Source organism: Streptomyces sp. NPDC046716 (assembly GCF_040645755.1).
GTDB lineage: Bacteria > Actinomycetota > Actinomycetes > Streptomycetales > Streptomycetaceae > Streptomyces.
The window spans coordinates 1-56,001 of sequence record NZ_JBEYYU010000035.1; the positions used below are offsets into that span (position 1 = coordinate 1).

At 72.7% G+C, this 56,001-nt stretch carries 55 protein-coding genes (1 of these 55 only partly in view); 32 read left to right on the top strand and 23 right to left on the bottom strand.

The features are described from left to right. The first annotated feature begins 265 nt into the window (after positions 1–265). Complete coding sequence (locus tag ABZ930_RS24780) at positions 266–1,258, top strand: serine hydrolase (RefSeq protein ID WP_361551564.1); 993 nt, start codon at positions 266–268, stop codon at positions 1,256–1,258. Here ABZ930_RS24780 and ABZ930_RS24785 read toward each other — a convergent pair. Further along, the gene (locus tag ABZ930_RS24785; RefSeq protein WP_361551567.1) at positions 1,143–1,997 is read right to left on the bottom strand and encodes a DUF4184 family protein; all 855 of its coding nucleotides are present in this window, start codon (positions 1,995–1,997) and stop codon (positions 1,143–1,145) included. The two genes, ABZ930_RS24780 and ABZ930_RS24785, sit on opposite strands and share 116 nt — an antisense overlap. A gap of 287 nt (positions 1,998–2,284) precedes the next feature. Between ABZ930_RS24785 and ABZ930_RS24790 the strand changes: the two genes are divergently transcribed. The 3 genes from ABZ930_RS24790 (at position 2,285) to ABZ930_RS24800 (ending at position 5,405) form a co-directional block, all read left to right on the top strand. Next, a complete protein-coding gene (locus tag ABZ930_RS24790) occupies positions 2,285–4,057 on the top strand; it encodes a lytic transglycosylase domain-containing protein (protein WP_361551570.1) in 1,773 nt (590 codons plus the stop codon). 169 nt (positions 4,058–4,226) lie between these two features. Further along, positions 4,227–4,361 carry an SPW_0924 family protein gene (locus tag ABZ930_RS24795; protein WP_361551573.1) on the top strand — a complete coding sequence of 45 codons (135 nt, stop codon included), beginning with the start codon at positions 4,227–4,229 and terminating at the stop codon, positions 4,359–4,361. 48 nt (positions 4,362–4,409) lie between these two features. Further along, entirely contained in the window at positions 4,410–5,405 is a 996-nt protein-coding gene (locus tag ABZ930_RS24800; RefSeq protein ID WP_361551576.1) for a DUF3068 domain-containing protein, read from the top strand. On the opposite strand, the gene hrpB is transcribed toward ABZ930_RS24800, so the two are convergent. Together hrpB and ABZ930_RS24810 are read right to left on the bottom strand one after the other, a co-directional pair. Further along, a complete protein-coding gene (gene hrpB, locus ABZ930_RS24805) occupies positions 5,395–7,917 on the bottom strand; it encodes an ATP-dependent helicase HrpB (RefSeq protein WP_361551579.1) in 2,523 nt (840 codons plus the stop codon). The genes ABZ930_RS24800 and hrpB overlap by 11 nt on opposite strands. A 34-nt stretch (positions 7,918–7,951) precedes the next feature. Next, the gene (locus tag ABZ930_RS24810; protein WP_361551811.1) at positions 7,952–8,824 is read right to left on the bottom strand and encodes a class I SAM-dependent methyltransferase; all 873 of its coding nucleotides are present in this window, start codon (positions 8,822–8,824) and stop codon (positions 7,952–7,954) included. Positions 8,825–9,160: 336 nt separating this feature from the next. Here ABZ930_RS24810 and rpsA point away from each other — a divergent pair, with 336 nt between their 5' ends. The 5 genes from rpsA (at position 9,161) to ABZ930_RS24835 (ending at position 13,266) form a co-directional block, all read left to right on the top strand. Continuing rightward, positions 9,161–10,669: a 30S ribosomal protein S1 gene (rpsA, locus tag ABZ930_RS24815; protein WP_361551582.1), complete on the top strand. Its 1,509-nt coding sequence runs from the start codon at positions 9,161–9,163 to the stop codon at positions 10,667–10,669. Positions 10,670–10,837: 168 nt separating this feature from the next. Then, positions 10,838–11,773 (top strand): PAC2 family protein, encoded by a 936-nt coding sequence (locus ABZ930_RS24820; RefSeq protein ID WP_361551585.1) that lies wholly within the window; start codon positions 10,838–10,840, stop codon positions 11,771–11,773. A gap of 59 nt (positions 11,774–11,832) precedes the next feature. Then, on the top strand, positions 11,833–12,441 hold the full coding sequence (coaE, locus tag ABZ930_RS24825; protein ID WP_361551588.1) for a dephospho-CoA kinase: 609 nt from the start codon (positions 11,833–11,835) through the stop codon (positions 12,439–12,441). Beyond that, complete coding sequence (locus ABZ930_RS24830) at positions 12,438–12,821, top strand: DUF3592 domain-containing protein (protein WP_361551591.1); 384 nt, start codon at positions 12,438–12,440, stop codon at positions 12,819–12,821. Before coaE ends, ABZ930_RS24830 begins: the two co-directional genes overlap by 4 nt. A gap of 37 nt (positions 12,822–12,858) precedes the next feature. After that, complete coding sequence (locus tag ABZ930_RS24835; protein ID WP_361551594.1) at positions 12,859–13,266, top strand: tetratricopeptide repeat protein; 408 nt, start codon at positions 12,859–12,861, stop codon at positions 13,264–13,266. A gap of 78 nt (positions 13,267–13,344) precedes the next feature. On the opposite strand, the gene ABZ930_RS24840 is transcribed toward ABZ930_RS24835, so the two are convergent. The 3 genes from ABZ930_RS24840 to ABZ930_RS24850 all read right to left on the bottom strand — a co-directional run bounded on the left by ABZ930_RS24840 (position 13,345) and on the right by ABZ930_RS24850 (position 16,586). After that, positions 13,345–13,611, bottom strand: coding sequence for a DUF6343 family protein (locus tag ABZ930_RS24840; protein WP_361551814.1), 267 nt, complete (start codon positions 13,609–13,611; stop codon positions 13,345–13,347). Between the two features lie 61 nt (positions 13,612–13,672). Continuing rightward, a complete protein-coding gene (locus ABZ930_RS24845) occupies positions 13,673–15,667 on the bottom strand; it encodes a hypothetical protein (protein WP_361551597.1) in 1,995 nt (664 codons plus the stop codon). A 7-nt stretch (positions 15,668–15,674) separates the two neighbouring features. Beyond that, a complete protein-coding gene (locus ABZ930_RS24850; protein WP_361551600.1) occupies positions 15,675–16,586 on the bottom strand; it encodes an SGNH/GDSL hydrolase family protein in 912 nt (303 codons plus the stop codon). Between the two features lie 112 nt (positions 16,587–16,698). Between ABZ930_RS24850 and ABZ930_RS24855 the strand changes: the two genes are divergently transcribed. The 4 genes from ABZ930_RS24855 (at position 16,699) to ABZ930_RS24870 (ending at position 20,250) form a co-directional block, all read left to right on the top strand. Beyond that, entirely contained in the window at positions 16,699–17,946 is a 1,248-nt protein-coding gene (locus ABZ930_RS24855; protein WP_361551603.1) for a helix-turn-helix domain-containing protein, read from the top strand. Positions 17,947–17,991: 45 nt separating this feature from the next. Beyond that, positions 17,992–18,996 carry an acyltransferase domain-containing protein gene (locus ABZ930_RS24860; protein WP_361551605.1) on the top strand — a complete coding sequence of 335 codons (1,005 nt, stop codon included), beginning with the start codon at positions 17,992–17,994 and terminating at the stop codon, positions 18,994–18,996. Between the two features lie 46 nt (positions 18,997–19,042). Then, on the top strand, positions 19,043–19,726 hold the full coding sequence (locus ABZ930_RS24865; protein WP_361551608.1) for a class I SAM-dependent methyltransferase: 684 nt from the start codon (positions 19,043–19,045) through the stop codon (positions 19,724–19,726). Between the two features lie 95 nt (positions 19,727–19,821). Continuing rightward, positions 19,822–20,250, top strand: a complete 429-nt coding sequence (locus tag ABZ930_RS24870; protein WP_361551611.1) for a DoxX family protein — start codon at positions 19,822–19,824, stop codon at positions 20,248–20,250. 113 nt (positions 20,251–20,363) lie between these two features. Here the strand turns inward: ABZ930_RS24870 and ABZ930_RS24875 are convergent, their stop codons facing one another. Beyond that, a complete protein-coding gene (locus ABZ930_RS24875) occupies positions 20,364–20,846 on the bottom strand; it encodes a S4 domain-containing protein (protein WP_361551614.1) in 483 nt (160 codons plus the stop codon). A gap of 116 nt (positions 20,847–20,962) precedes the next feature. Between ABZ930_RS24875 and ABZ930_RS24880 the strand changes: the two genes are divergently transcribed. Genes ABZ930_RS24880 through pip form a run of 5 tightly spaced genes read left to right on the top strand, consistent with a single transcriptional unit; the run spans position 20,963 to position 26,816 of the window. Continuing rightward, positions 20,963–22,342 carry a M20/M25/M40 family metallo-hydrolase gene (locus ABZ930_RS24880; RefSeq protein WP_361551617.1) on the top strand — a complete coding sequence of 460 codons (1,380 nt, stop codon included), beginning with the start codon at positions 20,963–20,965 and terminating at the stop codon, positions 22,340–22,342. Next, a complete protein-coding gene (locus ABZ930_RS24885; RefSeq protein ID WP_361551620.1) occupies positions 22,339–23,853 on the top strand; it encodes a YfcC family protein in 1,515 nt (504 codons plus the stop codon). Before ABZ930_RS24880 ends, ABZ930_RS24885 begins: the two co-directional genes overlap by 4 nt. 16 nt (positions 23,854–23,869) lie before the next feature. After that, a complete protein-coding gene (locus ABZ930_RS24890; protein ID WP_361551623.1) occupies positions 23,870–24,610 on the top strand; it encodes a uracil-DNA glycosylase in 741 nt (246 codons plus the stop codon). 15 nt (positions 24,611–24,625) lie between these two features. Then, positions 24,626–25,828 carry an MFS transporter gene (locus ABZ930_RS24895; RefSeq protein ID WP_361551626.1) on the top strand — a complete coding sequence of 401 codons (1,203 nt, stop codon included), beginning with the start codon at positions 24,626–24,628 and terminating at the stop codon, positions 25,826–25,828. A 25-nt stretch (positions 25,829–25,853) separates the two neighbouring features. Next, the gene (pip, locus tag ABZ930_RS24900) at positions 25,854–26,816 is read left to right on the top strand and encodes a prolyl aminopeptidase (RefSeq protein ID WP_361551629.1); all 963 of its coding nucleotides are present in this window, start codon (positions 25,854–25,856) and stop codon (positions 26,814–26,816) included. On the opposite strand, the gene ABZ930_RS24905 is transcribed toward pip, so the two are convergent. Next, positions 26,813–27,481 (bottom strand): GntR family transcriptional regulator, encoded by a 669-nt coding sequence (locus tag ABZ930_RS24905; RefSeq protein ID WP_361551632.1) that lies wholly within the window; start codon positions 27,479–27,481, stop codon positions 26,813–26,815. The genes pip and ABZ930_RS24905 overlap by 4 nt on opposite strands. A gap of 137 nt (positions 27,482–27,618) precedes the next feature. Here ABZ930_RS24905 and ABZ930_RS24910 point away from each other — a divergent pair, with 137 nt between their 5' ends. The 4 genes from ABZ930_RS24910 (at position 27,619) to ABZ930_RS24925 (ending at position 32,094) form a co-directional block, all read left to right on the top strand. Next, positions 27,619–29,076: an NCS1 family nucleobase:cation symporter-1 gene (locus ABZ930_RS24910; protein WP_361551635.1), complete on the top strand. Its 1,458-nt coding sequence runs from the start codon at positions 27,619–27,621 to the stop codon at positions 29,074–29,076. Between the two features lie 93 nt (positions 29,077–29,169). Further along, on the top strand, positions 29,170–30,135 hold the full coding sequence (locus tag ABZ930_RS24915; protein ID WP_361551638.1) for a glycoside hydrolase family 6 protein: 966 nt from the start codon (positions 29,170–29,172) through the stop codon (positions 30,133–30,135). Between the two features lie 138 nt (positions 30,136–30,273). Then, positions 30,274–31,005: a hypothetical protein gene (locus tag ABZ930_RS24920; protein WP_361551641.1), complete on the top strand. Its 732-nt coding sequence runs from the start codon at positions 30,274–30,276 to the stop codon at positions 31,003–31,005. Positions 31,006–31,116: 111 nt separating this feature from the next. Continuing rightward, on the top strand, positions 31,117–32,094 hold the full coding sequence (locus ABZ930_RS24925; protein WP_361551644.1) for a cation diffusion facilitator family transporter: 978 nt from the start codon (positions 31,117–31,119) through the stop codon (positions 32,092–32,094). 76 nt (positions 32,095–32,170) lie between these two features. Here the strand turns inward: ABZ930_RS24925 and ABZ930_RS24930 are convergent, their stop codons facing one another. Next, entirely contained in the window at positions 32,171–33,040 is an 870-nt protein-coding gene (locus ABZ930_RS24930; RefSeq protein WP_361551647.1) for a SigB/SigF/SigG family RNA polymerase sigma factor, read from the bottom strand. Positions 33,041–33,327: 287 nt separating this feature from the next. Between ABZ930_RS24930 and ABZ930_RS24935 the strand changes: the two genes are divergently transcribed. Continuing rightward, positions 33,328–34,137, top strand: coding sequence for a nucleotidyltransferase domain-containing protein (locus ABZ930_RS24935; protein ID WP_361551650.1), 810 nt, complete (start codon positions 33,328–33,330; stop codon positions 34,135–34,137). Here ABZ930_RS24935 and ABZ930_RS24940 read toward each other — a convergent pair. Then, positions 34,116–34,649, bottom strand: a complete 534-nt coding sequence (locus tag ABZ930_RS24940) for a 2'-5' RNA ligase family protein (protein ID WP_361551653.1) — start codon at positions 34,647–34,649, stop codon at positions 34,116–34,118. The genes ABZ930_RS24935 and ABZ930_RS24940 overlap by 22 nt on opposite strands. 125 nt (positions 34,650–34,774) lie before the next feature. Between ABZ930_RS24940 and ABZ930_RS24945 the strand changes: the two genes are divergently transcribed. Continuing rightward, positions 34,775–36,583 carry an FUSC family protein gene (locus ABZ930_RS24945; RefSeq protein ID WP_361551656.1) on the top strand — a complete coding sequence of 603 codons (1,809 nt, stop codon included), beginning with the start codon at positions 34,775–34,777 and terminating at the stop codon, positions 36,581–36,583. Positions 36,584–36,631: 48 nt separating this feature from the next. Here the strand turns inward: ABZ930_RS24945 and ABZ930_RS24950 are convergent, their stop codons facing one another. Further along, positions 36,632–37,471, bottom strand: coding sequence for a serine protease (locus ABZ930_RS24950; protein WP_361551659.1), 840 nt, complete (start codon positions 37,469–37,471; stop codon positions 36,632–36,634). 133 nt (positions 37,472–37,604) lie between these two features. Here ABZ930_RS24950 and ABZ930_RS24955 point away from each other — a divergent pair, with 133 nt between their 5' ends. The 3 genes from ABZ930_RS24955 (at position 37,605) to ABZ930_RS24965 (ending at position 40,126) form a co-directional block, all read left to right on the top strand. After that, entirely contained in the window at positions 37,605–38,990 is a 1,386-nt protein-coding gene (locus tag ABZ930_RS24955; protein ID WP_361551662.1) for an amidohydrolase, read from the top strand. An 89-nt stretch (positions 38,991–39,079) separates the two neighbouring features. Continuing rightward, positions 39,080–39,787, top strand: a complete 708-nt coding sequence (locus ABZ930_RS24960; protein ID WP_361551665.1) for a DUF899 domain-containing protein — start codon at positions 39,080–39,082, stop codon at positions 39,785–39,787. Positions 39,788–39,943: 156 nt separating this feature from the next. Further along, entirely contained in the window at positions 39,944–40,126 is a 183-nt protein-coding gene (locus ABZ930_RS24965; protein ID WP_361551668.1) for a hypothetical protein, read from the top strand. 256 nt (positions 40,127–40,382) lie between these two features. On the opposite strand, the gene ABZ930_RS24970 is transcribed toward ABZ930_RS24965, so the two are convergent. Together ABZ930_RS24970 and ABZ930_RS24975 are read right to left on the bottom strand one after the other, a co-directional pair. Beyond that, a complete protein-coding gene (locus ABZ930_RS24970) occupies positions 40,383–40,838 on the bottom strand; it encodes a hypothetical protein (protein ID WP_361551671.1) in 456 nt (151 codons plus the stop codon). A 103-nt stretch (positions 40,839–40,941) separates the two neighbouring features. Then, a complete protein-coding gene (locus ABZ930_RS24975) occupies positions 40,942–41,442 on the bottom strand; it encodes an ATP-binding protein (RefSeq protein ID WP_361551674.1) in 501 nt (166 codons plus the stop codon). A 333-nt stretch (positions 41,443–41,775) separates the two neighbouring features. Between ABZ930_RS24975 and ABZ930_RS24980 the strand changes: the two genes are divergently transcribed. Next, positions 41,776–42,645, top strand: a complete 870-nt coding sequence (locus ABZ930_RS24980; RefSeq protein WP_361551677.1) for a helix-turn-helix transcriptional regulator — start codon at positions 41,776–41,778, stop codon at positions 42,643–42,645. Continuing rightward, on the top strand, positions 42,646–42,918 hold the full coding sequence (locus ABZ930_RS24985; protein ID WP_361551680.1) for a DUF397 domain-containing protein: 273 nt from the start codon (positions 42,646–42,648) through the stop codon (positions 42,916–42,918). A 240-nt stretch (positions 42,919–43,158) separates the two neighbouring features. On the opposite strand, the gene ABZ930_RS24990 is transcribed toward ABZ930_RS24985, so the two are convergent. From ABZ930_RS24990 to ABZ930_RS25005, 4 genes are all read right to left on the bottom strand, one after another. Beyond that, a complete protein-coding gene (locus ABZ930_RS24990; protein ID WP_361551683.1) occupies positions 43,159–44,634 on the bottom strand; it encodes a PLP-dependent aminotransferase family protein in 1,476 nt (491 codons plus the stop codon). A 65-nt stretch (positions 44,635–44,699) separates the two neighbouring features. Beyond that, a complete protein-coding gene (locus ABZ930_RS24995) occupies positions 44,700–46,193 on the bottom strand; it encodes a glutamate synthase subunit beta (protein WP_361551686.1) in 1,494 nt (497 codons plus the stop codon). 80 nt (positions 46,194–46,273) lie between these two features. Beyond that, a complete protein-coding gene (locus ABZ930_RS25000; RefSeq protein WP_361551689.1) occupies positions 46,274–46,759 on the bottom strand; it encodes an anthrone oxygenase family protein in 486 nt (161 codons plus the stop codon). 127 nt (positions 46,760–46,886) lie between these two features. Further along, positions 46,887–47,651, bottom strand: coding sequence for a DUF2293 domain-containing protein (locus ABZ930_RS25005; protein WP_361551692.1), 765 nt, complete (start codon positions 47,649–47,651; stop codon positions 46,887–46,889). Between the two features lie 56 nt (positions 47,652–47,707). Between ABZ930_RS25005 and ABZ930_RS25010 the strand changes: the two genes are divergently transcribed. Next, positions 47,708–48,352, top strand: a complete 645-nt coding sequence (locus ABZ930_RS25010; protein ID WP_361551695.1) for a uridine kinase — start codon at positions 47,708–47,710, stop codon at positions 48,350–48,352. Positions 48,353–48,373: 21 nt separating this feature from the next. Here ABZ930_RS25010 and ABZ930_RS25015 read toward each other — a convergent pair whose 3' ends face one another. Further along, positions 48,374–49,501 (bottom strand): magnesium and cobalt transport protein CorA, encoded by a 1,128-nt coding sequence (locus tag ABZ930_RS25015; protein ID WP_361551698.1) that lies wholly within the window; start codon positions 49,499–49,501, stop codon positions 48,374–48,376. A gap of 220 nt (positions 49,502–49,721) precedes the next feature. Between ABZ930_RS25015 and ABZ930_RS25020 the strand changes: the two genes are divergently transcribed. After that, positions 49,722–50,525 (top strand): methyltransferase domain-containing protein, encoded by an 804-nt coding sequence (locus ABZ930_RS25020; protein WP_361551701.1) that lies wholly within the window; start codon positions 49,722–49,724, stop codon positions 50,523–50,525. Positions 50,526–50,762: 237 nt separating this feature from the next. Here ABZ930_RS25020 and ABZ930_RS25025 read toward each other — a convergent pair whose 3' ends face one another. From ABZ930_RS25025 to ABZ930_RS25040, 4 genes are all read right to left on the bottom strand, one after another. Next, a complete protein-coding gene (locus ABZ930_RS25025) occupies positions 50,763–51,671 on the bottom strand; it encodes a PfkB family carbohydrate kinase (RefSeq protein WP_361551704.1) in 909 nt (302 codons plus the stop codon). Further along, the gene (locus ABZ930_RS25030; protein WP_361551707.1) at positions 51,668–52,573 is read right to left on the bottom strand and encodes a pseudouridine-5'-phosphate glycosidase; all 906 of its coding nucleotides are present in this window, start codon (positions 52,571–52,573) and stop codon (positions 51,668–51,670) included. Before ABZ930_RS25030 ends, ABZ930_RS25025 begins: the two co-directional genes overlap by 4 nt. A gap of 191 nt (positions 52,574–52,764) precedes the next feature. Continuing rightward, complete coding sequence (fdhA, locus tag ABZ930_RS25035; RefSeq protein ID WP_361551710.1) at positions 52,765–53,991, bottom strand: formaldehyde dehydrogenase, glutathione-independent; 1,227 nt, start codon at positions 53,989–53,991, stop codon at positions 52,765–52,767. Positions 53,992–54,170: 179 nt separating this feature from the next. Continuing rightward, positions 54,171–54,434, bottom strand: a complete 264-nt coding sequence (locus ABZ930_RS25040; RefSeq protein ID WP_351443580.1) for a GlsB/YeaQ/YmgE family stress response membrane protein — start codon at positions 54,432–54,434, stop codon at positions 54,171–54,173. Between the two features lie 154 nt (positions 54,435–54,588). Between ABZ930_RS25040 and ABZ930_RS25045 the strand changes: the two genes are divergently transcribed. Beyond that, entirely contained in the window at positions 54,589–54,975 is a 387-nt protein-coding gene (locus ABZ930_RS25045) for a cupin domain-containing protein (RefSeq protein ID WP_361551714.1), read from the top strand. Positions 54,976–55,001: 26 nt separating this feature from the next. On the opposite strand, the gene ABZ930_RS25050 is transcribed toward ABZ930_RS25045, so the two are convergent. Next, positions 55,002–56,001, bottom strand: partial view of an MFS transporter gene (locus ABZ930_RS25050; RefSeq protein ID WP_361551717.1) — the 3' portion only. 326 nt of this gene lie beyond the right edge of the window; 1,000 of the gene's 1,326 nt are visible here — the last part of the coding sequence; the start codon falls outside the window, past its right edge; the stop codon is at positions 55,002–55,004.

Here is a 56,001-nt window from a genome sequence, read left to right on the forward strand (position 1 = left end):
GCAGTTCCCCGCGCCCCTGAGGCATGCGCTTCGCGCAGCCTCCCCTGGACGAGCGGAGCTCGTTTCAGGGGCGCGGGGAACTGCGCGAGAAGCGGCCACCGGCCCGCACCCGAACGACAACCCAACAGGGGCGCGGGGAACTGCGCGACCAGCCACGACGAGAGCCGCGCCCGACCACGCACCCCCCGCCGCCAAGGCGTGAAGCCGCACCCCCGTTCAGCCCCCACACCGCGCCCCCCACGGAGCGCCCCGTGACGATGGGCCAATGTCGTCACACCCCCTCCGCACCCGCACCACCCTGTCCGCCCTCGTCATCGCCGCGCTCCTGAACACCACCCCCACCGCCGGCGCAGCCCCCCGCACCCCCACCTGCCGCGCCCCCAAACACCCCGCCCTCGCCAAACAGCTCACCCGCGATCTGAAAGCGGCACTCGCCGGGCGGAGCGGCACCGTCTCGGTCGCCGTGCACGACGACCGGACCAAGCTGGACTGCACCCTCGCCCCCCGCACCCGCTACGACGCGGCGTCCGTCGTGAAGGTCCTGATGATGGAGGCCACCCTGCGCCGGGCCCAGAGCAGGGGCCGCGGACCGACCGCGTGGGAGCGGGGCAACCTCGGCCCCATGATCCGCAGTTCGGACAACGCCGCGGCCGGCCGCCTGTGGAAGGACCTCGGCCGCACCCGCCTCGGCACGACCCTGACCCAGGCGGGAGCCACCCGCACCGTCCTCGGCCCCCACGGCTACTGGGGCCTGACCCGCACCACGGCCGCCGACCAGCTGCGGCTGCTGGACAGACTCACCGCCCGGCGCTCGTTCCTGACGGCGGGATCACGCGTGTACGGGCTGAAGCTGATGAGCGAGGTGCGCAAGAACCAGCGCTGGGGCGTGCCCGCCGGGATGCCGCGCGGCCTGCGCGCCCACCTCAAGAACGGCTGGCTGCCGCGGGCCACGCACGGCTGGCGCATCCACAGCATCGGCGCGTTCACCGGCCAGGGCCGCACCTACCGCATCGCGGTGCTCAGCCACGACAACCCCTCCATGGCCTACGGCGTGCGCACCGTCGAGCGCGTGGCCCAGGCCGTCCACCGTGCGCTCAACAAGGGGCGGGCCGGCGCGATCGGTCTCACTCCGCCCGAGGAGATCAGCGAACGGTCGGACGGCTCGGTTCCGCCGGACGCCCCGGAGGCTCCGGAACGACAGTCCTGGTTCGCGTACGGAGCGCCCGGAGCAGCAGCGCGTACAGCACGAGCCCGATGACGAGCCCCGCGCCCGCGCCGAAGCACACCGTCGGCACGATCTCCCACGGCTTCCAGGGGAGCCCCTTCTCGTCCACGTACGACAGCCAGCGCACCACGCGCGCCGCCCCGCAGCCGCACGCGCACCCGCCGATCACGACGAGCGCGAGCCACCGCTGCCGGCCGTGCGGCGCGGGCGGGCCGTCCGCGGGGGCGGCGTCGCGCACCGCCCACCACAGGAACACCCCGATCACGACGAGCGCCAGCGCCGAACTGCCGTACTGCACGTACCAGTAGAGCGGTGACCCGGCGACCGTCTCGCCGAGCACGGGCAGCAGCCGCATGCCCCACCGGTCCAGGTGCGTGAACGCGTCCCACACCACGTGGGTGAGCGAGCCGAGCACCACGGAGACGTACCCCCACAGCCACCACCCGCGTGCCCGCGCGGGACGGCCGCGCGCCACCGTCCACACCCGTGCGCGCACGGCGCCCGGCAGCAGGGCGAGCAACGGTTCGCGCACGAGCAGCCACAGCGCCAGCAGCCCCACCGCGAACAGCGCGTCCACGGTGAACACCCCGGTGAACGAGTGCGTGAACGCGCCGAATTCCATGGCGCCCGGCACCGCGCTCGCCGCGAAATAGGTGAGGTCCGGCGCGAACGAACCGGCCACGAGCAGGGACGGAACGAGCCGCCCCCGTCCCGACCCGTCGCGTCGCACGAACGGCAGCACGGCGGCGGCATGGCTGATGGTGAACGGCACGGTTCTCCCCGTATCGACTGGGCATTGACGCGGCGGCGCGTGGTGAGCGAGCGTCGAAGCGTACGACAACAGTCCGCGTCCGTTTACTGATCAAACGGTGAATAGCGGGCCGGTGGGCGTCTCCCCCGCCTTCGGGGCCATGAGGAAGGGTGTCCGCGCGAAGGAAGTTGTCGTAGTGTCGGCGGAGTCGTGCGCTGGGGAGCGTGCGACGGCGCCGTGAAGCTCCGCAACCCGGGGTGAACCCGGTGCCCAGGCCGGTACGGGCGATTGCGGGAGGGGTTCGCGGTATGGCGGCGGTTTTCGGCAGGAGGCTGCGCAGGAGCGTGATGACGACCGCGATCGCCGCAGCGGCGGTGGCGGCGCTCTCCGCCTCGCAGGCACCGGGCGTGACCCCGCATCACGCGGACAGCGGCAGTTCGGCGGCGGACCGCTCCGACGACACCCCCGACACCGCGTCGGGCCCCGACTACTTCAGCGACCTCCCGCCGCTCGACAGCCCCACCGACTCGCCGACCACGTCACCCGGCACGGGCGGCGGCGGTTCGACGGAGGCCGAGGCCGGCATCCCCGCCACCGTCCTCGACGCGTACAAGAAGGCCGAGGCCGAGCTGGCGTCGTCCAAGCCCGGCTGCAATCTGCGCTGGCAACTCCTCGCCGCGATCGGCAGGGTCGAGTCCGGCCAGGCGAGCGGCGGCAACGTCGACGCGAACGGCACGATGAAGAACGCGCTCAAGGGCCCGCCCCTCGACGGCAACGGCTTCGCGAAGATCACCGACACCGACGGCGGTCTGTACGACGGCGACACGGTCCACGACCGCGCCGTGGGGCCGATGCAGTTCATCCCCTCCACCTGGGAGTGGGCGGGCCGCGACGGCAACGGCGACGGCAAGAAGGACCCCTTCAACGTCTACGACGCGGCCCTCGCCGCCGGCCACTACCTGTGCCGCAACGACTGGGACCTGTCGAACGCCACGGACCTGAACAAGGCGATCCTCAGCTACAACAACTCCTCGGACTACCTCGCCAAGGTCCTGTCCTGGATGGAGTACTACCGCAAGGGCACGTACGAGGTTCCCGACGGCACCGGCGTGCTGCCCAAGCACCCGAGCAACGGCTCCAACTCGTCGCCTTCGCCGTCCCCTTCGCCCAGCACCCCGAGCGGCGGTCCGTCGACCCGGCCCGGCTCCGGAAGCGGCTCGCCGAGTCCGAGCCCGAGCCCGTCCGACCCCTCCACCCCGGCGGAGCCGTCCGACCCGTCGGACCCGTCGGAGACGCCCACGCCGAGCCCCGCCGACTCCGTCACCAAGCTGGCCGACGCGGACACCGGCACGCTCGGCGCGATGACCGGCGACACCTTCGCCGAGCGGGTGCAGGTGCGGGCCAAGGACAAGGCGGGCAAGGGCGTCGCCAAGGCCAAGGTGCGCTTCAGGATCGTCGGCAGCACGGACGCCCGGTTCGCCGGCGGCGAGACGAGCGCCGTCGTGACGACCACCGCCACCGGCACGGCCACCGCGCCCAAGCTCACCGCGGGCGAGAAGACCGGCACCTTCACGATCCGCGCCACCGTCGTCGGCAGCTCCGTGACCGGCCTCGACTACACGGCGAAGGTCACCGAGCGCGTCGCCGACGCCCTGGACCGCACCAGCGACAAGGAACTCACCTGCGTCGCGGGCGGCACGTTCGACGCCGACGCCCTGGTCCTGAAGGCGACGTACAAGGACGCGGTCGCCGACGGCGTCACCGCCACCGCCACCCTCGTCAAGGCCGACGACGACCCGTCCGAGGCGACGACGGGCCCCTCCTTCAAGGACGCGGACGGCAAGGCCGTGCGCACCCTCAAGGGCCTCAAGACCGACAAGGACGGCCTGCTCACCCTCCCGAAGCTGTACGCGGACGACGCCGCCGGCACCTTCCTGCTGCGGATCACCACGGCGGGCGGCGCGACGCGCACCCTCGAACTGAAGGTGACGGCCGCCCCGACGGACACCCCGAGCGACGGCGCCTCCGAGTCGCCCTCCGCCTCCGGGTCACCCTCGACGTCCGCGAGCCCGTCCGCGTAACACCCGGAGCACACCAGGCACTTGAGCCCCCGGCCGACGATCGGCCGGGGGCTCGCGCCTGTCCGGCGGCAGGTCGCGTCCAACGTGTTCTCATCTCTCCCCGGCATTGCTACGGTGCACCGACCCAAGGCCCTGACGCCCCATCAGATCCAGACTCGGGAGGCCGGACATGCGTGCCCTCATCGCGGCGGCGATCGGTCTTGCCGCGGCCCTCGCCCTCGTCCTCACCATCTCGGCGGTCGGCGCCCCGGCGGGCGAGACGTCCCCGAAACCGCTGCTCACCACCGTCCCCGACCACCCCTAGTCACCGGAACACCCGTCCCCGAACCCGTAGTTGAGGAGGGCCGCCGAGATGCGCCGCAAGGCAAGCCTGATCCTGCTCGCCTTCGCCGTGTTCTTCACGGCGATGTCCCCGCTGATGCGCTGGTACGCGTTCCCGCGACTGGCCAAGATCCCGGCCAACCAGTACCAGACGATGGTCCTGGAGGCGAAGAACGCCACCCTCGTCGACTACGGCACCATGCAGGCCAAGAAGGTCCCCAAGCTCACCGTCGTGCAGACCCTCAAGGGCAACGTCGAGGAGTCGGACAAGATCGAGAAGAGCGCCGGGCGCGACGTCGTCGTCTGGGACGGCCTCAGCTACATCGTGGGCCCCGACGGCAAGTTCGTCTCCCAGATCCCCGAGCGCTACATCTTCGACGCCCACAGCCAGGAACCCGTGCACGCGACCGGCGAATCCGTCGACGGCGACCCCGTCAAGCGCGAGGGCATCGAGTTCAAGTGGCCGTTCCTGACCGAGAAGCGGGACTACGAGTACTACGACGCGCGCGCCCGCATCACCCGCCCCATCCACTACAAGGGCACCGAGGACTTCCGCGGCGTCAAGATCTACCGCTTCGAGCAGACCATCCCCTGGACCAAGGTGCCCTTCCCCAAGAAGATGCCGGTCAAGGGCATCACGGCGGAATCCGTCGCCAAGACGGGCACCGAGATGTGGTACACGACCGTGCGCACCTTCCTGGTCGACCCCACCACCGGCGCCCCCGTCTACGGCGAGGAGAAGCACAAGGAGGAGATGCGCGGCGGCACCCTGCTCGGCGGCGACGGCAAGAAGATCACCGCGTTCGCCGGCGACGTGAAGATGCGCGAGGACTACATCAAGGACACGGTCGACCTGGTCACGTCCCAGCGCACCCTGGTCCTGCTGCTCACCTCCTACCTTCCCTGGGGCTTCCTGATCCTCGGCGTCCTGCTGCTGGCCCTGGCCCTGTGGCTCGAGGCCCGCGGCCGCCGCCCCGGCGACCCGGAGCCGAACGCGATGGACGAGCCCGAGCCGGTCAGCGTCTGAGCCGCGCGTTCGTGTGCCGGGTCGGCTCCGCCGCCGCCGGGTCCTCCGGCCACGGGTGCTTCGGATACCGGCCGCGCAGATCGGCCCGCACCGACCGGTAGCCGTCGCGCCAGAACGAGGCCAGGTCGGCGGTGACGGCGGCGGGCCGCCCGGCGGGGGAGAGCAGATGGACGAGGAGCGGCACCCCCGCCACCTCGGGCGTCGCCTCCAGCCCGAACATCTCCTGCAACTTCACCGCGAGCACCGGCTGTTCGGGATCGGAGTAGTCGACCCGCACCGACGACCCGCTGGGCACCGTGATCCGCTCCGGGGCCAGCGCGTCGAAGCGCGCCGCGTCCCCGCTCGCCCACGGCAGCAGCCGCCGCAGCGCCGCCCCGGCGTCGATCCGGGCCAGATCCGCACGGCGCCTGGCCCGCCCCAGCTCCGGCTCCAGCCAGTCGTCCACGCGCGCGTGCAGCGCCTCGTCGCTCACGTCCGGCCACGGCTCACCGACGTGCCGCCGCAGGAAGGCCAGCCGCTGCCGCAGCGCCTCCGCCTCCCGCCCCCAGCGCAGCAGCCCGAGCCCCTCCCGCCGCAGCCCGTCCAGCAGACCCTCCCGTACGAGGGCGGGGGACGGGTTCTTCAGCGGGCGCACCGTCAGCTCGATCGCCCCGAGCCGGGTGACGTGCCGGGCCACCAGCCCGCCGTCCGCCCAGGCGACCTCGTCGCCCTCCGAGGCCAGCTGCGCGGCTGCCCACCGGGCGGTCTCCTCGTCGACCACGGCCGCGAGCCGCACGCGCGCGTGCCCGGCGCCGACGGGCCGGTCGGCCACGGCGACGGCCACCCACCCGGCGTCCCGCAGCGCGGACCCGTCCCCGATGTCGGCCCGGGTGCCCGACGCCATCAGGAACGACCCGCCGGAGCGGCGCGCCACCCGCTCGGGGAACGCGAGGGCGGCGACGAGCCCGGCGGCATGCTCGTCGGACGAGGCGGCGCCGCTCCCGCCGGGCTCGTCGGACGCCACCCGGGTCAGCCGCCGCACCTCCGCGGCCCACCGCCCGGCATACGCGTCACCCCCGCGCCGGGCCCGGCGCAGCGCCTGCCCGAGATCGTCCCCGTACGCGCGCGGCGGCTCCTCGCTCAGCAGGGCGACGACCTCCGCGGCCCGCCGCGCGGACACCACCGGCGCCGCGTCGACCAGCGCGCGCCCGAGCCGCGGATGCAGCCCGAGCCGCGCGAGCCGCTGCCCGCGCGCCGTCACCCGCCCGGAATCCCGCTCGACCGCCCCGACCGCCGTCAGTACCTCGCGCGCCGCCGCCATCGCCCCGCCGGGCGGCGCGTCGAGCAGCGCCAGACCGGACGCCTCCGGGTCGCCCCAGCACGCCACCTGGAGCGCGAACGCCGTCAGGTCCGCCACCTTGATCTCGGGGGCCGGGAACCGCGGCAGGCGTCCGTCCTCCGCCTCCGCCCAGCACCGGTAGACCACCCCGGGAGCCTCGCGCCCGGCGCGGCCCGCACGCTGCGTCCCGGCCGCGCGCGACGCCCGTACGGTCGTCAGGGCACTCAGCCCGCGCGCGTGATCGACACGGGGCTCGCGCGCGAGCCCCGCGTCCACGACGATCCGCACCCCCGGCACCGTCAGCGACGACTCCGCGACGGCCGTGGCCAGCACCACCCGGCGCCGGGCGCCCGCCGAGAGCACCGCGTCCTGCACGGCGGCGGGCGCCCGCCCGTGCACCTGGAGCACGTCGATGTCGGCGCCGTCCCCGCCGAGAGTTCCCAGCTGTCCGGCCACCCGCGCGATCTCGCCGACGCCCGGCAGGAAACACAGCACGTCGCCCGGCCGCTCGGCCAGCGCCCGCCGCACCACCGACGCCACGTGCGTGAGCAGCGCGGGATCCACCCGCATCCCGTGCGGCGGCCGCACCGGCGCGGCCGGCGGAGCCCACACCACCTCCACCGGATGCGCGACCCCCTCGGCCTCGACGACCGGCGCGTCCCCGAGCAGCCGCGCCCACCCCTGCGCGTCCGTCGTCGCCGACGCCGCGACCAGCTCGAGCTCGGGACGGAGCGTCTCCCGCACGTCCCACAGGAAGGCGGCCGCCGTGTCCGCGTCGAGGTGCCGCTCGTGCACCTCGTCGAGCATCACCACGTCGACACCGGTCAGCTCCTGGTCGCGTTGCAGCCGCTGGAGCAGCACACCCGTGGTGACGACCTCGACGCACGTGCGCGGCCCGGCGACCCGCTCGCCGCGCACCGTGTAGCCGACGCGCTCCCCGACCTGCTCGCCCAGCAGCCACGCCATCCGCCGGGCCGCCGCCCGCGCCGCGATCCGCCGCGGCTCGGCCACCACGATCCGGCGCACCGGAGCGCCCTCGTCGAGCAGCCCCGCGAGCACCAGCGGGACGAGCGTCGTCTTGCCGGTGCCGGGCGGCGCGACGAGCACGGCGGCCCCGGACCCGTCGAGCGCACGCCGCAGGGCGGGCACGGCGGACCGGACGGGCAGGGCGGAGAGGGCGTCGCTGCGGATCACCCGGCCAGTCTCCAGCACGCCCGGGGAAGCGGTGCTACGCCCTGTCGTCCCGCTCGCAGACGAGGATCGCCGAGCCCGGGATCAGGTTGCCGCGCAGGGGCGACCAGCCGCCCCACTCCTGCGTGTTCCACGCGGGCCACTCCGGCTCGACCAGATCGACCAGCCGGAAGCCGCCGGCCACCACGTCGCGCACCCGGTCGCCGATGGTGCGGTGGTGCTCGACGTAGACCGCGCGCCCCTCGTCGTCCTGCTCCACATAAGGGGTGCGGTCGAAGTAGGAGGCCGAGACGGTCAGGCCCTCGGGGCCGGGCTCGTCGGGGAACGCCCAGCGGATCGGGTGCGTCACGGAGAAGACGAAACGGCCGCCGGGCCGCAGCACCCGGTGCACCTCGCGCAGCACCTGCACCTGGTCCGCGATGAAGGGGAGCGCGCCGTACGCGGAGCAGGCCAGGTCGAAGGAGCCGTCCCGGAACGGGAGCACGCCCGCGTCCGCCTCCACCAGGGGCACCTGGACCGCGGATCCGTCCTGGATGCGCTGCGCGTGCTGGAGCTGGCGGTGCGAGAGGTCCAGGGCGACGGGCCGGGCCCCCTGCGCGGCCAGCCAGCGCGAGCACTGGGCCGCGCCCGCCCCGATCTCCAGGACGTCCTTGCCGGCCAGCTCCTCGGGCGGACCGAGCAGCTCGGCCTCCACCTCGTCGAGCCCCTCGGGGCCCCAGACGAAACGGTCGTCGCCGAGGAAGGTGCCGTGCTCCACCTGGTAGTCGTCCGCGTTCCGGTCCCACCAGCCGCGGTTGGCCCGCGAGCTCTCCGTGGTGTCCGCGTCACGCCGGGTGGCCGTGGAGTCCTCGTCGACCGTGCTGGTGGGGGACGACGGCTCGTACGCTTCGGTTGGTCCAGACTCTTGGATGATCGGCTCCCTGGTACTAATCTGCGGGCACCGCGGACCTCATGGCCTCGTAGGACGCGATGTGTGCCGGATATGCGGCGATCCGCCCCGGGTGTGCGCCTTCGCGCATTGACCGTGTCCGGCTGCCCCCGTATGCTACAAGTTGCGCTGCGGGCCTGCGTTCCTCAGACATAGCAGGCTGCGCTCGCATCTGTCGTATGTCCCCTCGGTTGTCGAGGCGCCTCCCGGAGATCGGGATTCGGCGCTTCCTAGGCTGTCCGGCTTCTTCGGTGCGAAACAGGCTCCCGGCGTAGCAGTACCCACCGACTTTCAATGTCCGCCGGAGCCCTTTCCCACATGACGAGCAGCACCGAGACCACCGCCACCACCCCGCAGGTTGCGGTCAACGACATCGGTAACGAGGAAGCCTTCCTCGCCGCCATCGACGAGACGATCAAGTACTTCAACGATGGCGACATCGTCGACGGCGTCATCGTCAAGGTTGACCGGGACGAGGTTCTCCTCGACATCGGTTACAAGACCGAAGGTGTCATCCCGAGCCGCGAGCTCTCGATCAAGCACGACGTCGACCCGAACGAGGTCGTGGCCGTCGGCGACGAGATCGAGGCCCTGGTCCTCCAGAAGGAGGACAAGGAAGGCCGTCTGATCCTGTCCAAGAAGCGCGCTCAGTACGAGCGTGCCTGGGGCACGATCGAGAAGATCAAGGAAGAAGACGGCATCGTCACCGGTACCGTCATCGAGGTCGTCAAGGGTGGTCTCATCCTCGACATCGGCCTCCGTGGCTTCCTGCCGGCCTCCCTCGTCGAGATGCGTCGTGTCCGCGACCTCCAGCCGTACGTGGGCAAGGAGCTCGAGGCGAAGATCATCGAGCTGGACAAGAACCGCAACAACGTGGTCCTGTCCCGCCGCGCCTGGCTCGAGCAGACCCAGTCCGAGGTGCGCCAGACGTTCCTCACCACCCTGCAGAAGGGTCAGGTCCGCTCCGGCGTCGTCTCCTCGATCGTCAACTTCGGTGCCTTCGTGGACCTGGGTGGCGTCGACGGTCTCGTCCACGTCTCCGAGCTCTCCTGGAAGCACATCGACCACCCGTCCGAGGTTGTCGAGGTCGGCCAGGAAGTCACCGTCGAGGTTCTCGACGTCGACATGGACCGCGAGCGTGTCTCCCTGTCGCTGAAGGCGACGCAGGAAGACCCGTGGCAGCAGTTCGCCCGCACGCACCAGATCGGCCAGGTCGTTCCCGGCAAGGTCACGAAGCTGGTTCCGTTCGGTGCGTTCGTCCGCGTCGACGAGGGCATCGAGGGTCTGGTCCACATCTCCGAGCTGGCCGAGCGCCACGTGGAGATCCCGGAGCAGGTCGTCCAGGTCAACGACGAGATCTTCGTCAAGGTCATCGACATCGACCTCGAGCGCCGCCGCATCAGCCTCTCGCTGAAGCAGGCCAACGAGGCCTTCGGCGCCGACCCGTCGGCCGTCGAGTTCGACCCGACCCTGTACGGCATGGCCGCGTCCTACGACGACCAGGGCAACTACATCTACCCCGAGGGCTTCGACCCCGAGACGAACGACTGGCTCGAGGGCTTCGAGACCCAGCGCGAGGCTTGGGAGGGCCAGTACGCCGAGGCGCAGCAGCGCTTCGAGCAGCACCAGGCCCAGGTCATCAAGTCCCGCGAGGCGGACGCCCAGGCCGAGGCCGAGGGTGCCGTCGCCGGCGCCGGCGCGGCCCCGGCTGCCTCCGGTGGCGGCGGCGGTTCGTACTCCTCGGAGTCGGACGACAACTCCGGCGCGCTTGCTTCGGACGAGGCGCTCGCCGCGCTGCGTGAGAAGCTGGCCGGTGGCCAGAGCTGAGCTGAACCCTTCGGTTCCGCACGGTAGTTGAACAGTGGGCCCGCACCCTTTGGGTGCGGGCCCACTGTCGTACGTCCCCGGTAAGAGGCGGCTGAGAAAGGGCGCGGGCGGGAATGCCCGCGCCCTTCGTGCGCGTTCCCCCTACGAACACGAGGAGGAGCGGTCACTGTGCTTGATCCGCAGGATTTGTACACATGGGAGCCGAAGGGCCTGGCCACGGTCGACATGGCACTTGCCCAGGAGTCCGCCGGCCTTGTCATGCTCTATCACTTCGACGGCTACATCGACGCGGGAGAGACCGGCGACCAGATCGTCGAGAGTCTCCTCGACTCGCTGCCGCACCAGGTCGTGGCGCGCTTCGACCACGACCGGCTCGTGGACTACCGGGCCCGCCGCCCGCTGCTGACGTTCAAGCGCGACAGCTGGAGCGACTACGAGGTCCCCTCCATCGAGGTGCGGCTCGTCCAGGACGCCACCGGCGCGCCCTTCCTGCTGCTGTCCGGGCCCGAGCCGGACGTGGAGTGGGAGCGGTTCGCGGCGGCCGTCGAGCAGGTCGTGGAGCGGCTGGGCGTCCGTCTCGCGGTGAACTTCCACGGCATTCCCATGGGCGTGCCGCACACCCGGCCGGTCGGCCTCACCCCGCACGGGAACCGCACGGACCTGGTCCCCGGGCACCGCAGCCCGTTCGAGGAGGCCCAGGTGCCGGGCAGCGCCGAGGCGCTGATCGAGTACCGGCTGACGGAGGCCGGGTTCGACGTGCTCGGCGTCGCCGCGCACGTCCCCCACTACATCGCGCGCTCCGCCTACCCGGACGCCGCGCTCACCGCCCTGGAGGCGGTCACCGGCGCCACCGGGCTCGTCCTGCCCGGCATCGCGCACACGCTGCGCACCGAGGCGCACCGCACGCAGACGGAGATCGACCGGCAGATCCAGGAGGGCGACGAGGAACTCGTCGCGCTCGTCCAGGGACTTGAGCACCAGTACGACGCGGCGGCCGGCGCCGAGTCGCGGGGCAACATGCTCGCGGAGTCGATGGAGATCCCGTCGGCGGACGAGATCGGCCTGGAGTTCGAGAGGTTCCTGGCGGAGCGGGAAGGCGACTAGGCTCGTCGCAAAGACGCTCCCCGCGCGCCGGGGTGCCGAGGCGAGTGGGAGGCGCGGACTTGTTGTCTGTGGGCTTGACCGGGGGAATCGGTTCCGGCAAGAGCGAAGTGTCGAGACTCCTGGTGGAGCGCGGCGCGCTCCTGATCGACGCCGACCGCATCGCCCGTGAGGTCGTCGAACCCGGCACACCCGGGCTCGCGGCCGTCGTCGAGGCGTTCGGCGACGACATCCTCACGGCGGACGGCACGCTCGACCGCCCGAAGCTGGGGTCGATCGTCTTCGCCGACTCCGACAAGCTGGCCACTCTGAACACGATCGTGCACCCGCTGGTCGGCGCCCGCTCCGCGGAGCTGCAGAAATCGGCGGGACCGGACTCGGTCGTCGTCCACGACGTGCCGCTGCTCGCGGAGAACGGCCTCGCGCCGCTCTACGACCTGGTCGTCGTGGTGGACACCAGCACCGAGACCCAGCTCGACCGGCTGACCCGGCTGCGCGGCATGAGCGAGGAGGACGCGCGGGCCCGGATGGCCGCGCAGGCCACCCGTGAGAAGCGGCTCGCCGTCGCCGACGTCGTCATCGACAACGACGTGTCCCTGGACCGGCTGCGCGAGCAGGTCGACCAGGTCTGGGACGACCTGGTGCGCCGGGCGCGCACCGCGTCGAAATGATCGTTCTGGCGGCGTTCACCGCGATGGGCGGGCTCGTCGCGCTCCTCGCGGGCGCCTACGGACTCCAGCGCACCCGGCGCGTCCGGGTGGCGGGGAATGTGGTCGAGGCGCTGGTCAAGCCGCCGCAGCCCGGTTCCGACCGGCCGCTGCTGCAGTTCGCGACCGGCGACGGCCAGGTCATAGAGGTCGTCTCGCCGGTACCGGCCAGCAAGCGGCTGCCGCTGCCCGCGGGGGGCGTCGTCAGCGTCGCGTACGACACCGAGGACCCGCGCGAGACCGTGCTGCTCGGCGGGGAGCGGCCCGGAGTCGACCGGACCTTCATGATCGCGGGGGCCGTGCTCGTCCTGGCCGGGATGGTGCTCGCCGTCTCGCTGGGCTGAGTGTCCTGACGGTGCGGGGCGGGCAGGAATAGCCCTCATGGGCCACGGTGTTGACGTGGTCGACACCGGAAGGGAGCACATCGTGTCCGACGCCACCCCGGAGACGCACGTCATCGACTACCGCGCAGCCGAGCAGTTGCTCGCCGCGCGGGATCCCCGTGGTGCGGTGAAGCTGCTCGACGATGTGATCGCCGCGCACCCCGAGAACACCGCGGCGCGGTTGCTGCGTGCGCGTGCCTTCTTCGCCGCCGCGCAGTTGCGGGCCGCCGAGCTGGAGTTCTCCATCGTCCTCGAGCGCGAGCCGGACAACGCGTTCGCGCACTTCGCGCTCGCCCGCACGTACGAGCTGTGGGCGCGGCCGCAGCAGGCCCGGCGGCATTTCCGGCTGGCCGCGGCGCTTGATCCGCAGCCGGAGTATGTGGCGGCGGCGCACTTCGACGACTGACGCGTACTCGTCTGCCGGGTGGGGGCCGGTGGGCGGGCCCGCCTTCGTCGTGGCTGGTCGCGCCGTTCCCCGCGCCCCTTATGGGGCGCTTTTTTTGTACGGGGGGATGTCGCGGCCCGGCTGGTAGTGGGGGCCCTGGCGGATGTGGCGGGTGATCAGGGCGAGGTCGATCGTCGTGATCAGCCAGAGTGCGCCGCAGGCCAGCGCCCAGCCGGGGCGGTGGGCGAACAGGAAGGCGAGGGTGCCGGCCGTCGTCCACAGCAGGCCGAACAGGGCGAGGCCCAGGCGCAGGCGCAGGGGGCTGCGCGCGGTGACCGGTTCGTCACCGGTCCGGATCAGGTGCATGGCCGTCACCTCCACGTGGTGAAGAGGCACCTTGGCTCCCCCTCCAGGGTGCCTCTTCGGTTCACGGGGTGGGAAGCGAGCGGCAGGGTGCCCGGTCGCACACGTCGACGACGGTCCCGGTGCGCAGGAACACCGCCTTCTGCTGCCGGGCCGCCGCCGTGGAGCGCGGATCGGAGTGCGGGTCCTTGCCGTACGCCGGCTCCGTGGGCGGCGTGTTCGTCAGCGGCGGTGCCGGGGTGCCGCTGTCCCAGACGACCATCGCGGAGCCGCCGCGCAGGGGCGGCTTCCCGGCCCGGCCGATGCCCCAGTACGGCACCAGGTCCGGACTGCGGCCCGTGGCCAGTGCGGGGGTGACCAGACGGGCACCGAGGGTGCGGGCCTCGACGTCGGCCGCCGCGTTCGCGACCTGGTGGTCGCCGTACGCGATGTGCATCAGGACGCGGTCGCCGCTGCCGGCGAGGGTCTGCGCGTAGCCGTTCGTCTCGCCGCGGTCCCAGATCATCTGGTAGAGCCCGAGGACGATCTGTTGGCGCAGCCGGTCCGGATAGGCCACGTCGAGGACCTGCTGGAACGGCGCGAAGTCCGCGCTGCGGTTGAGCAGCAGCCCGTAGTTCATGCCGGTCACGCCGAGCACGCCGCGCCCGACGTCCTTCGAGGCCGCCACGAGGGCGCCGCCCAGGATGCCGCCCTGGCTGTTCCCGTCGTACGTGAGGCCGTGCGCGGTGTCGATCAGGGGGCGGCCGTCCGCGGTGCGGAACGCCGCGTCGCGCGACAGCCCGTCCCGGTGGATCAGGGCGCGGCCCAGGAACATCGCGTTGAGCATGCCCTGTTCGGTGCGCTCGGGGATCGCGGGAAAGCGGTTCAGATCGGCGAGCGCGTCGAGCACGACCGGGATGTCGGCCTGCGCCATGCCGATCCAGTCGGTCGCGCAGAAGGTGAAGTCGTGCTCGGCGGCCATGGCCTTGACGTTGCCCGCGCCGACCTCGTTCGCGCTGCCGAGCAGGCCGTGTCCGTACAGGGCCGGGCGGGACGGCTGTCCGGTGAAGGCCGTACGGGGTATCTCGCAGCGGAAGGAGGCCGGTTGGACGTTGCCCGGCAGGCGGCGCGGGGTGCCGTCGCGGCCCCGGTTGAAGCGGGAGCCGGGCGGGCCGCCCGGCTGGGAGAGATAGCTGGGGACCGTCACCGTGCCCGTGACCTCGCGGGCGATCCGGGCGTCCTGGTCGGGCGTGAGGTCCTTGACGCCGGTGACCGTGAACCCGGGCGACGCGGAGCCCAGTCGGCGGAAGGCGTCGTCGCGGACGGAGAACAGGTCGCCGGTCAGGCTCCGGGCGCTCGCGACGGTGAAGTCCCAGGCCAGGTAGAGATCGCCGGTGCCGGTCCGGTGCCTCAAGGCCCGCAGCGCGGGCTGCAGTTGGCGCTGGCGTGCGGCCAGGGGGTCGTGCCGCGGGAGTTGCCTGCCCGCGACCTTCGCGAACGCCTCCGGCGTCGGCAGCCGGTGTCCGGTCGCGTCCTTGAGGTCACGCAGGGCCACGGCGTAGTGGTGTCCCTCGGCGAGGTTCTTCGCGGGGTGGATCAGCAGGGCCCGGCGGTCCGCGCTCGTCGCGTTGGCGTCCAGCTCGGCCCAGTAGGGCCATCGTTCGCCCGTCGTCGTGTCCAGGAGGACGATCGGCGCGTCACGGTCGAGTGAGCCGCCGATGTCGGTCAGCGGGGCCGCGCCCGTCGCGGCCAGGTCGAGGCCCGGCACATGGGCGAGCAGGGTCGAGCCGGGCGAGAAGCCGTCCGAGCGGTTCCAGGCGGTCGGGTCCACGGCGGGCGCGGCGGCGCCGCGCGGCAGCATGTCCGAGGTGAGGGCGACCCGGCGGCCGGTGGACGTGCCGGAGTCCGCGCGGGTGTACCAGTCGTCGGGGAAGGGCAGTAGGCAGTCGCCGCCGGTGGCCGTCAGCGGATCGCAACCACCCTGTGGGGAGGGCGAGTCGGCGGTCGCCGCCGGGGCGAGCGCCGTGGCGGCGCCGAGCAGCGCCGCCACGAGCGTCAGGGTGAGGGAGCGGGAGCGCACGGGTGCGTCAGCCTCCGATGTGCGCGCCGATGAAGCGGGCGTACGCCGCCTCGCCGAGGGCGTTCGGGTGCAGCGGCGCCGCCGGGGCCGTCGGCACGAAGCCCTCCACCCACTTGGTGCCGACCGCCCGGCAGGCGTCGTGGCCCGCGCTCGGGGTGCGCACGTCCACGTACTCGGCGCCGTGCGCGGCGGACTGCGCGGCGATCACCGAGTTGAGGTGGTCGACGCCGCCCTGGAGCCAGTCGGCGTCCTTGCCGAGGACCGGGACGATCGGCCAGCAGCCGCCCTTCTTGATGTAGTCGCCGTAGCCGGTGACCAGGACCCGGGCCTGCGGGGAGCGCTGGTGGACCGTGTCGAGGACGGCCGCCAGCTTCGGGCCGAACGCCTCGATCTTCTGCGAGACCTTGTCGACGCCGTCGACGACGAACTTCTTCTGGCAGCTGTCCGCCGTCGGGTCGAGCTGCATGCAGTCCTGGGCGACGCCGACCAGGCCCGCGTCGTTGCCGCCGATCGTGAGCGTCACCAGCGTGGTGTCGGCGCTCAGCGCGTCGAACTGGGGCGCCGCCGTCCCCATGTCCACCCCGAGCAGCGACAGCTTCTGCGGGGCGGCCATGTCGCCGGTGTCCGCGCCGGAACAGGTCACGTCATGGAAGGTCGTCACCTTCAGCTGGTCGGCCAGCAGATGGGCGTAGTTGCGGGTGGAGCGGCCGCAGGCCAGCGGGCCCGTGATCGGCGGCACGAGCGGTCCCGACGCCATCGAGTCGCCGAGCGCCACGTACACCTGGGGCGTGGCGGCCTGGGCCTGCGCGGTGCCCGCGCCGAGCGTCGCCAGGGCCGCGACCGCGACCAGCGCGGCGCCCAGACCTCTGCGGCTCTTCCCGGATCTGCTCGAACGTCCCTTGCTGCGCGAAGAGTTCACGGTGCGGCTCCCTGAATCTCACGGTGGGGCATGGATGGGGTCGCCGCACATGATGCAGACTCGTGGGGCAGCGCTTAACTGGTCGGTAACGCAGACTTACCGGGGGAAAGTTGTGACGCGTGACAAGACCGGGGCCACGGGCCCACTCATCGTCGCGGGCGTCCCGGCCGCCGCGCGGCTGCGGGCCCGCGTCCCCGCCCTGACCCGGCGGGTCGTGACCCGGCTGCGCAGCGAACTCCCCGTCTACGCCGAGCTGCCCGGCGAGGAGATCGCCGGGGACATCGCCGACATCGTGCAGTACACGCTGCGGCTGCTCGCCGACGTCATCGAGCACCGCCGGCCCGCCACCGACGCCGAACTCGCCCAGCAGCGCGACTCCGCGGCCCAGCGCGCCGAGGAGGGCGTCCCGCTCGACGCGATCCTCACCGCGTACCAGATCGGTACGGCGATGTGCTGGGCCGAGCTGTCGCAGGACGCCCGCCCCGCCGAACTGCCCGACCTCAAAGAGGCCGTCGACCGGATCATGGTGCTCCAGCAGCAGGTGACCTCCGCCGTCAGCCGCGCCTACCTCCAGACCCGCGCCATCCTCGACAGCCAGGAACACGGCGGCCGGCACGCCCTGCTGGCCGCTCTGCTGGCGGGCGAGTCCGGTGATCTCGCGGAGCGGCCCGGCGTCCAGCGGCCCGCCGCCCTCTACGCCGCGCTGACCCTGCGCCTCGGCACCCACCCCGACGAGACGCTGCCGGGCCCCGGCGCGGGCGTCGCCGCCCGGCGCAAGATCCGCCGGGTCCGCGCGGTCCTCGACGCGTTCGGCGCGGGCACCGGCGAACCCGCCCTGACCTCGCTCGACAGCTCCGGCGGCACCGCGCTGCTGCCGCTCGCCGAGGCGCCGCCCTGGCCCGGCCTGTGCGCCCTGACCGACGCGGCGGCGGACGCGGCCGGCGTCCCGGTGACCGCCGCCGCGGCCGTCGTCGAACCCGCCGGGGTGGCCGCCGCCGTCGCCGAGAACACCGAGATCGTCGATCTGGTGGAGCGCACCGGACGCGGCCCGGGCCTGTACCGGCTCGCCGACGTCCTCCTCGACTACCAGCTCAGCCGACCCAGCGTCGCCCTCGAAGGTCTCGCCCGGCTCCTGCAGCCCCTCGACAGCAAGCCGGAGCTGCTGCGCACGCTGGAGACGTATCTGCGGCACGGCCTGGACCGGCGCGGTTGCGCGGCCGCCCTGCACATCCACCCCAACACGGTGGACTACCGCATCCGGCGCATCGCCCGCCTCACCGGCCTGTCGCCCGGCCGTCCCGCCGATCTCCAGCACCTGACGGCGGCGCTGGTGGCGCGGCGGGCGCGTACGTTGGGCTGACGGCCGGGCCGACCGGACCGCTCGGAGCCGACCGAAGGAGACGGTGTGCCGGACCTGCTGGAGACGTTCCGGGGCGACACGGCGTGTGCCGCCTGGCTCGCCGCGCTCGACGACCCGGAGATACCCCGCCTCGCGGCGGCCCTGCCGTCCGACCTCGAGCTGCCGGACGTGCTCCTCGACCTGGCCGTCCCGCACGAGGACATCGCCCAACTGCTCGTCCTGCACCGTGAGATGACGGAATCCGCGGAGCTGAGGGAACTGCTGGAGCGGGCCGTCAGCGGGCTGCTGTGGCGGCTCGGGACGCCGGGGGAGGGGACGGGCCTGCCGGACGTACCGGCCGCGGCGGGGGCGCTCGGCCGCTGCTTCGCCGTGTTCGTGTTCGTGGCCGCGCTGCCGCACGTGCGCGCCCTCCACCGCGACCTCGGCGTCCCCGACGACGTCTCCCGGCACACGCTCGCCGATCTCGGCCGCAATCTCGCCGTGCACCGCCGCCGGTTCGGCACGACCGGGCTGCGGGTCCCCTGGTGGCCGACCCGGCACTTCCGCGGCGAGCTGTACCAGCTGGGACGGCTCCAGTTCGAGCGGGGGCGGCTGGGCAAGCGGACCGGAGCGGCGGTCGAGGCCGCCGGGGCCGGCGCGGGGCCCGGCGATCCCTGCCTGAGCGTGCACATCCCCGACTTCCGCGGCCCCTTCACCCCGCGCGCCTGCGACGACTCGATCGCCCGTGCCCGGGAGTTCTTCCCGCGGCACTTCCCGCACGAGCCGGTGAGGGCCGCCGTCTGCCACTCCTGGCTCCTGGACGAGCAGTTGCGCCGGTACCTGCCGGCCGACTCCAACATCGTCCGTTTCCAGGGGCGGTTCGAACTGCTCCCCACGCCGTCGGGCACCGTGCCCGAGCCCGAGGACGACACGCCGGTCGTCTTCGTCTTCGGCGGCACCGAGACCCCGCGCGCGCAACTGCCCCGCCGCACGAGCCTGCAGCGCGCCGTGCTCGGCCACCTCGACGCGGGCGGCCACTGGTACCTCGGGCGGGGCTGGTTCCCGATGTGAGGAACCGCCCGTGGGGCCCGGGCGTTCCCTGTGCATGAGCCTTGAGATGCGTACGGGATACGAAGGGACGGGACCGGGCGCCATCACGCCGGACGGCTGCGCGGTGGAGCTGTACTCGAGACTCCCCGTCGAGGACGAGCCGGACATCGTCGCGGGCGCCGTGCCCGCCGGCGCCCGCGTGCTGGAACTGGGCTGCGGGGTGGGCAGAGTGACCCACGCGCTGCTGGAGCGGGGCTTCGAGGTGACGGCGGTGGACGAGTCGCCCGACATGCTGGAGCGGGTCCGCGGCGCGCGCACGGTCCGCTCCACCATCGAGGGCCTGGACCTCGGCGGGGAGACGTTCGACGTCGTCCTCCTCGCCTCGCTCCTGGTCAACACGGGGGACCCGGCGGTGCGGCGCGGCATGCTCGACACGGTCCGGCGGCACGTCGCCGACGACGGCTGCGTCCTGATCCAGCGGGTGCGCGACGGCGCGTACGAGAACCTGCCGCGCGAGCGCCACTTCGCGGACCAGGGGTTCACCATCCGCATGGTGTCGTCGGAGCCGGTCGGCGGCGGGGTGCGCTCGTCGAAGGTGGAGTATCTGTTCCCCGACGCGGTGTGGACCCAGACGTACCGGATCCGGCCGATGACCCCGGAGGAGTTCGAACAGGCGCTGGCGGAGGCCGACTTGAAGGTGGACCGCTATCTCTCCGAGGACCGGGTGTGGGTCCGGGTGGTGCCCGTCTGACGCGGGGCGGCGCGGTGCGATGAGTTCCGGGGGCGGCCCCGGTCTTAACCGGTGACAGTGACCGACCGCTCGCTCGCACCGCTCAGGAGAGCATCATGACGAACCTCGCCGCCGCCCCGACCGCCGCCGCCCCCGTCCGCTCCCGCCGCGCCCGGATCGCACTCACGACGACCACGGTCGTGCTCGCCGCGTTCTTCGCCGTCGCGAGCGCCCTGCCCAAGCTCTTCGCGGTGTCCGCGGCGGTCGAATCCTTCGACACGATCGACTGGGGCGCCACGGGCATGTACCTCATCGGCGCGCTCGAACTCGCCGGTGCCGTCGCCCTGCTGGTGCCCGTCCTGTCGGGTGTGGCGCCGATCGCGCTGAGCGCCCTGATGGTGGGCGCGTGCGTCACCCAGATCGTCGCCTTCGACGGGGAGAACGCGGCGACGCCCCTGATCCTGATGGTCCCCCTCGCCGTCCTCGCGTGGGCGCGGCGCGGGAAGAACCGGGAGCTGCTGGCGCTGGTGCGCCGTGCCGTCTGAGCCACCGGCACCGGGCCGGGGTCCACCCCACGGGTGGGCCCCGGTTCAGTGCTGTTCCGTGTCGTCCGGTGCGTTCGGGCCGACGCCGGAGTCCACCGCACGCGGGGCCCGGTTCAGTGCTGCTGTGGACCGGATTCCTCGTCCGGCCCCTGGCCGAAGACGCCGCGCAGCCGCTCCAGTTCCCGGCGGTCGCGCTTGGTGGGGCGGCCCGTGCCCCGGTCGCGGATGCCGACCGGTGCCACGACCGCGCGGGGCGGAGGCGGCGGGCTGTTGTCGACGTACGCCTCGACGGCGACCGTCGCCCCGACGCGCTTGCGCAGCAGCCGCTTCACCACGACCACCCGCTCCGGAACACCGGGCCGGCGCAGCCGCACCTCGTCACCGACGCGCAGCGCCAACGCGGGCTTCGCACTCGTCCCGTTGACCTTGACGTGCCCGCCCTTGCAGGCCGCGGCGCCCGCCGAGCGCGTCTTGACCAGCCGCACGGACCAGATCCAGCTGTCGACGCGCACGCTCTCGCCACCGGCCGGGGCCGCCGCCCGCGCGGCCTCCGCCGGGTCCTTCGGCGCGTCCGCCCCCGATGTCTTCGCTGCCATGCCCCGACCTTAATCCCGTTACCGCCCCCGTCGGCGAGCCACGGACGAACCGCCCCGCCTCGACCCGGATAATCCGGGCGAACCACGCATACGACACAGTGAGGGGCGTGTACGTCATGGCAGATCCGCAGGGCCCGCCGGACCCCAGGGCTGCGGCCGACCGGCTGATGGACGGGCTGCGGGCCGACCTGGAGCGGCTCGCCGCCATCCCGTCGATCGCGTTCCCCGGCTTCCCCGCCGAACCGGTCCGGGAGGCCCACGACCTCCTCGTCGGCCTGCTCCGCGACGCGGGTGTCGAGCACATCGAGACCATCGAGCTGCCCGACACCGCCCCGGTGCTCTTCGGCGAGATCCCGCCGCCGACCCCGGACGCGCCGACCGTGCTGCTCTACTCGCACTACGACGTCCAGCCGCCCGGCGACGAGAGCCTGTGGGACTCGCCGCCGTTCGAGCCCACTCCCACCGACGGAGGCGACGGACTGCGGGCGCGCGGCATCGCCGACGACAAGTCGAACGTCATCGCGCACCTCGGGATGCTCCGGGCCTTCGGCGGCCGCCCGCCGGTCGGCGTCAAGATCGTCTTCGAGGGGCAGGAGGAGTACGGCAGCCCCTTCGACGAGTACCCGCCCACCGACCCGGAGCGGTTCGCCTGCGACGCCATGGTCATCGCCGACCTCGGCAACGTCCGTCCCGGCACCCCCACCCTCACCACCGGCCTGCGCGGCGCCGCCGAGGTGATCGTCGAGGCCCGCACGCTGAAGGAACCGCGCCACAGCGGCGAGTTCGGCGGCGCCGCCCCCGACGCGCTGCTCGTCCTGCTCAAGGCCCTCGCCACCCTGCACGACGTGCACGGCGACGTCGCCGTCGAGGGCCTGCGCCGCGAGGAGTGGACCGGCGCCGGGTTCACCGAGGAGGAGTTCCGCGATCTCGCCGGCGTCGAGGCCGGCCTGCCGCTGCTCGGCAGCGGCACCCTCGGCGAGCGCCTGTGGAGCGGCCCCGCGATCACCGTCATCGGCATCGACGCCCCGAGCGTGGACCACGCCGCGTCCGCCGTGGTCCCGTACGCCCGCGCCAAGCTCAACCTCCGCTTCCATCCCCGGCAGGACCCGCGCGAGGCCCGGGCGGCGCTGGCCGACCACCTGAGCGCGCTCAAGCCGTTCGGCGTGCCGCTCACCGTCACCCCCGGCGACACCGGACCGGGCTACGAGGCCGCCACCGACGGCCCGGCCTACCGCGCCGCCCGCGCCGCGCTCGCGACGGCGTGGGGGACCGAGGCCTCGTACATCGCGACGGGCGGTTCCATCCCGCTGGTCAACGGGCTCGCCCAGGCCGCCCCGCACGCCGAGGTGCTGCTCTTCGGCGCCCAGGACAACCAGTGCAACCTGCACGCCCCGAACGAGCGGGTCCTGCTGTCCGAACTGCACGCCACGGTCGTCGCGATGTGCGCGTTCGTCACCGGGTACGCCGCGGACTTCACCCGTGAGGACCGCGCATGAGCACCGAGACGGCCCAACAGCCGGACAAGAAGCGGAAATTCACCTTTCCGAGCGCCCTCACCGTGCTCGCCGTCGTCACGGTCGCGGTGTGGCTGCTCGCCTTCCTGATCCCCTCCGGCCAGTACGACCGGAACGACTCCGGCGCCCCGGTCGAGGGGACCTACCACCGCGTCCCCTCCGGCCAGTCCTTCGTCGACCGCCTCAACGACCTCTTCCTCTCCCCGGTCAACGGCCTCTACGGCATCCAGGACGCCAAGACCTCGCTCGTCGGCCCCGACAACTCCGGTGACCTGTACGGCAGCGCCGGTGTCTTCCTGTTCGTGCTGGCCATCGGCGCGTTCATCACCGTCGTCTTCGCGACCGGCGCCCTCGACCGCGGCATCGGCCTGCTCGCCCACCGGCTGCGCTCGCGCGGGACGCTGCTCATCGCCGGGGTCATGGTGGTCTTCTCGGTGCTCGGCACGGTCGAGGGCTTCGCCGAGGAGACCCTCGGCTTCTACGGACTGATCGTGCCGCTGATGCTCGCGCTCGGCTACGACCGGATGACGGCCGTCGGCGCGATCATCCTCGGCGCCGGGGTCGGCGTGCTGTGCTCCACGGTCAACCCGTTCGCGACCGGCGTCGCCTCCTCGGCCGCCGACATCTCCCTCGGCGACGGCATCGTGCTCCGCTTCGTCATGTGGGTGGTGCTGACCGCCGTCACCGTCGCCTACGTCATCCGGTACGCGCGGCGCGTCCAGAAGAACCCCGAGCGCTCGCTCTCCGGGTTCCTGCCGGGGGACCGGGAGACGTCGGCCGCCGCCGAGGCGGAGGTGCCCGAACTGACCCGGCTGCACCAGGCGGTCCTCGTCGTCACGGCCCTCGTCTTCGCCTTCATGATCTTCTCGGTCGTGCCGTGGGCGAGCGCCCTGACCGGCGACGCGGACGCGACCCCGTACGGCTTCGAGCTCGGCTGGTCCTTCCCGCAGCTCGCCGCGCTGTTCCTGTGCGCGGCCGTGCTGGTCGGTCTCGTCGCGCGGATGGGCGAGCAGAAGATCAGCTCCACGATCATCCAGGGCGCCGCCGACTTCGTCTCGCCCGCGCTGGTCATCCTGCTGGCCCGCGGCGTCACCGTGATCATGAACAACTCGAAGATCACCGACACCGTGCTGCACGCCATCGAGGGCGTCGTGAAGGGCACCTCGTCCGGCATCTTCGCGATCATCGTCTTCGTCGTGAACCTGCCGCTGGCCTTCCTCATCCCGTCCACGTCCGGGCACGCCACGCTCGCCATGCCGATCCTCGCCCCGCTCGCCGACTTCGCGGGCGTCTCGCGCGCGGTCGTCGTCACCGCCTGGGAGGCGGCCAGCGGCTGGATGAACCTGTGGGTGCCGACCACCGCCGTCACCATCGGCGGCGTGGCCCTCGCCAAGGTCGGCTACGACCGCTACCTGCGCTTCGTGTGGCCGCTGCTCGCCCTCCTCTTCGTCCTGATCTGCGGGTTCGTGGCGCTGGGGGCCGCGTTCACGTAGCCCCTAGGGTCGGGGCATGGACGACGACGGTCTGGGGGAGCTGGACGAGCGCATCACCCACTGCCGGGCCTGCCCCCGGCTCGTCGAGTGGCGCGAAGAGGTCGCGCGCACCAAGCGCGCGGCCTTCGCCGACGAGACGTACTGGGGCCGGCCCGTGCCCGGTTTCGGCCCGCACGACGCGTCCCTGCTCATCGTGGGTCTCGCGCCCGCCGCGCACGGCGCCAACCGCACGGGCCGCATGTTCACCGGGGACCGGTCGGGCGACGTCCTGTACCGGGCGCTGTACGACCTCGGGCTCGCGTCCCGCCCGGACGCGGTGAGCGCCGACGACGGCCTGACGCTGCACGGCGTCCGCATCACCTCGCCGGTGCACTGCGCCCCGCCCGCCAACAAGCCCACCCCGGCCGAGCGCGACACCTGCCGCCCCTGGCTCGTCCAGGAGCTGCACCTGTTGCGGCCCACCCTGCGCGCCGTCGTCGTGCTCGGCGCGTTCGGCTGGCAGGCGGCGCTGCCCGCGTTCGCCGCGGCGGGGTGGTCGGTGCCGCGCCCGCGCCCGGTCTTCGGCCACGGCACCCGCGTCGGACTCGACGGTCTTGGACTGTTCGGCTGTTTCCACGTCAGCCAGCGGAACACCTTCACAGGCCGCCTCACGCCCGCGATGCTGCGGGACGTCCTCGCCTCCGCCGCCCGCGAAGCCGGCCTGCCGGTTCACCGGAACGGAGCAGCAGATCAGGAGGGGAACGGCCCGGCTTCCTAGCGTGAAGGGGTGACGATGCCTACGACGCCCGCACCGGCGCAGCACCTCAAGCCCCCGGCCGCGGCGTACCGCAACCTGATCGTGGCCACCGTGGGCTTCGCGCTCACCTTCTGGGCCTGGAACCTGATCGCGCCGCTCGCCGGCGTCTTCGGCTCGGACCTGGGCCTCAGCTCCTTCGCCCAGTCCTTCCTCGTCGCGGTGCCGGTGCTGGTCGGCTCGCTCGGCCGGATCCCGGTCGGCGCACTCACCGACCGCTACGGCGCCAAGCTGCTGTTCCCGCTGATCTCGGCGCTCACCATCATCCCCGTGCTGCTGGTGATCCCGGCCCGGCACAACTTCCTCGCGATGATCGTCGTGGGCTTCCTCCTGGGCCTCGGCGGCACCACCTTCGCCATCGGCATCCCGCTGGTGAACTCCTGGTTCCCGCCCGCCCACCGCGGACTCGCGCTCGGCGTCTTCGGCATGGGCATGGGCGGTGTCGCCCTGTCCGGCTACTTCACCCCGCGCATGGCCAAGCACGGCGAGAACCTGCCGTTCATCGTCGTCGCCATCGCGCTCGCCGCGTACGCGATCCTGGCGGCCGCCCTGATCACCGACCACCCCGACCGCAAGATCCCCACGACGTCCCTGGGCAAGCGGCTCGGCAGCGCCGGGAAGCTGCGCGTCACCTGGGAGCTCTCCGCCCTCTACGCGATCGGCTTCGGCGGCATCGTCGCCTTCGGCGTGTACCTCCCGACGTACCTGAAGACCTGGTACGAACTCAGCCCCACGGACGCGGGCACCAAGGCGGCAGGCTTCGCCCTGGTCACCGTCATCTTCCGGCCGATCGGCGGCTGGCTCTCGGACCGGATCCACCCGGCGGTCGTCACCTCGGTCGCGCTCGTCGTCGTCGCCCTGTTCGCGATCGTGCAGGCCTTCGACCCGCAGCTGAACCCGATGGGCACGATCTGCTTCCTGCTGATGGCGGCGGGCCTCGGCACCGCGAGCGGCTCCGTCTTCGCGCTGGTCTCGCAGGTCACCCCGCAGCCGCAGGTCGGCTCGGTCACCGGCATCGTCGGCGCGATGGGCGGCCTCGGCGGCTTCGTCCCGCCGCTCGTCATGGGCGCCATCTACAGCGCCAAGGACTCGTACTCCATCGGCTTCATGCTCCTGTCCGACCTGGCGCTCGCGGGCTGCGTGTACGCGTACGGGCGGATGCGGACCATCAAGGCGGACTGAGCGGGCGGCGCCGTAGGCTCGCCCGATGGCTGAGCGCTCCCTGTACCCGGACGTCGAACCGTACGACCACGGGCACCTCGACGTCGGCGACGGCAACCGCGTGTACTGGGAGACCTGCGGCAACCCGCACGGCACGCCGGCGGTCGTGCTGCACGGCGGTCCCGGATCGGGCGCGGGACCGTTCTACCGGCGCTGGTTCGACCCCGAGCGGTACCGCGTCGTCCTGCTCGACCAGCGCGGCGCGGGCCGCTCGACCCCGCCCGCGTCCGCGTACACGACGGACATGAGCGTCAACACGATCCCGCACCTCGTCGCCGACCTGGAACTGCTGCGGGCGCACCTCGGCATCGAGCGGTGGCTGGTCGCGGGCCTCTCCTTCGGCTCGGTCCTCGGCCTGCGGTACGCGCAGACGCACCCCGGCGCCGTGACCGCACTGGTCCTCACCGGCCTCGCCACGGGGAGCCGGGAGGAGGTGCGCACGATGATGCGCGGACTCGGCAAGGTCTTCCCGGAGGCGCACGCGGCGTTCGTGTCGGGCGTCCCCGAGCAGGACCGGGACGGTGACCTCGCGGACGCCTACCGCAGGCTCCTGGAATCGCCCGACCCCCGGGTGCGCGAGCGCGCGGCGCTCGCCTGGACGGACTGGGAGACGGCGATGGCCTCGCTGCCGCCGCGCTCCGTGCCCCGCTACCAGGACCCCGTCTTCCGCTACGGCTTCGCGCGCACCGTCAGCCACTACTGGGCGCAGGACCACTTCCTGGGCGGCCCCGACGCCGTACTGCGCGATCTGCCGCTGCTCGAGGGGATCCCGGGGGTGCTGGTGCAGGGGACGCTGGACCTCAACAACCTCATCGGCATCCCGTGGCGGATCGCGCGGGACTGGCCGGACGCGGAGCTGGTGATGGTGGACGAGGCGGGGCACGACGCGGGGGCGGACGGAATCGTGGAGCACCTGGTCGCCGCCACCGACAGGTTCGGCGGCGCCTAGGCCTTGCCCGGAGCCGGCTCCGCGTCGCCGAAGAGATGGCGCACGGTGGAGCGGTAGTTGGTCCGTACGTGGGCCAGGGCCACCGCCCGCGCCCGCTCCGCGTCCCCCGCGGCCACGGCGGCGTACAGCTCGCGGTGCTCGGCGAGCTGCTGCGGCCATTCCTCGTTGCGCCGGGTCAGCCAGCGCAGCCGGCCCGCGACCGGCTGCATGACGGTGACGAGCAGGCCGTTCCCGGCCAGGGCGAGCAGGTCGTCGTGGAAGCGGGAGTTGACGTCGGTCAGGGTCTCGGCGTCGTCCGCGCGGGTCGCCCCGGCGGCGCGGTCGAGCAGCAGCGCCAGCCGTGCCAGGTCGTCCCCGGTCGCCCGCTCGGCGGCGAGCCCGGCCGCGTACACCTCCAACGCCTCGCGCAGCTCGAAGAGTTCGGCGACATCGGCGCGGGTGAGCGTGCGCACGACCGCGCGCCGGGGCGTGTCGAAGGTGACGAAGCCCTCGGCGACCAGCGCCCGTACCGCCTCGCGCACCGGCACCCGTGACACCCCGAACCGCTCGGCCAGCTCCCGCTCGACCAGCCGGTCGCCGGGCCGCAGCCGCCCCGCGACGATGTCCCCGCGCAACGCCCCGAGCACCCGCTCGCGCACCGCGCCCAGCGGTTCAGCCGTCGTCATGCCCCCATCCTCGCCGATCCGGGCCGTGGCGATTTACCGAGACGTAACTGCGCGGATATTGCCGGGAGTTGCCCGGAGCGGGACCATGGCGGCGCTTTGGTATACCAAAGCGGTGTCCCAGGACCCAGGAGGCTCCCATGTCCGTGGCCGAACCGGTGAAGGCGTCGTCGTGGGGCGGCGGTGACTTCGTCCCCGATCCCCGTCTGGTCAACGAGGACCTGGCACCCGCGGGCGAGAAGGAACGCACCTGGAAGGTCTACGACCTCTTCGCCCTGTGGATGTCCGACGTCCACAACCTCGGCAACTACACCTTCGCGGCGGGCCTGTTGGTGCTCGGCCTCAACGCCTGGCAGATCTTCACGGCCCTGCTCATCGGCTTCGTGATCATCTATGCGGGCTGCAACGCGATGGGCCGCATCGGCCAGCGCCACGGCGTGCCGTTCCCGGTCGTCGGCCGGATCGGCTTCGGCGTCTGGGGCGCCAACATCCCGGCGCTGGTCCGGGCCGTGATCGCCATCATGTGGTACGGCATCCAGACGTATCTGGCGTCGGTGGCGGTGAACGTGATGGTGCTGGCGGCGTTCCCCGGCACGGAGTCGTGGACGCGCCACTCGTTCCTCGGCCTGCACGCGCTGGGCTGGGCCTCCTTCCTGGCGCTGTGGCTCGTGCAGTTCCTGATCATCACGCGGGGCATGGAGTCGGTCCGCAAGTTCCAGGACTTCTGCGGCCCGGCGATCTGGGTGGTGATGCTCGCCCTGGCGATCTGGATCTGGGCGAAGGCCGGCTGGACGATCTCGCTCACCACCACCCCGCACCCGGTCTCGACCGGCGAGCAGTTCCGGCAGTGGTTCGGCGCGATCGGCCTGATCCTGGCGACGTACGGCACGCTCATGCTCAACTTCTGCGACTTCTCGCGCTTCGCCCCCGACTACCGGACGGTCCGGCGCGGCAACTTCTGGGGCCTGCCCGTCAACTCCACCGCCTTCGTGGTCCTTTCGGTGGTGGTGACGGCGGGCAGCGTCGAGGTCTTCGGCGAGGCGATCACCGACCCGGCGCTGCTGGTGGCGCGGATCGGCAACACCTGGGTCCTGATCTTCGGCGCGCTGACCTTCGCCATCGCCACGATGGGCGTCAACATCGTCGCCAACTTCGTCTCCCCGGCCTACGACTTGGCGAACGTCTGGCCGCAGAAGATCACGTTCAGGATCGGCGGAGCGATCTCGACGGTGGCCGCGCTCGTGGTGACGCCGTGGAACCTGTACTCGAACCCGAACGTCGTGAACTACTTCCTCGGCGGCCTGGGCGCCTTCCTGGGCCCGCTGTTCGGCGTCATCATGCTCGACTACTTCTGGGTGAAGCGCGGCAGGATCGACACCGCCGCCCTCTTCGACGCGACGCCCGGCTCCCGCTACTACTACCGCCGGGGCGTGAACCCGAAGGCGCTCGCGGCCTTCGTCCCGTCGGCGGCGCTCGCCGTCGTGCTGGCCCTGGTGCCGTACTTCGACGAGGTCGCCGCGTACTCGTGGTTCATCGGCACCGCGGTGGCCGCGGGCCTGTACGGGGTGATCTGCCGGGCGGAGCGGGCCGCCTCCTGACCCGGGTGCGGGGCGCGGCCGAACGAGTGCATTCGGGGACAACCCGGCCCGTCGCGGGGCCTGTTGGGCCGGGTCCCCGACGATCATCCGGCCATGTTCATGTCTCCGCGCCCCGTCCTGGGCGCTCTGCTGACCGCGTTCCTCACCCTGACCCCGGCGACGGCCGCGGCCCCCTCGGACGGTCCGGCCGCCACCTTCTGGGTGGACCCCGACACCGCGGCGGCCCGTCAGGCGTCGGCCTACCGCGCGCAGGGCCGGACGGACGAGGCCCGGCTCATCGACCGCATCGCGACCCGCTCCCAGGCGACCTGGCTCAACGGCGCGAACCCCGGCCCCGCGGTCCGCTCCGTCACCCTGGCGGCGACCCGCGCCCGCCGCACCCCGGTCCTGGTCGCCTACCACATCCCGCACCGCGACTGCGGCCTGCACTCGGCGGGCGGCGCCGGTGACGCGGCGGCCTACCGCGCCTACGTCGACTCCTTCGCCTCGGGGATCGGTGCACGCTCCGCGTACGTGATCGTGGAGCCGGACGCGGTGGCCTCCACGGTGGCGGGCTGCGCCGGTGCCGACACGAAGGAGCGCGACGGACTGCTGGCCTACGCGGTGAACCGGCTCTCGGCGCTCCCGCGCGCCCGGGTGTACCTGGACGCGGGCAACGCCAGCTGGATCCCGGACGTGTGGCAGCTGGCGGCGGCGCTCCGGGCGGCGGGCGTGGCCAAGGCCGACGGGGTGGCGCTGAACGTCTCCAACTACCGTACGAATGCCGAAAGTTCAGACTACGGGCGACGGCTGGTGACGGCCCTGGGTGGCGGCAAGCACCTCGTCGTCGACACCAGCAGGAACGGCAACGGCCCCTACGCGGGCGCGGACGCGTGGTGCAACCCGCCCGGCCGGGCGCTGGGCACCCCGCCGACCACGCGCACCGGGGACCCGCTGGTGGACGCGTACCTCTGGGTGAAGCGGCCGGGGGAGTCGGACGGGACGTGCCGGGGCGGCCCGGTGGCGGGGGCCTGGTGGGCGGCCAAGGGGCTCGAACTTGCGCGGAACGCCCGTGGTTGACGGAACCGCGCTGTTTGAGACCTATTTTTCGGAATGACGACCTCCGGGTGTTTCCGCGATCGCCAGGGGTAACCGGGCGTTTCTTCATCCTGAACACTCGGTGAGCGGGCGCGGAAGCACCCGCGGAAAGGCGGTCTGGTGCGCATCGCACGGACAGTCGCAACATGCATCGTCGCCGGCATATCCGTCACCGGCCTGGCCGCGTGCGGCGGCGGGGACGACGGCGACGACGCGTTCAAGGGGGACAGCGCGGACCGGATCGCCGACAAGGCGGTGGCCGCCACGCGCAAGGCCGAGTCCCTGCACATGAAGGGGAAGGTGAGCCAGAGCGGCGGCGAACCGGTCGCCATCGACCTCGCGGTCGACCAGGAGAAGAACTGCCAGGGCACGGTGACCATGTCGGGCGCGAAGGCCGAGGTCAGACACGTGAAGGCCACGTTCTACCTCAAGGGCGACGAGCAGTACTGGCGCACCAGCCTCAAGCAGCAGCCCGGCGCCGGCAAGATCGTGCCGAAGGTCGCCGGCAAATGGGTCGAGGTCCCCGCCCAGGACAACCAGATCACCGGCCTGTGCGACAAGCAGGGCCTGCTCGCCGCGATGGACGAGAACAAGTCCGAGCGCCAGGGCCTGAAGAAGGGCGACACGAGCACCATCGACGGCACGAAGGCGCTGGCCCTGCACAAGAGCAAGGGCGGCGAGAAGACGACCCTCTACGTCGCCGCCGAGGGAGAGCCCTACATCCTCAAGGTGACCACCACCGGCGGCAGCGCCCCGGAGACGACCACGTTCTCCGACTACGGCAAGCCCGTGCGGCCGGAACAGCCCGCGGCCGGGGACACGGTCGACCTGAAGCAGCTCGCGGCCCGGTAGTCACCGGCGTGTCGGCCCGCGGGACCGTCGGGTTTAGGGGCATGGGCCCCGGTTATCCGGAAGTTCGCTGCCAAGCGCTTCCCCTTTCCCCGACGACTGCGAGATGTCGACGTGACCGATGAACCGACCGACACATCACCCGGACCCGAGAACGCGGAGGACCGCAAGACGCGGTTCACCGTGCTGGTGGCGCTCGGCGCGAATCTGCTGATCGCCGTCGCCAAGGCGGTCGGCGGACTCTTCGCCGGGTCGCCCGCGCTGCTGTCCGAGGCGGCCCACTCGGTCGCCGACAGCCTCAATGAGGTGTTCCTGCTCGCCGCCCTGCGGCGCAGCCGGCGCCCCGCCGACCGCCAACACCCCTTCGGCTACGGCAAGGAGCGCTTCTTCTGGTCGCTCCTCGCCGCCGTGGGAATCTTCGTCATGGGCGGCTGCTTCTCCTTCTTCCAGGCGTTCGAGGCGTTCACCCAGGGCGGCGCCGAGGAGTCGGCGAGCGGGTTCGTCGTCGGGCTCGCGGTGCTGGGCGTCGCCTTCCTCGCGGAGGGCACCTCGCTGGCCCGCGCCGTGCACCAGGTGCGCAAACAGCCCGGCGACGGCATCGGCTCGGACCCGACGCTGCGCACCGTGCTCGCCGAGGACGCCACCGCCGTCGTCGGTGTCGTGCTGGCGGCGGCCGGCCTGGTGCTGCACAGGACCACCGGCCACATCGAGTGGGAGGCGACCGCGTCCCTGATCATCGGGGTGCTGCTGGTGTTCGTCGCCTACCGCCTCGGCCGCAGCGCCCGCGACCAGCTGATCGGCGAGGGCGACCCGCGGCTGCACCACGACATCCATGAACTGCTCGACGCCCAGCCGGAGATCGAGGCCGTGGCGGCCCTGCACATCATGCGGCTCGGGATGGACTCGACACTGGTCGCGGCCCGGGTCGACCTGGTTCCCGGTCTGGAGAGCGAGCAGCTGGAGCTGGTCAGCGAGCGCATCAAGCGGGCGGTGCACGCACGCTGGCCGGAGGCCGACCAGATGTTCCTCGACGTGGTCGAGGCGCCGACGGGGGAGTGGCGGAGCCCGGCGGAGACCGCGCGCACGAGCTGACCACCCTGACAAGCCTCTGCGCCGCCCGTTCGAACGGGCGGCGCAGAGGCTTGTCAGGAAGAGGGGAGGAAGGGTGTCACTCGGCGGCCATCAGGCCGGCCCGGAGCTTGCCCACGACCTTGGTGATCAGACGGGAGACGTGCATCTGCGAGTAGCCGAGCTCGTCGGCGATGTCCTGCTGGGTGCGCTCCTCGACGAAGCGCAGGTGGATCAGACGACGGTCCCGCTCGTTCAGATCGGCGACCAGCGGCGCGAGGGAGTGGAAGTTCTCGACGAGTTCGAACCGGTCCTCGTCGACTCCGATGAAGTCGGCGAGCATGGTGTCGGACTCGTCGTCCGACCCGTTGACGGCCGCGTCGAGGGAGACGCTGTTGTAGCCGTTGGACGCCTTCTGCGCCTCGGCGACCTCCGACGCGTCGAGCTGCATCAGCTCGGCCAGCTCCGCCGTCGAGGGCGAGCGGCCCAGCCGGGTGTGCAGCTCCTCGGTGGCCTTGGACAGCTCTATCCGCGCCTCCTGGAGCCGGCGCGGCACGTGCACGGCCCACGAGGTGTCGCGGAAGAAGCGCTTGATCTCACCGACGATGTAGGGAACGGCGAAGGAGGTGAACTCGACCTCGCGGGTCAGCTCGAACCGGTCGATGGCCTTGATCAGACCGATCGTGCCGACCTGGACGATGTCCTCCATCTCCTCCTGGCCGCGGTGCTTGAAGCGCGAGGCCGCGTACCGCACGAGGGAGAGGTTCATCTCGATCAGGACATTGCGCACGTAGCTGTACTCGTGCGTGCCCTCTTCGAGCTGGGCGAGACGGTCGAAGAAGTGCCTGCCCAGCTCGCGGGCGTCCTTCGGCCGCACGGAGGCGGGATCGGCGTAGGCGCGCTCAATCAGACTCGCCTCGACCTGGTCGGCCGTGATGTGCGCCTGTTCCTGAACTGCCACGGTACTCATTGCCGCCAGTCCTGCCTCTCGTCGTGTGAATAATTCTCCCCGCACGCGTGCGATTACCCCGGTCTCATGCGTACATACATACGATACGGCGCGTCTTGTGGCGCCTCTCCGATGCGTGTGCTGCCTGCTCGGATACCGGTGGCGGCGGGTTCTTCCTGGTCCAGCCTCCTGTCCTTCGTCAACGTCACCGTTTCTGGATGCAGTTGATGACCTTGTGATTCACCTGGGTGGATCGTGTGTGCGAAACGGGGCGGCGCCGGGACGGGGCCGACGGATACCGTGCCCCCATGCCCGCACCGACCGCCCACACCGACACCGCCGACACCGCCTTCCTCGACCGCCTCGCCGACACCCTGGCCGCCCTCCCCGGCGTCCACGCCGTCGCCCTCGGCGGCTCCCGCGCCCAGGGCACCCACACCCCCGACAGCGACTGGGACACCGCCGTCTACTACCGGGGCGGCGAGGGGCTGTTCGCGCCGCGGCACCTGCGGGCGGTCGGCTGGGAGGGGGAGGCCACCGAGATCGGCGGATGGGGCGGCGGGGTCTTCAATGGCGGGGGCTGGTTCGACGTCGAGGGCCGGCGCGTCGACGTGCACTACCGCGATCTCGACGACCTCGAGCGGGTCCTGGCCGACGCCGAGGCCGGACGGTTCCGCGTGGAGGCGCTGATGTTCCACCTCGCCGGGATCCCGAGCTACCTCGTCGTCGCCGAACTCGCCTTCAACCGCGTCCTGCGCGGCACGGCGCCGAAACCCGACGGGTATCCGCAGGCGTTGCGGAGGGCCGCGCCCGAGGAGTGGTGGGGTCGCGCCCGCATGACCCTGCACTACGCGCGGGCCGGGAACGCGCCGAAGGGCGGGCGGACCGAGGTCGCCGGGGCCGTCGCCGTCGCCGCCCTGTCGGCCGCGCACGCGGTGCTCGCCGCGCGCGGCGAGTGGGTCACCAACGAGAAGCGGCTCCTGGAGCGGGCCGGACTGCGCGGCATCGACGCCCTCGTCACCGACCCCGGCCTCGGGCTCGTCGAACTCGTCGACCGGGCCGAGGAGCTGCTGGCCGCCGCCGTCGCCGACGCCCGTCAGGCAGTGCCCAACGGATAGGCGCGCAGGTCCCGCCACGGAGTTCCGGCGCCGTCCGACACGATCAGTCGCACCTCGGTGACCGGCGCGCGCAGCGGGAGGTGCGGGGTGAAGTCGGTGGCGGGCGTCTCGTCCGTGCCCGCGCCGCTCGCCAGCGTCAGATGCGGGTCCAGGCCCTCGGCGCCGAAGACGCCGCGATAGGGGACCGCCTCGGGCCAGTGGTGGCGCAGGGCCTTCGTGAGGGCGCGCAGGGGATCCGCGGGGGACGGTGCAAGGTAGAGGACGCCCGGCCAGCGGTGCACCTCGCGGAAGGTGAGGGTGAAGGCCGGGGTCGCCGCGATCACGTCGCGCAGCGTCCTGTCCGTGTTCCCGGTGACCCGGGGCAGGGGGAGGAACGGATAGAGGACCGTCACATGCGCCCGCGCCGGGGTGCGGACCAGCGGGTCCGCCTCGGGGACGTGGATCGTCAGCGCCGTGTCGCCGGGCGCGTCCGGCCAGCCGTCGTCGGATGGGGTGGGCAGTGGTGTGGGCACGGTCAAGTGTCACATTGCGGAAATGCGGGCGTTCCTTCCTCTCCATGAACAGCCGTTACCGTAGAAGGACCAGTTCAGGTCTGGCCGACGTCGTCCGGTACCCCCGTGTACGACAGGAGCCCGTCTTGCCCCGCCGCCCGCTTCCCCCTTGGCTCGGGCACGCCCTGCGCGCCCAGCGCGCCCCGGTCCCGTGGCCCGCCGTCCTGCGCGGCGCGCTCGCCGCCGGACCGCTGCTGCTGGCCGGCGTCCTCGCCGGAAGCCCGTCCAGCGGGGTCCTGCTCGCCCTCGGCGCCATGCTCGCCGGTGTCAACGACCGGCCGGGACCCCGGCTCGCCGCCCTCACCCGCCTCGGCGTGCCCGCGCTCGCCGGGGGCGCGGGCATGATCGTCGGTACGGCCCTCAGCCCGTTCGCCGGAGAGGGCGGCGGGTTCGGGTACGGGGTGGTGATCGTCGCCGCGTTCGCCCTGCTCGGGCTCCTCGGCGGGGCGGTCAGCGCCGTCGGTCCCGTCGCGTCCGCCGCCGGTACCCAGGTGCTGGTAACCGTGGCCATCGGCGCCGGGATGCCGCTGCCCGAGGCCGGCTGGCAGCGGGCGCTGCTGTTCGCCGGCGGCGCCGCCTGGCTGATCGCGCTGCGCGTCGCCCTGCCCTCACCCGCCGCGCGCCGGAGCCCCGGCCGCGGCCTCGGCTATCTCTACGACGGTGAGCGCCTCGCCGTCGCCGCGGTGTACGAGGCCGTGGCCCAGCTCATCGAGGCCGCCGGGCACACCGACTCCCGGGCCCGCCGCGCCGCCCTGACCGCCGCGCTCGACCAGGCGCAGGACGCCCTGCGCACGGGCGGCGCCGCGACCCGGCGGCTGCGGGCGCGGTACATCGCCGCGCTGCCGCTCGCCGAGGCCGCCACCGCGCTGGCCTGGGCCGGAAAGGCCGTGCCCGGGCGGGCCGCGGAGGGGCCGCGCCGACTCGCCGCCGCCGTACGGACCGGGTCCGCGGTGGGGCCGCTGCCCGCGCCGACCCGCTGCGACGCGGGGCTGCGCGCGCTCGACGAGGCGCTGCTGCGGGCCGCCGAGGTGTTCGACGGAGGCCGGGCGCCCGCCCAGCCGCGGCGCAGGAACAGCCTCCGGACCCTGCTGAGCGGAGCGGCCGGTCCCGGCGGGCGCGAGTACGGGCTGCGCGTCGGGCTCTCCTTCGGGGCCAGCGCCGCCGTCGCCCAGGCCCTGCACCCCCTGCACTGGTACTGGCTGCCCGCCACCGCCGTCTTCCTCGTCAAGCCCGACCTCGGGCCGCTCGCCTCGCGCGCGCTGTGCCGGGCCGCCGGGACCGTCGCGGGCGCCGCCGCGTTCGCCGGACTCGCCGCGCTGCTGCCCCGCCCCGCCGGGCTCGTCGCGCTCGTGGCGCTGTGCGGGGCACTGATCCCCGTCGCCACCCGGCACTTCGCCGCGCAGACCGCGGTCGTCACCGTGCTCGTGCTGTCCCTCGTCATGGTGGGCGGCGAGCCGCAGGCGTCGGCGGGCCGGATCACCGAGACGCTGCTCGCCTGCGCCATCGTGCTGGTCGCCGGGCACCTTCCGGGGCCCGGCGCCCACCGCGGCGGCGGTGTGCGGGTGCGGGTCGCCGTCGCGCGCGAGGCCGCCCACGCCTACGTACGGTACGTACTGAGCGAGGACTCCGGGCGGCCGCAGGACCGGGCCAGGCGGTGGGCGCTGCGCCGCGAGGCGTACCGGACGCTGGCCCAGGCGCGGGCCGCCGTCGAGCTCGCCGCCGCCGAACTGCCCGTCGTGGCCCGGCACTCGGACGGGGCCCGTCAGGTGACCGTCGTGCTGGAACGGCTCGTCGACACGACCACCGCGTGCGCGGTGCAGGTCGACGACACCGGACGCGTACCGCCCCAGTGCGCCGAACGGATCGGCGGACTCCTCGCGGAGCTGGCCGCCTGACGCCCGGAGCCGGACGCCCCGGGAAAGGGGAGCGTCCGGCCGCTGTCGTCAGGGCTTGGGCAGCGCGCACCCGGGCGCCGACAGGTCGATCTTGTTGCCGGTCACGACGCACGGCACGATCCCGTACGTCTCCTGCGCGTAGTTGATGCCCTGGCGCACCGTGACCTTGCCGTTCTGGTCCACCTCGCACGGGTTGTTGTCCGTGCACTGCTGGCCGTCCTCGTTGCCCGTGTTGTTCACGGCGACGACCTTGCCGGTCGCCTGGTCGAGGACGGGGGAGCCGGAGGTGCCGCCGATCGTCTGGCAGGCGGAGGTGTAGCGGACCGAGTCCTTCCAGGTCCACTCGCCCTCCTTCAGGCGGTAGACGAAGCCGTCGATCGAGCAGTTGTACTTCTTCTTCCAGTACCCGGAGACCACGCTGATCGCCGTGCCCTGCGTCGGGTGGGCGGCCGACAGCTCCAGGGCCTTGATCCCGTACGAGCTCTCGATCTGCGCGTACGTGGAGGTGAGCTGGTACAGCGAGACGTCCGTGTCCGTCATCGTGCCGTACGCCACCTTGCTCGCCCGCAGCGTCGCGACCTTGCTGCCGGCGGAGTTCAGGAGGCTGAACGTACGGGACGACGCCTGGTTGACCACGACCTCGCCCGGACCGGGGAAACCGGACTCCAGGCAGTGGCCGTTCGACATCACCAGGGCCGGGTCGGACGGCTGGGAGTTGGGGACGCGGACGACGGAACCGGAACAGTTGCTGAGCGCGACCGTGCCGGCGAAGGACACCGCGGTGGCTCTGGGGGCGGCGGCCGACGCATCGTCAGCCGCCATGGCCGGAGCGGCCGTTGCGCCGATCATCGCGACGCCGAAGACCGCGGCGGCGAGTGACTTCTTCATGTGGGGGGTCCTCTCCCGTGCGAGCGTGGTGCATGGGTGGGGTGTACGTCTGCCGTGTTGGCATGAGCATTGTGATGGCGTACGGCTCAGCGGACAACAGTGCGTGCTCAGCGGACGCGGCTACCGTGACCCCATGGCCGCCGCTCCCGCCGTCCCCGCCGACCTGATCGTCACCGGCTGCACCGCCCTGCTGCACGCCGATCCGGCCGAAACCGACCCCCGACGGGCCGCCGACGGGATCCGCTTCGTCCCGGACACCGCCCTCGTGATCCGCGCCGGCGTCATCGCCGAGATCACCGACAGCGCCGGCGCCGCCGCGTCGCCGAGCCGCGAACGGATCGACGCCGAGGGCCTCGTCGCCCTGCCCGGCCTGATCAACTGCCATACCCACAGCCCGATGGTGACCCTGCGCGGCCTCGTCGAGGACCGGCCCGAGCAGGAGTGGTTCAACGACTGGATCTGGCCGATCGAGTCCAACCTCACCCCGCGCGTCATCGCCCTCGGCGCCCGCCTGGCCTGCGCCGAGATGATCCGCGGCGGCGTCACCTGCTTCGCCGACCACTACTTCGCGACGGACGTCATCGCCGACGCCGTCGAGGAGACCGGGCTGCGCGCCAACCTCGGAGAGGCGTACTTCTCCTCCCAGGGAGCGGAGGGGCGCGCCCGATCCCTGGACCGCGCCCTCGGCCTGCGCGGCCGCGCAGGCGGCCGCATCACCACCTCCCTCGCCCCGCACGCCCCGTACACCGTGAGCGACGACGACCTCGCGGCCACCGCCCGACTGGCCGCCGAGCACGGCCTGCCGGTGCATCTGCACGCCGCCGAGAACCGCGCCCAGACCGACACCAGCCTCGCCCGCCACGGCCGCACCCCCATCGACGTGCTCCGCGACACCGGCCTCCTCGACGTCGACGTCCTCATCGCCCACGGCACCGGCATCCTGGACCGCGACCTGCCCGCGCTGCGGGCGGCGACCGGCCGGATCGGGGTCGCGTCGGCGCCCCGCGGCTATCTGAAGTTCGGCTGGGACACGACGCCCGTCCGCGCCCTCGTCGACGCCGGAGCGCACGTGGGCCTCGCCACCGACGGCGCCGCCTCCAACAACACCCTCGACGTGTGGGAGGCGATGACCCTCACCGCGCTGGTCCAGAAGCGGGCCGAGCGCGATCCCCGCTGGCTGACGGCCCGTCAAGCCCTGCGCCACGCCACCCTGGACAGCGCCCGCGCCGTCGGGCTCGGCGACACCGTCGGCTCCCTCGCGCCCGGCCGCCGCGCCGACCTCGTCCTCGTCGACCTGAGCGGCCCGCACACCCAGCCCGTGCACGACCTGGCCGCGACGCTCGTGCACAGCGCCCGCTCCGCCGACGTCCGCACCACGATCGTCGACGGCCGCGTCCTGATGCGCGACGGACGGCTGACCAGCGTCGACGTCCCCTCGGTCGCAGGGGAGTTGGCCGAACTGCTGCCCGATCTCGTCGAGCGCGGCCACGGCCGGCGGATCCAGACCTACGACACCTGAGACTCCGCGAAGTTTTTCTTCCCGGGACCGATGAGTTCCGCGCCCGACCCCGGTCACCCCCTGCGAGAGACCCGACTCGAGGAGGAACCATGGGGCTGCCGAAGGTGGTCACCCGCCAGGAGTGGCAGGCCGCACGCGAGGAGCTGCTCGCCCTGGAGAAGACGGCGACCCGGGCGCGCGACGCGCTGAACACGCGGCGGCGCGAGCTGCCCATGGTGGAGGTCGACAAGGCGTACGCGTTCGAGGGCCCCGACGGCAAGGCCGAACTCCTCGACCTGTTCGAGGGGCGGTCCCAACTCGTCGTCTACCACTTCATGTTCGCGCCGGAGTGGGACGCGGGCTGCACCAGCTGCTCCGGTTTCCTCGACCAGATCGGGCACCTGGCCCACCTGCGGGCCCGCGGCACGGCGTTCGCGGCGGTGTCCCGGGCCCCGTTCACCAAGATCCTGCCGTTCAAGGCGCGGCTGGGCTGGACCCTGCCCTGGTACTCCTCCAGCCTGAGCGACTTCAACCAGGACTTCGGCGCCACCGTGCGGGCGGAACCGGACGGAACCGCGGACCCCGGCCTCCAGGAGCGGCCCGGGCTGAGCTGCTTCCTGCGCACGGGCGAGCGGATCTTCCACACGTACTCGGCCTTCGACCGCGGCCTGGACAACATCGGCTTCACCACGAACCTCCTGGACCTCACCGCCCTCGGCCGGCAGGAAGCATGGGAGAAACCGGAGGGGCGGGCGACGTCCCTCGGGGCGCCCGCGGGCAGTGCGCGCGTGCGCTATCACGACGAGTACGTCGACTGACGGCCGTCCCGCGCGACCTGACCTCGTCTCAACTCGGTGTCATTCTCGTCACGTTGCGAGTCCCCGCCCGTCCTGTCAGCGTTCTCCTTCACACAGGGCGCCGGGACCGTTCCGGAGCCCGGGATTCAGGCACGACACGGGGGACAGGGACGAGCGATGATCAATGGACGAGTGGTGTTGCAGAGGTTCCCGGCCGGAGGGCCCCGCGGCTCCTGGCCCGCGGAGGAGTTCGCGAACCGGTGCCGGCTGGAGGGCAGGGCGGCCGAGGTCGTCATGGACCTGGCGACGGACGCGTTCCTCGTGATCGTACGAGAGGCGGCGCCGCAGCCCGTGGGCTGATCCTGGCCGGATGGTGACCTGAGCACGTCACCGACCGCGCCCGGGCCGAGACGCCGCGCCGGTGCGCGGCTACGGTGGTGGCACCACCGGTTCCTTCACGGAGAAACCGATCGGGACCGTCCTCATCGCCGAAGGCGTCGGAGCCGAACCGTGCGGACGGGGGACTCGGCGCGGGACGCCGGGAGCGGGAGCCCCGACGTCCTCGCCGGTGAGCGGTCCGAGCAGGCAGAGCACTCCGGCACGCTTCAGGCGCGGTTCACGACGTGCCGACCGAGCGGGACCAGACGGGCGTCGTCCCCGTCACCCGGCACAGCGCCAGATACAGCGGAATCGGCGGGGTGTACGGCACCGCGCCCTCGGGGCAGTGGATGAGATCCGGGACCCGCGCCGCGTCCGGCACCACGGCGCCCGCCGTGTAGCGCGCCGGGGCGGGCCATTCGAGCGCCACGTCCGAATCCGACGGCACGAGCCACCACCAGTGCCCGTCGGCCGCGTACACGCACCCCATCCGGGGCAGCCGCCGCGACATCGCGCGGGCGAAACTCTCGGGCACGGCCACCGCGTCGCAGCCGAGCGGCGCGGTCATGCCGTCCGGCACGGCCAGACGAACGGGTGCGGGTGGATGCGGATGCCGAGTGCGCCGTCGCCGGGCGAGTCCGGCCAGCGAGTCCAGCTGCATCGTCCGCAAAGTGCCCGTCGTCACCACGCCCATCCGTTCCCGTTCAGCACGCTTGTCGCTCTTCGCCCGGCCGGTCCGGGCAGTCGTTCACACCGGCGTCATCCCGAGGTACCGGGGCCGTGTGGAGGCGCCGGTCTCACCAGGCCCAGCCGCTTCCGTCGGGCACGTCGGGCACCGGCCCGGGATCCGTGCTCCCCGCGTCGGCCTGCCGCGGCAGTTCCGCCCAGACCAGCAGACCGGGACCGGTCTCCTGGGCGCCCCACGCCGTGGAGACCGCGGCGACCAGGAGCAGCCCCCTGCCGTGCTCCTCCTCGGGCGCGATCCGGCCGGCGGGGCGGGTGCCGCCCAGCATGCGTCCCTCGTCGCGGACGGCTATCCGCACGCGCTCGCCCTGCCCGTCGCCCTCGTCGCCGCGCAGATCGTGCAGCTCACAGTGGATGCGGCGACTGGCGGTGTGCACGATGGCGTTGGTCACCAGCTCCGACACGACGAGGGCCGCCGCGTCGCAGGTGTCCTCGCACGCGCCCCACCCGGTCAGCTGGGTGCGCGTCATGCGCCGGGCCTGCGCGGCGGAGCCCGGGTGGGGAGCCAGCTCGAAGCTGCTGCGGCGGACCGAGAACAAGGGCGACGTACCCAAACGGTCACCGAGCGTAGCTTCGTCGGCTGCTGTTCCTAAGGGCGCGGACGGAATCACGCTTGCCACTATCGCCCCGTCGTGAACACTTGGCAAGAGCCACTCTGAAAAGTGCAGAGTGCAGTGTGCCTCGCGGAGCAGGCATGGCAGACTGCTGGCTACAGCCCGCCGCGCGGCGGCTCCTGGATACGAACCGTGTGGGAAAGTACCGGCGATCGGCCGCTGAACGGCCGGTTTTCGGCTTTCTCGCACGGTCGTGCGCGTCCGGGCGCGGCTGACTTCAGACACTGGGACAACGAGTCGGACGACGCGTCGGACTGCTGGGAGGGATGCGGCGTGAGTGAACCGCGGTCCGCGCCGACGGTCGGTCAGGTCGTTCTCGGCCGCCGTCTCCAGGATCTGCGCGAGGCCGCCGGCCTCAAGCGCGAGGACGCGGCGAAAGTACTCCGCGTAACCGCCGCGACGGTTCGCCGCATGGAGACCGCCGAGGTCGCGCTCAAGATTCCGTACCTGCAGATGCTCCTGAAGTCCTACGGCGTCGCCGACACCGAGGCCGCCGCGTTCGTGCAGCTGGCCGAGGACGCGAACAAGCCGGGCTGGTGGCAGAGGTTCCACGACATCCTGCCCGGCTGGTTCTCCATGTACGTGAGCCTGGAGGGCGCCGCCTCGCTCATCAGGTCGTACGAGCCGCACTTCGTGCCCGGACTGCTCCAGACCGAGGAGTACGCGCGCGGAGTGCTGAAGTCCGGGGCGATCGGCCGTGAACTGGTCGACGACCCGGACCGCGTCGAGCGGCACGTCGCTCTGCGCATGCAGCGCCAGGCCCTGCTCACCCGCGAGGACGCGCCGCGTCTGTGGATGGTCATGGACGAGACGGCGCTGCTCCGCCCGGTCGGCGACGCGGCGGTGATGCGCGGGCAGATCGACCGGCTGCTCGAAGTGACCGACCTGCCGAACGTGACGCTGCAGGTCGCCCAGTTCTCGTCCGGGCCGCACCCGGGCACCTACGGACCCTTCGTGCTGTTCCGGTTCGCCGTGCCGGAACTGCCCGACATGGTCTACAGCGAGTACCTGACCGGCGCCGTCTATCTCGACGCGCGCCCCGAGGTGGCCACCCACCTGGAAGTCATGGACCGCATGGCGGCACATGCCGCAACCGCACCACGCACAAAGGAGATCCTGAGCGATCTCCGCAAGGAGCTGTGAATGGACCAGATCAAGGACCGGATACGAGGAGTCGACGGCGAGCCCGTTTACAACGGCATGCCCGCGCGCGACCTCGGCGGCGAAGGCTGGCACAAGCCCTGGAGCGGCGGCAACGGCGGCAACTGCCTCGAAGCGATGAAGCTGGCCGACGGCCGCGTCGCCGTCCGTCAGTCCTCGGATCCGGACGGTCCGGCACTGATCTACACGCTCAGCGAGATCTCCGCCTTCATCGAGGGAGCGAAGTCGGGGGCGGCGGACTTCCTGCTGTCCTGAACCGGAGCGCGGGTGGCCGGGTGAGGCTGCTCGGGGCTGGGGCTGGGGCTGGGGCTGGGGCTAGGGCAGGGGCAGGGGCTCGGGCCGGATTCGGAGTCGGGCCGGGGCTGGGGTCGTGGCTTGCGGCGGCTGCCGTCGAGGCGTTGTGCGGCCCGCCGGTCCCGGCCGCGCTCGTGCCACCCGTGCTTGTCGTGTCCCACCCGTACTTGTCGTGTCGCACCCGTACTTGTCCCCCTGCGCTCAGCCCACCCGCGCGAGCACCTCGCACAGCGCCTCGACGGCCGCCCCGTACGCCCGCTCGGCCGCCGCCGCGTAGCCGACGACCAGGCCGTCGCCGCCCGGGCCGCCCACCGCCCCCGGATGCCGGAACGCCGTCAGCCCCTCCACCGCGATCCCCCGCGCCCGCGCCGCGGAGAGCACGTCCCGCTCCCGCCCGGCGGGCAGTCGCACCACGGCGTGCAGCCCGGCCGCGGCCCCGCCGACCTCGGCCCACGGCGCCCGCTCGGCCAGCGCCGTCACCAGCAGATCCCGGCGCGCCCGGTAGCGCTGCCGCATCCGCCGTACGTGCCGGTCGTACGACCCCGACGACAGGAACTCGGCGAGCGCCAACTGATCGAGCGCGCTCGTCCACCCCTCCCGCTCACCCTTCGCGGCGACCACGTCCCGCACCAGACGCCCCGGCAGCACCATCCACCCCAGCCGCAGCGCGGGGGAGAGGCTCTTGCTCACCGACCCGACGTACACGACGTGCTCGGGATCCAGCCCCTGCACCGCCCCGACGGGCTTGCGGTCGTACCGGAACTCCCCGTCGTAGTCGTCCTCCACCACCAGCCCGCCGCGCCCGCGCGCCCAGTCCACCACGGCGGCCCGCCGCTCCGGGCGCAACGGCCCACCCGTGGGAAACTGGTGCGCCGGGGTGAGCAGCACCCCGCGCGCACCGCTCCCGGACGGGCTCAACTCCGCCACCCTCGCCCCGTGTTCGTCGACCGCGAGCGGAACCGTCCGCACCCCCGCCCCGGCCAGCAGCTCCCGGTGGAACGCCAGCCCGTACTCCTCCACGGCGAGCGGGCCGCGCAGCACCTTCTCCCCGTAGAGCAGCCGCAGCGCGTGCGCGAACCCCGAGCAGACGACGATGCGCCCGGGCACGGTGCGCACCCCGCGCGAGCGCGCCAGGTATTCGGCGAGCGCGGTGCGCAGCTCGATGCGGCCCCGTGGGTCGCCGGGCCCGAAGGCGGCGGCGGGCGCGGTGCCCAGGGCCCGCCGGTACGCCGCCGCCCACGCGGCCCGTGGGAACGCCGACGCGTCCGGCGACCCCTGCCGCAGATCGTGCGCCGGCCCAGGATCGCGTACCAGTGCCTCCTCCGGCACCCTCCCGGCCCCGGCCGGCGGCCGGGCCCGCGCCGCGACCCGGGTGCCCGATCCCTGGCGGGCGGTGAGCCAGCCCTCGGCGACGAGTTCGGCGTAGGCGTCGGCGACCGTGTTGCGGGCGACGCCGAGGTCGGCGGCGAGCGCGCGGTACGGGGGCAGCCGGGTCCCGGGCGGCAGTCGCCCGGACCGCACGGCGTCCCGCAGCGCGCCGGCCAGCGCGGTCCGCCGGCTCCCCGAGCCCGACAGTTCCAGATGCAGGTCGACCCCGAGCCGCTCGGCCGAGTCGACCCACGAACCGGCCGCCGGCCCCGCCTTCGAACCCCCCGGTTCCGCCCCCGATCCCGTCATGAGGTCGCAGCCTACAGACGATCACCGACACGGCCGCCGGACGGCCCGTGCGGTCGGAGGGCGGCTCACACCCCCATGGGGCGATCGTGCGCCTCGATCGGCACCGGCAACCGCGTCGCCCCCGTCAGCCACCGGTCGACCGCCGCGGCGGCGGCCCGCCCTTCCGCGATCGCCCACACCACGAGCGACTGCCCCCGCCCCGCGTCCCCGGCCACGAACACCCCCGGTACCTCGGTCGCGAACGCGGCATCCCGCGCGAGCCCGCCCCGCTCGCCCAGCCCGAGCCCCAACTGGTCGACGAGTCCGCCGGCCCGGTGCTCCGGGCCGTGGAACCCGAGCGCGATCAGCACCAGATCGGCGGGCAGCGTGCGCTCCGTTCCGGCCCGAGGTCTGCGCCCCGCGTCCACCTCGACCAGGTGCACCTCCCGCACCCGCCCGGCCGCGTCCCCGGTGAAGCGGAGCGTCGACGCCGCGAAGAGCCGCGCGTCCGCGTCGGCCGCCGGGGCCGTCCGCAGCTCGCCCGCCTCCTCGTGCGCGGCCGACAACCGGTACAGCTTCGGATACGTCGGCCAGGGCTCGGCCTCCTCGTCGCGGGCGTCACCGGGCCGGGCGTAGATGTCCAACTGCGAGACGGACGCCGCCCGTTCCCGCACCGCCGTGCCCAGGCAGTCCGCTCCGGTGTCCCCGCCGCCGACGATGACGACGTGCTTCCCCTCCGCGGTGAGCGGGGACACCCCCAGATCGCCCTCGCCGACCCGGTTGGCGAGCGGCAGGTACTCCATCGCCTGATGGACCCCGGCCAACTCCGCTCCCGGCACGTCCAGTTCCCGCCACGCCGTCGCCCCGGTGGCGACGACCACGGCGTCGTACCGGGCCCGCAAGCGGTCGGCCCCGAGGTCCCGCCCGATCTCAACGGACGTCCGGAACCGCACACCCTCCTCCGTCAACTGGGCCACCCTCCGGTCCAGTTGGGCCTTCTCCATCTTGAAGGAGGGGATTCCGTACCGCAGCAGCCCGCCCACCCGGTCGTCCCGCTCGTACACGGCGACGGTGTGCCCCGCACGCGTCAACTGCTGCGCCGCCGCGAGCCCCGCGGGCCCCGAACCGATGACGGCGACGGTCCGCCCGCTGAGCCGCTCCGGCGGCCGGGCGGCGACGAAACCCTCGTCCCAGGCCCGGTCGGCGATCGCCACCTCCACGTTCTTGATGGTCACCGCGGGCTGGTTGATGGCGAGGACGCAGCCCGCCTCACAGGGGGCGGGACACAGCCGCCCGGTGAACTCGGGAAAGTTGTTGGTGGCGTGCAGCCGCTCGCTCGCGGCGCGCCAGTCGTCCCGCGCGACCAGTTCGTTCCACTCCGGGATCAGATTCCCCAGCGGGCACGCCTCGTGGCAGAACGGGATCCCGCAGTCCATGCACCGGTCCGCCTGAGCGCCCACGATCGGCAGCAGCCCGCCGGGGACGTAGACCTCGTCCCAGTCGCGCACCCGCTCCTCGACGGGGCGGCGCGGCGCTTCCTGTCGCGGTGTGGTGAGAAAGCCCTTGGGGTCCGAGGCCACGGCCGTCTCCCTACGCTGTGACACTGTTCGTCACGATACGTCGGGTTGGTCCGCCTCGCCCGTTCCACCGGGCCGGGTGCTCAGGTCAGGGCGAGCACGAACGCCGCCGACGCCGCGAGCGAGGCGCCGCCCCGCACGTGGTTCCAGAGGGTCCACTCGCTCAGATAGCGACGCCAGTACGCCGCGCTGTGCTCCGAATCCTCGTCACCGGCCAGCTTGGCGAGCGCGTCGTTGCGCGGAATGTTCGCCACGATGGTCACGCCGAACGATCCCGCCAGATACAGCGCGCATCCCACCAGCAACTCAGCCGTCCCGGGCTCCGGCCAGAGCACGAACGTCACGACCGCGATCACCGCGCACAGCAGCGCCGCACCCATGAAGACGACCATGAAGGCCGGGGTCATCGCGGCGACGTTGATCGCGTTCATCGCGGCGATCCCGCGCGCGGCCGGCAGCGCGCCCAGCCCGCGCATCACGAGGGTCGAGAACGCGACGAACACCCCGGACGCGACCCCGCACCACAACGCCCCGAGCACCACCAGAACGAAGTACGGCCCCTCGATCATCAGCTGCCCCCCTGATCTGTCCCCCTGACTGTTTATGTGAAGGGATCATGCCGCACATGTGCGGGTAGGGGGAGAGGTTTCCGCTCATGTATGCACACCTTCCGCATACCGAAACCATCACGTTCGATCACGCACCCCGATCCGGACCGCCGGAATCATCCGAAACCGTCCCGTCACCCCACCCCGCCGCATCACCCGAATCCGCTCGATCACCCGCCGCCCACTCCTCGAGCACCGCCCGCACCGCCCCACCGACCCGATTCCGCGCCTCCCTCCGCGCCACCCCCGCCATCAACAAGCGGTCGTACGGGGTGTCCCCGTGCCGCACCGCGGCGCGCACGGCCGCCGCCACCGCCCCTTCCGACAGTGCCCGCCCCGCCGCACTGCGTCCCACCCGCCCGCTGCCGCGCAACCCCGCGTGCCCGGCGATGGCCAGGGCCCGCACCTCGGGACACCCGGGATACAGCCGCCGGATCTCCGCGGCGAACGCCGCCACGAACCGCACGTCCTCCGCCGCCCGCCGCGCGGCGTCCCGCTCCCGGCGCCGGGCCCGCGCCTCCGCGTCGGCCAGACACCGCGCCTCGGCCCGCACGAGCCCGCCCTCCTCGACCAGCACCCCCTGCCGCTCGTAACGCCCCCGCCGCCGGTGGAACCGCACCACGACCGCCGACAGCCCGCTCTCCTCCCTCGCCCGCCTGGTCAGCGCGCTGTCGCCACGCGGCAGGAACACCAGATGCCCCAGGTCCGCGCAGTCCAGACAGCGCGGCTGCCCGTCCTCGAGCACCAGCAGCGCGAGCGGCCCGCTCCGGCACGCGCCGCACCGCCGCCGCTTGACCGGCTGGAAGACGAGAGGACCGCGGGTGACGGGAAAAGGAGGATCGACGCCGCTCATACCGACGTCATGCCCACCCCGGACACCCGGCCACCGCCCCCGCGCCGCCCGGCATCATGGATCGTGTGCGACTCGAAGCGATCACTTGGGAACGGCTCGGCGACGCGCTCGCCGAGCGACTGCTCGACCTGAAGCCGTCAGACGGCGGCCCCTGGCCGAAGGTGGCCTTCGACGGGGCGCCGGCCGCCCGCCCCGGCGACCTGGCGGCCCGCGTCCACGAGGCGCTGCGCGTGCGCGGCCGGTCTTCGCTGGCCGTCGCCACGGAAGGCTTCCTGCGCCCGGCCTCCCTCCGCTACGAGTACGGACACGAGGACGTGGAGGCGTACTACACCGGCTGGTTCGACACGGGCGCCCTGTGGCGCGAGGTGTTCGGCCCCCTCGAACCGGACGGCACCGGCCGCGTCCTGCCCGACCTGTGGGACCCGGTCACCGACCGCGCCACCCGCAGCGCCCCCGTCCGACTCGCGCCCGGCGGAGTCCTGTTGCTCCATGGCCCCCTCCTCCTGAACCACTGGTTCCCCTTCGACCTGACGGTCCATGTGAGCCTGTCGCCCGGTGCCCTGCGCCGCCGCACCCCCGAGCCCGACCACTGGACGCTTCCGGCGTTCGCCCGCTACGACACCGAGACCGCCCCCGCCGAGCACGCCGATGTCGTCATCCGCGCCGACGACCCCCGCCACCCCGCGTGGAACGGCGGCTGACGCCGGCTCGGCGGCCCCTCGTCACAGCCATCCGTTGCGCTTGAAGCCCCGGTACACCACGAAACAGATCGCGGCGATGACGGACAGCATGAGCGGATAGCCGAACCGCCAGTGCAGCTCCGGCATGTGCTCGAAGTTCATGCCGTAGATCCCGCAGCCCATCGTCGGCACCGCGACGATCGCGGCCCATGCCGTGATCTTGCGCATGTCCTCGTTCTGCGCGACCGTCACCTGCGCGAGATGGGCCTGCAGAATCGAGTTGAGCAGTTCGTCGAACGCCGCTATCTGCTCCACCGCCCGCAGCAGATGGTCCGACACGTCACGGAAGTACGCCTGTATCTCGGGCGGCACGGCCGGGAACGGTCTCCCCGCCAGCTCGAGCACCGGACGGGACAGCGGCGCCACCGCCCGCTTCAACTCCAGCAGCTCCCGCTTGAGCTGATAGATCCGGCCGGGGTCGGCCCGTGCCCCGTTCCGCGCGAAGACCTCCGTCTCGACCTCGTCGATGTCCGCCTGGACCTCGTCGATCACCGTCAGATAGTCGTCGACCACGCCGTCCGCGATGGCGTGCAGCACCGCCGCGGGCCCCTTGGCGAGCTGCTCGGGATTCGCCTCGAGGGACTCCCGCACGGGTCCGAGCGACCCGTGCCGTCCGTGCCGCACCGTGATGACGAAGTCATGGCCGACGAACACCATGATCTCGCCGGTGTCGACGACCTCGCTGGTGGCCGTCAGCTCCGCGTGCTCGACGTAACAGACCGTCTTCAGCACGGCGAACAGCGTCGTCCCGTACCGCTCGACCTTCGGTCGCTGGTGCGCGTGGACCGCGTCCTCCACGGCGAGCGGATGCAGATCGAACAGGTCCGCGATGCCGGCGAACTCGAGCTCCGACGGCTCGTGCAGACCGAGCCACACGAACCCGTCGTCCGCCTTGCGCACCGCGCGCACCGCCTCGACGAGATCCTGCCCGCCGGTCTCCCGCCGCCCGTCGCGGTACGTCACGCAGTTGACCACCGCCGACCCGAGCGGGGAACGCGCCGGGTGGCTCAGATCGACCCGCGGCCGTCGTCGTGCCAGACGCGCGACTCTCCGCAGCCCGCCCACCCTGCTCAGGCTGCCGACCTTTCGCAGATTGCCCGCCATCGACATGCTCGGCTCCTCGCGCCGCTGTGCGTACGTGCTGGTACCTGGCGGTCGTCCTGCCGTGAGGACGACCCGGCGAGCCAGTCTGCCAGCGATCGCCGACACCGTGTCGAGCCCTGTGGGAACGGAGGATTCCGCTCCGGATCTCTTCGCGGGGATCTCTGCGGAGACGTCCGCGGCCAGGTCAAATGCCCGGTATACGGGGTGGGGCTGGGATGATCGGGACATGACTCCATCCGGCGGCCACGCATACCTTCTCGACAATCAGCGGCCCGAGGCGGGCCAGCGGTTCGACGCGCTGTCGACGCTGTTCGATCCCACGACGTTCCGTCACATCGAGCGGCTGGGCATCGGATCCGGCTGGCGCTGCTGGGAGGTCGGCGCGGGCGGCACCTCGGTGGTGTCCTGGCTCGCCCGGCAGGTCGGGCCGACCGGGCGCGTGCTCGCCACCGACATCGACACGTCCTGGCAGACCAGTTCGCCGCGTTCCCCGGTCGAGGTGCGCCGGCACGACATCGGCGTCGACGCGCCGCCGGCCGAGACCTTCGACCTGGTCCACGCCCGACTCGTGCTGGTCCACGTCCCGGACCGGGAGCGGGCGCTCCGGTCCATGATCCAGGCGCTGCGCCCCGGCGGCCGTCTCCTCATCGAGGACGCCGACCCCGCACTCCAGCCGCTGCTCTGCCCCGACGAGTCGGGTCCCGAACAGCAGTTGGCCAACCGCCTGCGCCACGGCTTCCGTTCCCTGCTCGCCGAGCGCGGCGCCGACCTGAGCTACGGCCGCAAGCTCCCGCGCCTGCTGCGCGAGGCCGGCCTGAGCCAGGTGGAGGCGGACGCGTACTTCCCCCTGACCTCGCCCGCCTGCACGGCCCTGGAGGCGGCGACGGTCGAGCAGATCCGAGCCGACCTGGTCTCCGCGAACCTGGCCACGGACGCCGAGATCGACCGCCACCTGGCCAACGTCTCCGAGGGCACGATGGACCTGGCGACGGCCCCCCTGATCTCGACGTGGGGCAAGAAGACGTCCTAGCGAAGACGCCCCGAAGGGCCGCGGACAACCGCGCGCCGAGCCCAAGCGCCCCAAAGGGGCGCGGGGAACTGGGCGCCCAGCCCACCACCGCCGTCACCCGCCCCACCGCCCTCACCACCCCTCCCCAACTGCGCCCCGCCCACCCCACGAAGGGGTCCAGGGGCGCAGCCCCGGTTTCGGGAAGGGGCGGGCCGGGGGACTCCCCACCCGCGGCGGCGAACCCCAGCACCACCACGCTCACCCCGGCGGCCGTCCCCCGACCACCCCCACCGCGACCTCCCCGGCCCGACACCCCGCACCCACAGCCTCCCGCCACGACACCCCCCGAAGCCGCGCGGCGACCACCGCCCCGGTGAACGCATCCCCGGCCCCCGTCGAATCCCGCACCACCACCCCCGCCGAGACACCCGCCCGCTCCCGCACCACCCCACCCCGCGCGACCAACGCCCCCGAGGCCCCGGCCTTCACGACGACCACCGAGAACCGTCCGCTCAACTTCGCCCCTGCGTCCCCCGCGTCCTCGACACCACTGAGCAGTACCGCCTCGTCCAGGCTGGGCACCAGCACATCGACCCCCTCGGCCAGCGTCAGGAACCGTTCGACGCCCAGGTCCCGCAGAAACCCGGCCGACGCCGGATCCACACTCACCGGCACCCCGCGCGCGCGTGCGTCGCGCACCGCGACGGACACCAACGCCCGCCCCGTGCCGGAGAAGAACAGATACCCGGACAGGTGCAGCCACCCCACCCCGTCCAGCCGCGCGGCCGACCAGTCCTCGGGTCCCACCCGCAACGACGCCCCACTGTCCGTCAGAAACGTCCGCTCGCCGCCGTCGTCCTCGTCCACGAGGCTCACGACGGCCCCGGTCGGCGCCTCGTCGTCCACCACGAGCAGCGGCCGCACCCCGGCCCGCACCAGCGCCTCCTCGTGCCACCGCGCCGAGTCCGCCCCGACCCGCCCGAGCAACGCCACATCGGGGCAGCCCGCGTACGCCGCCCAACAGGCCACATTGGCCCCCGCCCCGCCCGGCACCGTACGGATCAGCGCCGCCGTGTCCGTCCCCTTGGCGAGCGGTCCGCGATGCCGGGCGACGACGTCCGTGACGACGTCGCCGACGACGAGCAGCGCCCCGTCGGCCCGCGTCACATCCGGGCCCGGGCCGCCGCGATCCGCGCGGCCAGCCGGACGTTCCCGCGCACGGCCGCCAGGTTCGCCTCCAGGGAGGCCCCGTCGGTGTGCCGAACCAAGTAGTCAAGCAGGAACGGCGTCACGCCCTGCCCGGTGACGCCCGCCTCGGCACAGGCCCGCAGCCCGCCCTCCAGCACGCGCGCGTGCAGCGCCGGATCCAACTGGGACTCCTCCGGTACGGGGTTGGCGACGATCAGCGCCGACTCCTGCCCCGCCGGCCCGTCCTGGGCACGCATGACCCGGGCCACCTCCTCCGGAGTGCGCAGCGTCCAGTCCACCGGCTCCCCGGAGTCGGCCAGGTAGAAGCCGGGGAAGCGCTCCGTGCCGTAACCGGCCACCGCCACCCCCAGCGTCTCCAGCCGCTGCAACGTGGCCGGCACATCGAGGATCGACTTGACGCCCGCACAGACCACGGTGATCCGCGTACGGGCGAGCAGCCCCAGGTCGGCCGACTCGTCCTGGGTCTGCGTCCAGCCCCGGTGCACCCCGCCGAGGCCGCCCGTCGCGAAGACCCGTATTCCGGCGCGCGCCGCGAGCAGCGCCGTCGCGGAGACGGTCGTCGCACCGCTGGCGCCCGTCGCCATGGCGAGCGGAAGATCCCGCTGGCTCAGCTTGCGGATACCGTCCTCATTGGCGACCCGCTCCACCTGCGCCTTGTCCAGGCCGACGTGGGGACGCCCGTCCAGGACGGCGATCGTCGCGGGCACCGCCCCCTCGTCCCGTACGACGTCCTCGAGTTCGAGGGCCACCCGCAGATTCCGGGGCCGCGGCAGCCCATGAGCGATGATCGTCGATTCCAGCGCCACCACCGGGCGCCCCGCTCCGACCGCGTCACGTATCTCGTCCGACACCATCAGCATGCGCGTGCCTCCTCCGCCCCTCTGATCTGTCCCTGACATCCCTGGCGGACGCGCGTCACTCTCAAACACGCGACCCCTGGGCGAGGCGCACACGGAAGAAGCCACAAGGAACCCACAAACAACCCACAAGGAACGCGGAAAGGGGGCTCCACGCGCGCGTGGAGCCCCCTTCCCCCGGCTGTGCCGTACTTCTAGACGGGCCGTACTCCGCTCAGCGCGCCGTGTGGATCGAGGACGTACTTCCTGCTCGCCCCCTGATCGAACTCCGCGTAACCGCGCGGCGCGTCCTCAAGCCCGATCACCGTCGCGTTGACGGCCTTCGCGATATGCACGCGCTCGTGCAGAATCGCCATCATCAGGCCCCGGTGGTACTCCATGACGGGGCACTGGCCGGTCGTGAGCCGATGGCTCTTCGCCCAGCCGAGACCCAGCCGCACCTTCAGCGTCCCGGTGCGCGCGTCCTGGTCGACACCGCCCGGGTCGTCGGTCACGTAGAGGCCCGGGATGCCGAGCGCGCCACCGGCCGCCGTGAGACCCATCAGGGAGTTCAGGACCGTCGCCGGTGCCTCCGGTGAGTCCGGTCCGTGCGCGCGGGCCTCGAAGCCGACCGCGTCCACGGCGGCGTCGACCTCCGGCACGCCCAGGATCTGCGCCACCTGGTCCTCGGCGGTGCCCTGTGTCAGGTCGACCGTCTCACAGCCGAAGCTCCGTGCCTGGGCCAGCCGTTCGGGGTTCAGATCGCCGACGATCACCACGGCGGCGCCCAGCAGGTACGCCGACGCGGCCGCCGCGAGACCGACGGGCCCGGCACCGGCGACGTACACGGTCGAGCCGACCTTCGTCCCCGCCGTGAGCGCGCCGTGGAATCCGGTCGGGAAGATGTCCGACAGCATCGTCAGGTCGAGGAGCTTCTCGCGCGCCTGGTCGGCGTCCGGGAAGCGCAGAGCGTTGAAGTCCGCGTACGGGACCATCACGAACTCGGCCTGCCCACCGACCCAGCCGCCCATGTCGACGTAGCCGTAAGCGGCCCCGGGGCGTGCGGGATTGACGTTCAGGCAGATGCCGGTCTTGCGTTCCTTGCAGTTGCGGCAGCGGCCGCACGCGATGTTGAACGGCACCGAGACGATGTCGCCGACGTCCAGGAACTCGACGTCGGGACCCTTCTCGACGATCTCGCCCGTGATCTCGTGGCCCAGGACCAGGCCCTCGGGCGCCGTGGTGCGGCCGCGCACCATGTGCTGGTCGCTGCCGCAGATGTTGGTGGCGAGCACCTTGAGGATCACGCCGTGCCGGCAGATCCGGCCGACGTTGGCGCGCGCCACCCCCGGGCCGTCCTTCAGTTCGAGCGTCGGGTGGTCGATGGTCCTGACCTCCACCGCGCCCGGTTTGAGATAGGCGACTGCCCTGTTTCCGCTCATGCCCGATCGCCGTCCCTTCGGCTCCGTTGCTCGTCGTCGGCGGATGCTCCGGCTGTGCGCACGGTGGAGTCTGCTACCGAATCGGCGCGTTGAGGAGACGTGCGGCGCGGTGCTGTTGAAGGCCGCGCCGTCGAAGGGAGGGCGAGCGGGCGGGCGGGCGCGGACCGCGGGGAACGTGCTCAGCGGCGCGCGCGGCCCCGGTCGAGCAGCCCCACGCCCAGCGCGGCCAGACCGATCTGGATCAGCCACTCGATCCAGTCCACTCCGTTGGTGTCGGCGACGTCGAGGCCCGCGGCGATCGCCGAGCCGAGCAGGGCCGCCACGATGCCGACGGCGATCGTCGCCAGGATCCCGATCCGTTGGCGCCCGGGCAGGACCAGCCGTCCGAGCACGCCGATGATGATGCCGATCACTATCGCGCTGAGAATCCCTGAGATCTCCATGTCGTCATGAACTCCCTCGTATTGGCCATGTCGCCAAGTCGCTTTTTGCGTCTGTCGGTCGTGTGCCCCTCGACGGGCCGTCCAGTCGGCGGGCCCGGCACGCTACGAGGCGTCCAGTGAGAGGAGGGACGCAGGCCGACTAGGGTGACCAGCCATGACCGCGAACGATCAGACCGCAGCCGCCACGGCCGTCTCCGCCCCCTCCTTCGCCGTGCGCGTCCCGGACGTGGAGCTGGAACCGGAGCCGCTCGACCCCGCGCAGATCGTCTCCGGCACCCCCGAGGTCACCGGCAAGGTGCTGTGGGAGTCGTCGGACGGCACGCAGCTGCGCGGCATCTGGCAGATCACGCCCGGCGTGGTCACCGACACGGAGGCGAACGAACTGTTCGTGGTCGTCAGCGGCCGGGCCACCGTCGAGGTCGAGGGCGGCGACACCCTGGAGGTCGGCCCGGGCAGCGCGGCGGTGCTGCGCGAGGGCGATCGCACGACGTGGACCGTGCACGAGACGCTGCGCAAGGCGTACCACATCACCCTGGGCTGAACGTTTCGCCTCGATGTTTCCGGCAGTCAGCCCTGCAGGGGTATGCGGCGGGTGAACAGCGCGAGCGCGCCGAGCGGCAGCAGCAGGCAGGCCGCCGCCAGGTTCAGCCACGCGTAGCTCGCCGTGGCCACCACCAGGCCCGCGGTCGCGCCGCCGACACCCGCGGCCAGGCTCGTCGTCAGATCCGACAGCCCCTGTGCGGCGGCCCGCGCGGCCTGCGGCACGGAGTCGGTGAGCAGGGCGGATCCCGCGACGAGCCCCGCCGACCAGCCGAGGCCGAGCGTGAACAGGCCCGCCGCGCTCTGCGCGCGACTGCCGTCCGCGGTCCCGGCCAGCAGCGCCGCACACGCGAGCAGGCCGATGGCGAGCCCGATCACCGTGAGCCGTCCGAACCGGTCGGCCAGCCGCCCCATGACCGGGGAGAACGCGTACATCCCCGTGATGTGCGCACTGATCACGAGGCCGATCAGTTGGATGCCCGCGCCGTGGTGCTGGAGATCCACCGGTGTCATCGACATGACCGACACCATCGCGGTGTGCGACACGGCGACCGTCACCAGCGCGAGCCGGGCCCGCGGTGAGGCGGCGACCGCCTCGAACCCCGCCCGGACCGAGCGTGCCTCGGGTCTCCGCTCCGCTGCCGGGGCCGCCGCGCGTGCGGTGAGCAGCGGATCGGGCCGCAGCATGACCTGCACCAGGACCGCGGCCAGGAGGAAGACTCCGGCCGCCCACACGAACGGACCGGCCTCCTTCGGTATCCCGAACCCGGTGACACTGCGGCCCGCGGGCGCCGCGATGTTCGGCCCGAGCACGGCGCCGATGGTGGTGGCCCACACGACGGTCGAGATCGCGCGGGCCCGCCGGTCCGGCGCCGCCAGATCGGCGGCCGCGTACCGGGCCTGAAGATTCGCGGACGACGCAGCGCCGAACCCGGCGAGCCCGACGAGCAGCAGCGGGAAGTTCCCGGCGACCGCGGCGACCACGGTCAGCGCCGCGCCCGCCACGCCGATCAGATAGGCGAGCACG

Coding starts and splice junctions, on each gene's coding strand:
- ABZ930_RS24990 (WP_361551683.1), bottom strand. CDS start 44,634: ATGACGGGATCGGGGGCGGAACCGGGGGGTTCGAAGGCGGGGCCGGCG.
- ABZ930_RS25005 (WP_361551692.1), bottom strand. CDS start 47,651: ATGAGCGGCGTCGATCCTCCTTTTCCCGTCACCCGCGGTCCTCTCGTC.
- ABZ930_RS24935 (WP_361551650.1), top strand. CDS start 33,328: ATGCCCGCACCGACCGCCCACACCGACACCGCCGACACCGCCTTCCTC.
- ABZ930_RS25020 (WP_361551701.1), top strand. CDS start 49,722: ATGACTCCATCCGGCGGCCACGCATACCTTCTCGACAATCAGCGGCCC.
- ABZ930_RS24965 (WP_361551668.1), top strand. CDS start 39,944: ATGATCAATGGACGAGTGGTGTTGCAGAGGTTCCCGGCCGGAGGGCCC.
- ABZ930_RS25000 (WP_361551689.1), bottom strand. CDS start 46,759: ATGATCGAGGGGCCGTACTTCGTTCTGGTGGTGCTCGGGGCGTTGTGG.
- ABZ930_RS24960 (WP_361551665.1), top strand. CDS start 39,080: ATGGGGCTGCCGAAGGTGGTCACCCGCCAGGAGTGGCAGGCCGCACGC.
- rpsA (WP_361551582.1), top strand. CDS start 9,161: ATGACGAGCAGCACCGAGACCACCGCCACCACCCCGCAGGTTGCGGTC.
- ABZ930_RS24880 (WP_361551617.1), top strand. CDS start 20,963: ATGGCAGATCCGCAGGGCCCGCCGGACCCCAGGGCTGCGGCCGACCGG.
- ABZ930_RS24890 (WP_361551623.1), top strand. CDS start 23,870: ATGGACGACGACGGTCTGGGGGAGCTGGACGAGCGCATCACCCACTGC.
- ABZ930_RS24905 (WP_361551632.1), bottom strand. CDS start 27,481: ATGACGACGGCTGAACCGCTGGGCGCGGTGCGCGAGCGGGTGCTCGGG.
- ABZ930_RS24950 (WP_361551659.1), bottom strand. CDS start 37,471: ATGAAGAAGTCACTCGCCGCCGCGGTCTTCGGCGTCGCGATGATCGGC.
- ABZ930_RS24830 (WP_361551591.1), top strand. CDS start 12,438: ATGATCGTTCTGGCGGCGTTCACCGCGATGGGCGGGCTCGTCGCGCTC.
- ABZ930_RS24985 (WP_361551680.1), top strand. CDS start 42,646: ATGGACCAGATCAAGGACCGGATACGAGGAGTCGACGGCGAGCCCGTT.
- ABZ930_RS24955 (WP_361551662.1), top strand. CDS start 37,605: ATGGCCGCCGCTCCCGCCGTCCCCGCCGACCTGATCGTCACCGGCTGC.
- fdhA (WP_361551710.1), bottom strand. CDS start 53,991: ATGAGCGGAAACAGGGCAGTCGCCTATCTCAAACCGGGCGCGGTGGAG.
- ABZ930_RS24840 (WP_361551814.1), bottom strand. CDS start 13,611: ATGCACCTGATCCGGACCGGTGACGAACCGGTCACCGCGCGCAGCCCC.
- ABZ930_RS25010 (WP_361551695.1), top strand. CDS start 47,708: ATGGATCGTGTGCGACTCGAAGCGATCACTTGGGAACGGCTCGGCGAC.
- ABZ930_RS25015 (WP_361551698.1), bottom strand. CDS start 49,501: ATGTCGATGGCGGGCAATCTGCGAAAGGTCGGCAGCCTGAGCAGGGTG.
- ABZ930_RS25030 (WP_361551707.1), bottom strand. CDS start 52,573: ATGCTGATGGTGTCGGACGAGATACGTGACGCGGTCGGAGCGGGGCGC.
- ABZ930_RS24910 (WP_361551635.1), top strand. CDS start 27,619: ATGTCCGTGGCCGAACCGGTGAAGGCGTCGTCGTGGGGCGGCGGTGAC.
- ABZ930_RS24875 (WP_361551614.1), bottom strand. CDS start 20,846: ATGGCAGCGAAGACATCGGGGGCGGACGCGCCGAAGGACCCGGCGGAG.
- ABZ930_RS24835 (WP_361551594.1), top strand. CDS start 12,859: ATGGGCCACGGTGTTGACGTGGTCGACACCGGAAGGGAGCACATCGTG.
- ABZ930_RS25040 (WP_351443580.1), bottom strand. CDS start 54,434: ATGGAGATCTCAGGGATTCTCAGCGCGATAGTGATCGGCATCATCATC.
- ABZ930_RS24790 (WP_361551570.1), top strand. CDS start 2,285: ATGGCGGCGGTTTTCGGCAGGAGGCTGCGCAGGAGCGTGATGACGACC.
- ABZ930_RS24865 (WP_361551608.1), top strand. CDS start 19,043: ATGCGTACGGGATACGAAGGGACGGGACCGGGCGCCATCACGCCGGAC.
- ABZ930_RS24930 (WP_361551647.1), bottom strand. CDS start 33,040: ATGAGTACCGTGGCAGTTCAGGAACAGGCGCACATCACGGCCGACCAG.
- ABZ930_RS24915 (WP_361551638.1), top strand. CDS start 29,170: ATGTTCATGTCTCCGCGCCCCGTCCTGGGCGCTCTGCTGACCGCGTTC.
- ABZ930_RS24795 (WP_361551573.1), top strand. CDS start 4,227: ATGCGTGCCCTCATCGCGGCGGCGATCGGTCTTGCCGCGGCCCTCGCC.
- ABZ930_RS24870 (WP_361551611.1), top strand. CDS start 19,822: ATGACGAACCTCGCCGCCGCCCCGACCGCCGCCGCCCCCGTCCGCTCC.
- ABZ930_RS24885 (WP_361551620.1), top strand. CDS start 22,339: ATGAGCACCGAGACGGCCCAACAGCCGGACAAGAAGCGGAAATTCACC.
- ABZ930_RS24800 (WP_361551576.1), top strand. CDS start 4,410: ATGCGCCGCAAGGCAAGCCTGATCCTGCTCGCCTTCGCCGTGTTCTTC.
- ABZ930_RS24970 (WP_361551671.1), bottom strand. CDS start 40,838: ATGGGCGTGGTGACGACGGGCACTTTGCGGACGATGCAGCTGGACTCG.
- ABZ930_RS25045 (WP_361551714.1), top strand. CDS start 54,589: ATGACCGCGAACGATCAGACCGCAGCCGCCACGGCCGTCTCCGCCCCC.
- pip (WP_361551629.1), top strand. CDS start 25,854: ATGGCTGAGCGCTCCCTGTACCCGGACGTCGAACCGTACGACCACGGG.
- ABZ930_RS24780 (WP_361551564.1), top strand. CDS start 266: ATGTCGTCACACCCCCTCCGCACCCGCACCACCCTGTCCGCCCTCGTC.
- ABZ930_RS24895 (WP_361551626.1), top strand. CDS start 24,626: ATGCCTACGACGCCCGCACCGGCGCAGCACCTCAAGCCCCCGGCCGCG.